A 56,232-nucleotide genomic window follows, 5' to 3' on the forward strand; every position below is an offset into this window, starting at 1 on the left:
GGGCGGCTCTTCATCGAGTCGGCGATCAACACCGGCTCGCCCTTGCGCAAGGATTTCAACGACGGCGTGCAGGAAGGCGTTGGGCGGGCGCAAGTCACCGTGCGCGAGGGCCGCAGAAGCTCGACCTCCGCCGCCTTCCTGCACCCGGTGCGCGGGCGTGCCAACTTGCACGTCGCCGTCGAAGCGCTCGCCGAAAAAGTGGTGCTCGAAGGCAAGCGCGCCACAGGCGTGCGCTATTCGCAGCGCGGCGTCAGCAAGCTCGCCACGGCCCGTTGCGAGGTCATCCTGTGCGGCGGCGTGATCAATTCACCGCAGCTTCTCATGCTCTCGGGCATCGGCCCGGCGGCACATCTGCGCGAGCACGGCATCGACATTGCGCTGGACTTGCCGGGCGTGGGCGAGAACCTCCAGGACCATCTCTATGTGTACTACGTGGCGAAGTGCGAGAAGTCCATCTCCCTGAACCACAAGCTATCGGGACCGAACCTTTACGTCGAGGCGATGAAGTACTTCGCGAACCGCAGCGGCTACCTGAACATCGGCGCGGTCCAGGCGACTGCGTTTGCCCGCGTCGGGCCGCAGGCCACCCGACCCGATGTGGAGGTCAGCTTCCGGCCGATGAGCCTGAACATCAGCAAGAAGGGCGACATCGCGCTGGACAGCTTCCCGGGCATCAACGCCTCGTGCAGTTTGCTGCGTCCCCGGGCCCGCGGGCGCATTCGCCTGGCCAGCGCCAATCCGCGCGATTACCCGCGGATCCACGCCAACTACCTGGACAACGCAGAAGATCTGCAGGTGATGCGCGAGGGACTTCGCTGGATACGCAAGACCTTCGAGACCGAGCCGCTCTCGCGTTTCATCCAGAGCGAACACGCGCCGGGACATGCAGTCCAGTCGGACAGCGAGTGGGAGGATTTCATCCGCGACTCGGCTCAGTCCGTCTACCACCCGGTGGGCACCTGTGCGATGGGCAACGACGGCATGGCTGTACTGGATCACGAACTGCGAGTGCGCGGCATCGACGGCCTGCGCGTCGTGGATGCCTCCGTCATGCCTCGAATCACCTCTTCCAACACGAACGCGCCTGCGATCATGATTGGGGAAAAAGGCGCCGACATGATCCGCGCGACAGAGGGACGTTGACGCCAGATCCCCAACTGCCGAGAACTGGGTTCCTTCTTGCCCCTCGATGTCGTCGGTTGGCCGCCTGCACATCGGCGGCGCTGATGTGATCTTCGTCAGGGGCTTTGGACAGGACGGGTGGTTGTACCTCCGAAACTGGCCACTGGATCGGCGAAAGCGCTGGTGCCTGGTTGACTGCTCCGGGGCAGGGAGCGTTCAACTCACGCGTCGGCGAATCGGCCGGCGCGATAGCTCTGGCGTGAACTGCCTCTGCGTTCCGGTCGTCGTCCTTCGACACCCAGGGCATGCCTGTTGCAGATCACGAATCCTTCATGGTCGATCCGGATCGCACCCGCAAGCTCGAGCTGCTTCAACTCCCCATTGATGCGCTGACGCGAGCAGCCCACCAGTTGTGCAATCTGCTCCTGGGCCAGGCGAATGCCGATGCGCGTTTCGCCGACGTCGCAGCCCCGCGAGACACCATGTCGTCTTGCCAGGGAAGCGAGCTGGCGGGCGACGCGGGGGCGAAGCGGCAGTGATTTCACCGCATCCAGCGCCTCGTAGAGTTCGCGCACGTGCCTGGCCTGAAGACGCAGCACAGCGGCGCAAAGTTCGGCACTGGCTGCCATCAAGGCAGTGAACTCTGCCTGGTCGATCGACAGGATCGTCGTGGCCCCGAACGCGGTTGCTTCATGGGTCGAGGCGCCTCCATCGAAGAGGCCGGGTCCGGCAAACCAGACGCCGGGCTGCACGTAGGTCAGAACAAGCTTCTTGCCTGCGCGACCCGGGGAGGCGATCCGCACGGCGCCGCTGGCGCAAGCCAGCCATCCGCATGTCTTGGCGCCGTATGCACAGATCACCTCCTGCGGGTTGTACCTGCGAATCGCGCAATGGCGCAGCAGGTCGTGCCTCAGGGACGGCGAAAGCGAAGCGAACCATCGCCAATCGTTGATCGCGGCGCGCTCTTCCTGGGTCAGCGCAGGCTCGAATTTCATCGAGATGTTGTGGGATGGTTCCATTTCCGGTGTCTCCGGCAACAAGGTATGCCTGGATGGCGCTCGATCGCGCGCGTGGGCAGATGGCGCATGAGAGTCCAGGACCGTCACGCGCGGTCTCGCGCTGTCCGTTTTCCCCTGTGCTTGGTGTTTCACAAAGGGCGCGAGAGTCGCTTCAGTGGCGGGTAGGCGAAGCTCATGTCCAGGTGGCATGCGCACGGCTGGAGGCGACATGGCCTTGAAAGGGGGCGCTATGCGCGAGGGCGCGTGCGCTTGCCGCGGTTGCTGGGGGTCGGCATTCAGAGCGCCTTTGCGAGTTCCGGCACGGCCGTGAACAGGTCGGCCACGAGGCCGTAGTCGGCCACGCTGAAGATCGGCGCTTCTTCGTCCTTGTTGATCGCGACGATGACCTTCGAGTCCTTCATGCCGGCCAGATGCTGGATCGCACCCGAGATGCCCGCGGCGATGTACAGCTGCGGCGCGACGATCTTGCCGGTCTGGCCCACTTGCCAGTCGTTCGGGGCGTAGCCTGCATCGACAGCTGCGCGGCTGGCGCCCAGGCCTGCGTTCAGCTTGTCGGCCAGCGGGGCCATCACTTCGGTGAACTTCTCGGCGCTGCCCAGGGCACGGCCACCGGAGACGATGATCTTGGCGGCGGTCAATTCAGGACGCTCGCTCTTCGTGACTTCACGGCCGACGAAGGCGCTCTTGCCGCTGTCGGCGACGCCTTCAGCGGTTTCAACGGTGGCGCAGCCACCGGTGGCGGCTGCGGCGTCGAAGCCGGTCGTGCGCACGGTGATCACCTTGGTGGCGTCGGTGCTCTGCACGGTGGCGATGGCGTTACCGGCGTAGATCGGACGCTCGAAGGTGTCGGGGCTGTCGACCTTGGTGATGTCGGAGATCTGTGCCACGTCCAGCTTGGCAGCCACGCGCGGTGCGACGTTCTTGCCGTTGGCGGTCGAGGGGAACAGGATGTGGCTGTAGTTGCCGGCGATGGCCAGCACCTGGGCTGCGACGTTCTCGGCGAGGTTCTCTGCCAGCGATGCGCAGTCGGCAGCGATCACCTTGGACACGCCGGCGATCTGCGCGGCGGCCTTGGCGGCTTCGGCGGCGTTGGCACCGGCCACGAGGACGTGGACGTCGCCACCGCAAGCCAGGGCTGCAGTCACGGTGTTGAGGGTGGCCGGCTTGATGCTGGCGTGGTCGTGTTCGGCAATGACGAGTGCGGTCATGTTCGTTTCTTCCTCAGATCACTTTGGCTTCGTTCTTGAGCTTGTCCACCAGGGTGGCGACGTCGGGCACCTTGATGCCGGTGCCGCGCTTGGGCGGTTCGCTGACCTTGAGGGTCTTCAGGCGGGGCTTCACGTCCACGCCCAGGTCTTCGGGCTTGAAGGTGTCCAGCTGCTTCTTCTTGGCCTTCATGATGTTGGGCAAGGTGACGTAGCGCGGCTCGTTCAGACGCAGGTCGGTCGTGATGACGGCCGGCAGCGTGAGCGTCAGGGTTTCCATGCCGCCGTCGACTTCGCGTGCGACGGTGACCTTGTCGGCTGCCAGGTCGACCTTCGAGGCGAAGGTGGCTTGGGGCAGGTCGGCCAGCGCAGCCAGCATCTGGCCCGTTTGATTGGCGTCGTCGTCGATGGCTTGCTTGCCCAGGATGATGAGAGACGGCTGCTCCTTGTCGACCAGTGCCTTGAGCAGCTTGGCCACGGCCAGCGGCTGCAGCTCTTCAGCGGTCTCGACCAGGATGCCGCGATCAGCACCGATGGCCATCGCGGTGCGCAGGGTTTCCTGGCACTTCGCATCACCGCATGACACAGCGATCACTTCCGTGACCAGGCCCTTTTCCTTCAGCCGCACCGCTTCTTCGACAGCGATCTCATCGAAGGGGTTCATGCTCATCTTGACGTTGGACAGGTCGATGCCCGACCCGTCGGCGCGGACCTGCGCCTTCACGTTCGCGTCCAGGACGCGCTTGATTGCCACCAGTGCTTTCAAATCATTTCTCCATCAGAGTGTGTTGTTCATGCATCGGGCTGAAAGCCCAGTCCGAACTGCTGCAGGCGCTCGATCGCCTGCGGGTCGAAACCCCAGTCGTGCAAGGCCTTCGCGCCGTGTTCACCGCGCGCGGGTGCCGGTGTCGGTTGCGCCGAGGGCGTGGCCGAGAAGCGCGGCGCGGGGCCGGGTTGCACGACCCCGTCCACCGCGATGAAGCTGCCGCGCGCGCGGTGCTGCGGATGGTTCGGTGCTTCCGCGAAGCCCAGCACGGGCGCCACGCAGGCATCGCTACCCTCGAAGACGGTGCACCACGCATCGCGGCTACGGCTTGCGAAGGCCTGTTCGAAGGCCGCGCGCAACCGCGGCCAGCCGGCGCGGTCGTGCTGACGGGGAAGTCCTGCATCGGCGAGACCGAGCTTGTCGAGCAGCTCGGCGTAGAAGCGGGTCTCGACGGCACCGACGGACATGTAGTGGCCGTCGCTGGTGCGATAGCTGTCGTACCACGGGCAGCCGCCGTCGAGCAGGTTGGTGCCGCGCTCCTCGCGCCACTTGCCGGTGGACAGAAGCCCCCAGAACACCGAGCCCAGCTGTGCCGCGCCTTCGATCATGGCGGCATCGACGACCTGGCCGGTGCCCCCGCGCTGCACGTTCAGCAGCGCGGCCACCACGCCGAGTGCCAGCAGCATGCCGCCACCGCCGTAGTCGCCCACCAGGTTCAGCGGCGGCACGGGCTTGCCGCCCTGGTTCCCGATGCCCGAGAGCACGCCCGACAGCGCGATGTAGTTGAGGTCGTGGCCGGCCCGCTCGGCCATCGGGCCGGTCTGGCCCCAGCCGGTCATGCGGCCGTAGACGAGCTTCGGGTTGCGCGCCAGCGCCACCTCGGGGCCCAGGCCCAGGCGTTCCATGGTGCCGGGGCGAAAGCCCTCGATGACCACGTCGGCGCGGGCGATCAGGTCCAGCGCCGCCGCCGCGGCATCGGGCTGCTTGAGGTCGAGCGTCACCGAACGCCGGCCACGGCCGGTGATGTCGACGCGCGGGCCTTCGGTCCGGGGAAGCCCCAGGTCGGCCGGCGGCGCGGGACGGTCGATGCGCAGCACGTCGGCCCCCATGTCCGCCAGGAGCATGGCGCCGAAGGGGCCGGGGCCGATGGCCTCGAACTCTACCACGCGAATACCGGAAAGAACGCCCATCGAGAATCTCCAAGCCAGGTTGAACGGACCGGCGCGTGGGGCCAGGAAGGCCGCGCCGGTCGATATGCAAAGTAGACCAGCGCCAGGCCGCGCAGGGGCCACCCGCATCGGGTAGGCGCCTTGGAAAGGGCAGGTGGGCTGCCGCACAATCGTTTTTCAGCAAACCCGACATGAGCCACCGCATTACCCCGTTCACCCAGCCTGCAGGCGGCAAGAGGGCAGTCCCATGCACGACGGCATGGTGAAGTCCGCGGTTCGCGTGTTCGAGCTGCTCGAACTGTTCGAGGCCGAACGCCGGCCGCTGCGGGTCGCCGACATCGTCGACAAGCTCGGCGCGCCGCAGTCCAGCGTTTCCATGCTGCTCAAGACGCTGGTGGCGCGCGGCTACATGGAGTTCGACAGCGCCCGGCGCGAGTACTGCCCCTCGGTGCGGATCGCGTTCCTCGGCGACTGGGCCACCCGCCTGCCGGCGCGCCAGGAGGCCATCCAGGACGCGATGCGGCGGCTGGCCAGCGAGACCGGCGAAACCGTGCTGCTGGGACGCCAGAGTGGCGTGCTGATGCAGTACCTGTCCGTGCGCGAGTCGCAGCATGCGCTGCGCTTCTCGCTGTCGCCCGGGACGATGCGGCCGATGCACCGGACCGCGATCGGCATCATGCTCTTGAGCCAGCGCGACGACGACCAGATCGGCCTGCTGCTGCGGCGCTACAACGCCGAGGCCGGCCGCACGGGGCCGCCCGCGCGCATGGCCGAGACGCTGCGGGCGGTCGCGTTCGCGCGCGAGCACGGGTACTACGAATCCGCCAACCTCGCGACACCCGGCGCCGGCGTGATCGCGGCCTTGCTGCCGACGCCGATCCGCGGCCAACGGCTGGGCATCGGCATCGGCGGGCCGCTCGAACGCTTGCACAAGCGGCGCCGGCAACTGCTCGCCAGCCTGCTCGCGGTCGCCGGCAAGGGCTGAGCCGTCGGGTCCTTCAGCGCGCCGCTGCGGCCCGCGCATCGATGGCCGAGCGCACGGCCAGCAGCCGTTGTGCCTGCGCCAGGTGCAGCCGCTCCACCATCTTCCCGTTCAGGTTGATGACACCCGCCCCGGCGTGTTCCTCGCGCGCAAAGGCGGCGACGATGGCGCGGGCTTCGTCCACCGCGGACTCCGACGGAGAGAAGGCCGTGTTCGCGGGACCGATCTGCGTGGGGTGGATCAGGGTCTTGCCGTCGAAGGCCATCTTCACGGACTGCCGGGCTTCGGCCTCGAAGCCGGTCGTGTCAGAGAAGTCGTTCCAGACCCCGTCGAGCACGCGCACGCCGCGGTGCCTGGCCGTCAGCACGACGCCCATCAACCAGGGCATCAGGTAGCACCGGCCGTCGCCGGGGAAGACGCCGGTCTCCTTCGCAATGTCGTTGGTGCCGACGACGAGGCCGTCGAGCCGGGGCGTGGCCGCCAGCCCGGCCTGGACGATGTCGTCGAGCGCGCTCAGCGCCGCCGCGGTCTCGACCATGAGCCACAGGCGCAGGTCCCTGGCGGCGCCGTGCCGCGCGGCGGCATCGGACAGCAAGCGGACGTCGTGCACCGAGCCGATCTTCGGCACCAGGACCGCGTCGGGCCGGCAGTGCGCCACCGTGGCCATGTCCTGCTCGAAGGCCGGGCTGTCGATGGCGTTGACCCGGATGACGGCCTGCTGCAGGCCGGCGCGCGCGCCGGCGAACACCTGCGCGAGATGCTGGCGCGCCGCGTCCTTCATGTCCGGCGCCACCGCGTCTTCCAGGTCGTAGATGACCGCATCGCAGTCCAGGGTCGAGGCCTTGGCAAGGGCGCGCGGATTGGTGGCCGGCACATACATTGCGGAGCGAAGCGGCCTGAAGGGGAGGGCGTGGGTCGGCATGTGGATTCCAGGGAAGTGAGGGGTTGAACGGGAGCGAGTGTGGGCCGGATGAGCGCTCTCTCTCATCACGGATGTGATGGTGTGGGGCGAATGCTATTCATCACATATGTGATGCCTTTGCGAGAGGGGCCGCTCAATACTCGTCGCAACGAACCCGCAATGCCATGCACGCCGACTCAGCACAAGGACGCCCGTGAAGACAGCGAAGACAACCGAACCCGATGACCCGATCGCCGTTACGCGACTGCTCGCGCAATGGGTCAGCGACACCCAGGACAGCGCGGTCAGCGCCACGGCCTTCGAATGGGCCCGCCATGTGATGCTCGACTGGCTCGCGGTCACCATCGCCGCCGCCGACGAGCCGCTGGTCCGCATGCTCGTGCAGACCTACGGCGGCACGGCCGACCTGCCTTGCACCTTGCTGGCACACGGCGCGCGTGCCAGGCCGCACGATGCGGCGCTGATCAACGGCGCGGCGGGCCATGCGCTGGACTTCGACGATGTCGCCTCGCGGATGTTCGGCCATCCCAGCGTGCCGGTCGTTCCGGCCGCGTTGGCACTGGCCCAGGCCGAAGGCGCCAGCGGACGGGACCTGCTGCGCGCGCTGGTGGTGGGGCACGAAATCGAAAGCCGGCTGGGCGAGATGGTCGGGCCGAGCCACTACCTGCACGGGTTCCATGCCACCGGGACCATCGGCACCTTCGGCGCCGCCGCCGCCTGCGCCAACCTGCTGGGGCTGGACGCCGGCCAGACCGCGCACGCCCTGGGCCTGGCGGCAACGCAGGCGGCCGGGCTCAAGAGCATGTTCGGGACCATGGCCAAGCCGCTGCATGCCGGCAAGGCGGCGATGAACGGGCTGATGGCGGCGCAGCTGGCCGCGCGCGGCTTCACGGCCAACGACAGCGCGATCGAGTGCGTCCAGGGCTTCGCACAGACCATGGCCCCCGAGCGCGCGCCCTTTGCGAAGCAGATCGATACCGGCGGCGGGTTCGCCATCGAAAGCACGCTGTTCAAGTACCACGCCTCCTGCTACCTCACGCATTCGGCGATCGAGGCCATCCGCCAGGCGCGGGAGCGTCACGGCGTCGACCTCGATGCGATGGCGTCGATGACGATCCATGTCTCCGGCAACCACCGCGGTGTCTGCGACATCGAGGTGCCACAGACCGGGCTGAGCGTGAAGTTCTCGCTCCAGCACCTGGCCGCGCTCGCGCTCGACGGCGCGAACACCGCGGCGCTCGACCTCTACACCGACGACACGGCGCGTTCGCCGCGCCACGTGGCGGCGCGCGAGCGCATCGCCCTGGTCATGAACGCGTCCACCGAAGACCGCAACTTCGCGAGCGTGACGCTGCACACGCGCAGCGGGCAGACCTTCACCGAAGAAGCGAATGTCGCCGTGCCCGCCACCGACCTGCCCGCGCAATGGCGGCGGCTGCAGGCCAAGGCGCGCGCGATCGCCGAACCGGTGATCGGCGCCGCGCGCTTCGAACGCCTGGTCGATGCCGTCGGGGCGCTCGACCGGCCGCCTTCTCTCAACCCCCTGCTGGAAGCCATTCAATGACGCCCAACGAACTCACGGTCGCGCGACTGAAGGCCGACGCGACGCGCCGCGCGCGCGGCCATCGCTTCGAGGACTTCGATGTCGGACGCACCTTCACCCATCACTGGGGCCGGACGGTGACGGCGGCCGACAACACCCTGTTCTCGACGCTGACCCTTCACTACAACCCGCACTACACCAGCGAGGCCTTCGCCATGGCCCACGGGCACCCGACCACGCCGGTCAACCCGCTGCTGGTGTTCAACACGGTCTTCGGCCTGTCCGTCGAAGACCTCTCGGAAGGGGGCGGTCCGTTCCTGGGGGTCGACGAACTGTCGTACCTGCAGCCGGTGTACCCGGGCGACACGCTCCACGCGCGCTCGCAAGTGGTGGCCGCACGGCTGGCGGGCAACCGGCCCGGCTACGGCATCGTGACGTGGCACACGCGCGGCACGAATCAACGGGGCGAGGAGGTCATTGCCTTCAAGCGTTCGAATCTGGTCAGAACGAGGAAATAAGCATGTCGCAAGAAGGATCGGGTTACATGACCCAGGAGCGTCGCATGATCCGCGACGCCGCGCGCGAGTTCACGATGAAGGAAGTGCTGCCGGTCGCCAACCGGCTGGACGGCCCCGACGGCGAGATCCCGATGGAGCTGCGCCGGAAGATGGCGGACATGGGCTACTTCGGGATCATGATCCCCGAGGAGTACGGCGGCCTGGGCCTGGGCTACTTCGAGTACTGCCTCATCTGCGAGCAGCTGGCGCGCGGATGGATGTCGGTGGCGTCGATCGTGGCGCGGGCACAGGGCAGCTGGATCCGTTCCACGCTGCCGAAGGAGAAGCGGGCGAAGTACCTGCCGCGCGCCGTGCGCGGCGAGTTCCTCAACGCCAGCGCCTTGTCGGAGCCCGACACCGGCTCCGACCTCGCCTCGATCTCCTGCCGCGCCGTACGCGACGGCGACGAGTGGGTGCTCAGCGGCAACAAGTACTGGTGCACGTTCGCCGACGGCGCCGACTACATCACCCTGTTCGCACGCACGAGCGCACCGCCCAGCGCGGACAAGCGCTGGCAGGGCATCTCCTGCTTCCTCATCGAGAAGGAGCGCGGCAGCTTTCCCAAGGGCATGACCGGGTCGATGATTCCCAAGATCGGCTACTTCGGATGGAAGACCTTCGAGCTCGCGTTCGACGGCCTGCGCGTGCCGGCCGATTGCCTGGTCGGCGAGGAGGGCATGGCCTTCCCCCTGATGACCAAGGGCCTGGAGGGCGCGCGCGCCCACACCGCGGCACGCGCCATCGGCCTGGCGCAAGGCGCGCTCGAGGACGCGATCGCGTATGCGGGCGAGCGCCGGCAGTTCGGCATGCCCATCGCCGAGTACCAGGCCATCCGCTTCAAGATCGCCACGATGGCGACCGAGGTGGAAGCCGCCCGGCAGCTCATGTACTACGTCTGCAGCGAGATCGACAGCGGCCGGCGCTGCGACAAGGAGGCGTCGATGGCCAAGTACTTCGCATCGGAGATGGCCGAGCGCGTGACCTCGGAGGCGCTGCAGATCTTCGGCGGGGCGGGCTACACCAAGCTCTTTCCCATCGAGCGCTACTGGCGCGATGCGCGGCTCACGAAGATCTTCGAAGGCACCTCGGAGATCCAGCAGCGCATCATCGCGACCCACCTGCTGGGCAAGTCCGAGGTCGAGGCCATGATCGCGGAGCGCGCGTTCGGGCCGCAGGCCGCGCGCGGGGGAGCTGCAGCATGAAGGCGGCGGAACTCACCAGTGCCGACAACTACTTCGAGGACTTCGAAGTCGGGCTGCTGCTGCGGCACGCGCGCGGCAAGACCGTGACGGAGATGGACAACGTGCTCATCACCAACATGGTGATGAACACGGCCGAAGGCCACTTCAACGAGCACGCGATGAAGCAGCAGGATGCGCGAAGCATCTTTGCGCAGCGCGTGGTGTTCGGCGGCATCAACCTGTCGATGGTGCTCGGGCTGGCGGCGCAGGACACGGCCGAGCAATGCCTGCGCGAGCTGACGCTGGACAAGATCCGCCTCTCGAACCCCGTGTTCCACGGCGACACGCTCTATGCCTACAGCGAGGTGCTGGCGCGCAGCGACGCGGACCGCCCCGACGCCGGCATCGTTCATTTCAGGCACTACGGCGTGAACCAGGACGACAAGCTGTGCGTGGAGGCCGAGCGCACGGTCCTGCTCAAGCGCAAGAGCCACTGGGCGCACAAGTGACCGACGCGAACGCTCCCGCCGGCGCGCTCGAGGGCCTGGTGGTGCTCGACCTGACGCAGATGCTCGCCGGGCCCTATGCCGCCATGATGCTGGCCGACCAGGGCGCCCACGTCATCAAGATCGAACCCCCGGGGGGCGACATGACGCGGCGCAACGGCCCGCACCTGGAGGGCGCGCTCCCGATGGCGCAGCGCGGCTTCGGCGGCTACTTCGCGTCGATCAACCGCAACAAGCGCTCGATCACGCTCGACCTGAAACAGCCGGCCGGCAAGGCCGCGCTGCTGCGGCTGGTGGCGAAGGCCGACGTGCTGGTCGAGAACTACCGCACCGGCGTGATGGAACGCCTGGGCGTCGGCTACGACACGCTGGCCGCAGTCAATCCGCGCCTGGTGTATGCGGCGCTGCGCGGCTTCGGCGATCCGCGCAGCGGCGAAAGCCCTTATGCGACATGGCCCGCCTACGACCCCGTGGCGCAGGCGATGGGCGGCATCATGGGCATCACCGGCCCGGTGCCGGGCGGGGCTCCCACCAAGGTGGGGCCGGGCGTGGGCGATCTCATCCCGGCCACCTTCCTCGCGTTCGGCATCGCAGCGGCCTGCTGGCGCGCGCAGCGCACCGGCAAGGGACAGTTCGTCGACGTGGCCATGGTCGACGCCGTGCTGGCCATCTGCGAACGCCTGGTGTTCCAGTACAGCGCAGCGGCGACGCCGCCGCGTCCCGAGGGCAACGGCCACCCGATGCTGTGCCCGTTCGGGCTGTTCCCCGCCAAGGACGGCTTCGTGAGCCTGGGCGTGCCGAACGACCGCTTCTGGGTGCCGTTGACGCGCCACATGGGGCGCCCCGACCTGGCCACCGACCCGCGCTACGCGACCAACGAAGGCCGGATGCAGCACCGGGCCGAGGTCGAAGAAATCGTCGGCGCCTGGACGGCACGCCACACCAAGGCGCAGCTGTCGCAGATGCTGGGCGGCGAGATTCCCTACGGCCCGGTGTTCGACGCCGCCGACATCTTCGAGGACGCGCACTTCCGCATCCGCGAGATGCTGGTCGACACCGAGCAGCCCGGCGCCTCGCGCCCGCTGACCGTGGCCGGCACGCCGATACGGATGAGCGCGACGCCCGGCGGTGTCCGGCGCCGCGCCCCGATGACCGGCGAGCACACCGACCGCGTCCTGGGCGAATTCGGTTTCGCCCCCGCCGAGATCGCGGCCCTGCGCGCCGAACACGCGATCGATTGACCCCCTGCGCACGCTGCGCATTCACCAAGGAAACACCCTCATGCAAGAACGACCCCGAAGACTGCGTCGCTGCCAGCTGTCCGTGCCAGGCTCCAGCGAAAAGATGATGCGCAAGGCCAGCGAGATGGACCTGGACTTCGTCTTCCTCGACCTGGAGGACGCGGTCGCGCCGTCGGAGAAAAGACCGGCCCGCGCCAAGATCGTGCAGGCGCTGAACACGCTGGACTGGGGCCGCACCACGCGCTGCGTGCGCATCAACGACCTCAGCACCGAGTACGCCTACGAAGACATCATCGAGGTGGTCGAGGGTGCGCGCGAGAACCTCGACGTGATCATGCTGCCCAAGGCCATGAGCGCGGCCGACGTGCAGTTCGTCGACAAGCTGCTCACGATGATGGAGAAGAAGCTCGGCCTCACGAAGCGCATCGGCATCGACGTGCTGATCGAGGAGGTCGAGGCCATGATGCAGGTCGAGGCCATCGCCGCGTCCACGCCCCGGCTCGAGTGCCTGATCTTCGGCATGGGCGACTACTCGGCGAGCCAGGGCATCTCGATCCGCGACATCGGCGGGCCCAGCGGCTACCCGGGCGACATCTGGAACTACCAGCGCCACAAGCTCACGATCGCAGCGCGCGCCCACCGGATCGATGCCGTCGACGGACCGTACGCCGACTTCAAGAACCCCGAGGCGTACCGCGAGGAATGCCGGCGCGCGATGATTTTGGGCATGGTCGGCAAATGGGCGATCCACCCGGCGCAGGTGGCGGTGGCGCAGGAAGCCTTCTCGCCTTCCGAGGCCGACGTGGCGCGGGCCCGCGACATGATCAAGGCCTACGACGAGGCCCTGGCGCAAGGCCTCGGCGCCGTGCAGTACGGGGGAAAGATGATCGACATCGCCTCGGTGCGCGTCGTGCGCAACCTCGTGGACAGGGCCGACCGGATCGGCATGTAGTCCACCCGGCGGCCGCACCAGGCCGCCGCACGCCCGGCCCTGCATGCCGCGACGCACGACGGCGTGCGCGGCCGGGTTTCCCTTCGCAAAACCACAGAGACAAACCCATGCGCAACAGATCATCCATGCGGTCCGGCTTTCGAGCGATGGCTGCGATGCTGGCCGTGTTCGCCATCACCGTCGGCACCATCCCCAAGGCCCTGGCGCAGAAGCCGCCATGGCCCGCCAGGCCGATCGAGCTGATCAATCCGTTCCCAGCCGGCGGGGCGACCGACGAGATGAGCCGCTACATCGCGCAGAAGCTGGGCGCGGAGCTCGGCCAACCCGTGCTCGTGATCAACGTCCCGGGGGCCGGCGGCTCCATCGGCATGCAGCGCCTGGCCCGCGCGCCCAAGGACGGCTACACCATCGGCCTGGCCCACTCGGGCACGCATGTCATCACGCCCCTGGTCTACGCCAAGGTCGGCTACGACCCCGTCAAGGACTTCACGCCCGTGGCCCAACTTGTCGACTACGCCAACGTGCTCGTGGTCAATGCCAGCGGCCCCTACAAGACGCTGCCGGACCTGCTGGGCGCCGCGAAGCGCAACCCCGGCGCGATCAACTACGCCTCGGCGGGCAACGGCACGTCGAACCACCTGTCGGCGGAGATGCTGGCGGCGATGTCGGGCGTGAAGTTCACGCACATTCCCTACAAGGGCAGCGCGCCGGCCATGGTCGATGTGCTGTCGGGCACCGTGCCCTTCATGTTCGATGCGATGTCGACCTCGCTGCCGCAGATCCGCTCCGGCCGGCTGCGCGCGCTGGCCACCACCGGCCGGGCCCGCGAGCGGCAGCTGCCCGACGTGCCCACCGTCAGCGAGACCGTCCCGGGGTACGTCGTGGTGGGGTGGGCCGGGATCATGGCGCCGGCCGGCGTGCCGGTGGAGGTGGTCGCCCGGCTCAGCAAGGCCCTGGAGAAAGTGGTCAACACGCCGGACGCCCTGGCGTACTTCGCGTCGCGCGGCAATGCGGCCGCGTACGGCTCGCCCACGCACCTGGCCGAGCTGGTGGCGCGCGACCTGCAGTTCTGGGCCCCGGTCGTCAAGGCGTCCGGCGCGAAGGTCGATTGAGCAGGCCTGCGCACCCATCCGCATCCGTTTGAAACCCCATCCGCCATGTCAGACATCACCGCACTCCTGGAACCCCAATCCCTCGTCGTCATCGGCGCCTCGGAAGACCCGACGCGCATCGGTGGACGCCCCCTGAAGTACCTGCGCAGCTCGGGCTTTGCCGGCGCGGTGTACGTCGTCAATCCGAACCGAGCCAGCGTGCAGGGCTACGACTCCTACCCGGACGTCGACAGCCTGCCCCGGGTCGTCGACCTGGCGATCATTGCGCTGCCGGCCCCGCTGGCCGGCGCCGCGCTCGACGATTGCGGCCGCAAGGGCATCCGCACGGCGATCATCTTCTCCGCCGGCTTCTCCGAGACCGACGAGGCCGGCCAGCGCATGCAGACGGACATCGCCGCCATCTCGCAGCGCCACGGCATCCGCGTGCTGGGGCCCAACTGCCTGGGGGTGTTCAATTCGCACATCGGGTTCTACGGCACCTTCACGCAGGCGCTGTCCGGCGGCTTCCTCGAACCGGGGCCCGTGGCCATCGTCAGCCAGAGCGGTGCCTGCGGCGGCCACCTGGCCTACCTGTGCCGACAGCGCAACATCGGCATCGGCTACTGGATCACCACGGGCAACGAGGTCGACCTGGGCATCTCGGAGTGCCTTCACTGGCTGGCCTGTTCGCCGAAGGTGCGGGTGATCGTGGCCTACGCGGAGGCCGTGCGCAACGGGCCGATGTTCGTGCAGGCGCTGGAGGCGGCGCGCGCCAGGGGCAAGCCCGTGATCCTCCTGAAGGTCGGGCGCTCCGCCAGCGGCGCGCGCGCGGCGGCCTCGCACACCGGGGCCCTGGCCGGCGAAGACGCCGTGTACGACGCGGTGCTCCAGCAGTACGGCGTGCACCGCGCGGGGAGCATCGAGGAGATGCTGGACATCGCCTACGCCTGCCTGGCGACGCCCACCTTCGCGAACAACCAATTGGGCGTGGTCACCGTCTCCGGGGGCATCGGCGTGCAGATCGCGGATGCGGCCGACGAGTACGGCGTCGACGTGCCGCTGTTGGCTCCGTCGGCCCAGGACCAGATTCGCGCGCTCATTCCCTTTGCGGGCACGGCCAACCCGATCGACGTGACCGCGCAGCTCACGAACGACCGCAGCCTGCTGGGCAGGTGCCTCGACATACTCCTGGCACCGGGGCAGTTCGGCGCGCTGGTGTGCTTCCTGACGAGCTCGCCCGCGTCCAGGGCCTCGGCCGACTGGCTGCTCGAGACCTTCGGCGCCCTGCGCGAACGCCATCCGCACGTGCTGTGCGTGCTGTCCTTTGTCGCGCCCGTCGAAACGGTGCGCGAGTTCGAGCGACTGGGATTCCTGGTGTTCGAAGACCCCAACCGGGCGGTGAGGGCGCTGGGTGCGCTGTCGCGCTTCGAGCGCTCGTTCGCGTCGGCACGCCTGGCGAACGAGGACGCGGCGCAGGCGCGAGGTGTCGGCCTGCGTGTCGATGTCTCGGACGAGCAGGCGGCCAAGCGCGTCCTTGCCGCCGCCGGCATTCCATCGCTGCCCGAAGTGCTGGCCCCCACCGCGGCCGATGTGCGCGCGGCCGTCGAGCGGCTGAAGCGGCCGGTCGTGCTCAAGATCGTGTCACCGGACATCCCGCACAAGACCGAAGTCCAGGGGGTGGTGCTGAACATCGACTCGCCGGACCGTGCTTACGAGGCGGCCGTGGCGATGTTCGAGCGCGTGGGCGCCGCGTGCCCCGCGGCCGAGATCCGCGGCATCCTCGTGGCGCCGATGTGCGAGCGCGGCATCGAGACCATCTGCGGCGCCTACCAAGACCCGGTGTTCGGCCCCATGGTGCTGTTCGGCCTGGGCGGCGTCCATGTCGAAGTGCTGAAGGACGTCGTGCTGCGGCGGGCCCCCTTCGGCGTGCCGGAGGCGCGCGCGATGATCCGCGAGATTCGCGGCGCCGCGCTGCTCGCGGGCGTTCGCGGACAGGCCCCGTCGGACACCGAGGCGCTGGCCCGCGTGCTGGCCGCGCTGTCGGTCTTCGCCTTCGAGAACCGCGATTGGGTGGCCGAGATCGACATCAACCCCTTCGTCGTCCTGGCGGCCGGCCAAGGGGGCTTTGCGCTCGATGCATTGATCCAGACTCGCGGCCCGGACCCTGCACCGGACTAGGGCCTGTTCACACTATTTCTAGCTGCAAGGCGCCCGTGCGCAGCAAGGCTTGAAGCCTTGCAAGCGCACAGCTCACGCGGGCGTGAACATCGGGATCGCGTGACCCCCTTCGGCGGCCTTGAAGCACACCTTCACACGGTCGCCGATGCGCAGGGTGTCGAGGTCGCAGTCGACGATGTTGCTCAGCATCGTGACCCCTTCGTCCAGCCGGACATAGGCGATGGCATAGGGCGCGGGGTTGGCCGCGCGCGTGACGCTCACGCTGTAGATCGTGCCGAGCCCGGAAGCGGGCTGCCACTCGAGCGCGTCGCTCATGCAGTAGGGGCACAGCGAGCGGGGGTACCAGTGGGTCTTGCCGCAGGCGGGGCAATGCTTGATCAGCAGGCTGCCTTCGGCGGCCGCGCGCCAGAAAGGGGCGGTGGCTGCGTCGATGATCGGTGCCGCCAGCGGGCGGTCCTGGTAGAGGGTCGTCATGGTTCAGGCCTCCCGTTCGAGAATCAATGTGGCGCTGCCGTGGCGTGAGCCCAGGAGTCCGCCGGTGCCCTGGGCCAGGGCCAGCGCGCAGTTCGGTACCTGCACCTTCGGGTGCGCCTCGCCGCGCAGCTGGCGCACCGCTTCGATCACCTTCGTGATGCCGCCACGGTTGGCCGGGTGGTTGTTGCACAGGCCGCCGCCGTCGGTGTTGAAGGGCAGCTTGCCGATGCCGGAGATCAGGTTGCCGTCCGCCACGAAGCGTCCGCCTTCGCCCTTCTTGCAAAAGCCCAGGTCCTCCAGCTGGATCAGCACGGTGATCGTGAAGCTGTCGTAGATCGACGCGTACTGGATGTCGGCCGGCGTCAGGCCCGCTTCCGCGAAGGCGATGGGGCCCGAGATCGCGGCGCCCGAATAGCTCAGGTCGACCTGCCCGTTGAGCTGGCCCTTCACCGTCTCGCCGGCGCCCAGCAGGTTGACGACCGGGCGCTTCAGCGCGCGCGCGATCTCCGGGCGCACGACCAGCAGCGCGCCGCCGCCGTCGCTGACCACGCAGCAGTCGAGCTTGTGCAGCGGGTCGGACAGCAGGGGAGAGTCGAGCACGTCGCGCACGGTCACCGGCTCGCGCAGCATCGCGTGCGGGTTGTGTTGCGCATGCGCGGCCGCCGCCACCTTGATCCAGGCGAGCTGCTCGCTGGTGGTGCCGAACTCGTGCATGTGGCGGGCCGCGGCCAGCGCGTACATGTTCAGGGTGAGCGGGCGGTAAGGGGCTTCGAAGGCGACGTCGGGCGTCGCGGTGCTGGCCGTGCGCGGGGTCAGCCCGCTGGAGCCCTCGCTGCGCGGCCGGCCGGCCAGCGTGATCAGCGCGACGTTGCACTTGCCGGCCGCAATGGCCTGCGCCGCGTGCGAGACGTGCACCAGGTAGGACGATCCGCCGGTCTCGCTGGAGTCGATGTGGCGCACCCTCAGGCCGAGGTAGTCGACCATGCTGAGCACGCCGAGCCCGGGCGCGTCACCGGCGCAGAAGTAGCCGTCCACGTCCTGCAGCGTGAGGCCGGCGTCCTCCAGTGCGCCCTTGGCGCATTCCGCGTGGAGTTGCGCGACCGTCTTGTCCGGGGCCTTGCGGGTGGGGTGTTCGTAGGCGCCTGCGATGCAGGCCTGTCTCTTGATGCTCATCGGGTTCCTTCTGTGCAAAGGGGGCAGGGCGCGCGCGACGGCGGGCCCTGTCCACACTTTATTGCAGCGAGCCGGCCACGGCGACGGTCTGGCCGGTGATGTAGTTCGAATCGGGCGAACAGAACAGGTACACGCCGGCGGCGGCTTCCTCGGGCGTGCCGGCCCGTCCGAGCGGGTTGCGCTGGGCATGCGCCTTCACGTGGCCCGGGTTCAGGCCCACGCGGATGTCGCGGCCCTCGATGTGGATGGTGGCGCCGGCGTCGACGTCGGCCGAGGTCATGCGGGTGCGGATCAGGCCGAAGGCCACGCAGTTGACGTTCACGTTGAAGCGGCCCCACTCGCGGCTGAGCGCGCGCGTCATGCCGATCACGCCGGCCTTGGCCGACGAATAGTTCATCTGGCCGGCATTGCCGTTCAGCGCCGAAGTCGACGAGATGTTCACCACCTTGCGGTACACCTCGCGCCCGGCCTCCAGGTCCGCCTGGTGCTGGGCCTTGATGTGCGGGTAGGCGGCGCGCAGGATGCGAAAGGGCGCCGTCATGTGGCAGTCGACGATGGCGTACCACTGCTCGTCGGTCATGCGCTGCACCACGTCGTCCCAGATGTAGCCGGCGTTGTTGACGATGATGTCGATGCCCCGGTAGGTCTGCATCGCGGTGTGGATGAAGCGCTCGGCGAAGTCCGGCGCGGTCACGTTGCCGACGCAGGCCACGGCCTCGGTGCCGTTCTTCTTCAGCAGTTCGACCGTCTCGTGCGCCGGCTCCGCGTCCAGGTCGTTGACCACCAGCCGTGCGCCTTCGCTGGCGAGTTTCAGTGCGATGGCCTGGCCGATGCCGCGACCCGATCCGGTGACCAGCGCCACCTTGCCGTCCAGTTTTCCCATGTCTTGCTCCTCGTGAAAAAGTGGGTGCAGCTCAGGCTGCGGTGAACACGGTGACGACGCACGCGCCGCCGAGGCCGACGTTGTGCGCCAGCGCCACCCGGGCCTTCTCGACCTGCCGCGCCTCGGCCGTGCCGCGCAGCTGGTGCGTGAGCTCGTAGCACTGGGCCAGGCCCGTGGCGCCCAGCGGATGGCCCTTGGACAGCAGGCCGCCCGAGGGGTTGACCACCCAGCGTCCGCCGTAGGTGTTGTCGCCGTCGTCGACCAGCTTCTCGCCTTCGCCTTCCGGGCACAGGCTCAAGGCCTCGTAGCTCAGCAGCTCGTTCTGCGCGAAGCAGTCGTGCAGTTCGATCACGTCCACGTCGGCGGGGCCGATGCCCGCCTGTTCGTAGGCCTGCGTCGCGGCCGCGCGCGTCATGTCGAAGCCCACCACGCGGATCATGTCGCGCGTGTCGTAGGTGCTCGGGGTGTCGGTGGTCAGGGCCTGGCCGGCAATCCGCACGTCGGTGCGCAGGCCGTGCTTGCGCGCAAACGCTTCGGACACCACGACGACCGCCGCGGCGCCGCAGGTCGGCGGGCAGGCCATCGGCCGGGTCATCACGCCGTCCCACAGCGCCGGGGCGGCCAGCACCTCCTCGGGCGTCATGACGTTGCGGAACACGGCCAGCGGGTTGTTGGCGGCGTGGCGGCTGGCCTTGGCACGGATCCGGGCGAAGGTCTCGAGCCGCGTGCCGTACTTGTGCATGTGCGCGCGGCCCGCGCCGCTGAACTGGCGGATCGCGCCCGGCAGGTCGGGGCGCTCGACCAGTTCGTTGGTCAGGTGGCCGGCGCGTTCCAGCGAGCGCGCGCGATCGGTCCAGACGGATTTCAGCGCGCCCGGCTGCATGTACTCGAAGCCCACCGCCAGCGCGCAGTCCACGGCGCCGCTTTGCACCGCCTGGCGCGCCAGGAACAGCGCCGACGAACCGGTGGCGCAGTTGTTGTTGACGTTGAGCACCGGAATGCCGCTCATGCCCACGTGGTAGAGCGCCTTCTGGCCGCAGGTGGAATCGCCGTACACATAGCCGGCGTAGGCCTGCTGCACCTCGCGGTAGTCGACGCCGGCATCGGCCAGCGCCTGGCGCACCGCGTGGGCGCCCATCACGTCGTAGGTGTCGCTGGTGCCCGGCTTCTTGAACGGGATCATGCCGACGCCGGCGACGAAAACCTTGCTTGTCATGTCATCTCTTCCTGTCTGTCTGTGTTTTGGGGGGAGGGGTGGAGTCAGAGCTTTCTTGAGATCAGGTCGCGCATGACCTCGCTGGTGCCGCCGTAGATGCGGTTCACGCGTGAATCGGCGAAGGCACGGGCCACCGGGTACTCCAGCATGTAGCCGTAGCCGCCGTGCAGCTGCACCATCTCGTCCAGCGCCTTGCCCAGCGTCTCGGTGGCGAAGAGCTTGGCGACGGCCGCTTCTTCCAGCGTGAGGCGCCGGCGCATGTGTTCGCCCAGGTAGTGGTCGACCATCAGGCGCACGGCGATCGCCTGGGTCTTGATGTCGGCGAGCTTGAACTTGGTGTTCTGGAAGTCCCACACGGTCTGGTTGAAGGCGCGGCGGTCCTTCACGTAGTCCAGCGTGTGTTCCAGGCAGACCTCGAGCTTGGCGGCCGCGGTGATCGCGATGGCGAAGCGCTCCTGCGGCAGCTCGCCCATCAGGTAGGCGAAGCCCTTGCCTTCCTCGCCCAGGCGGTTGGCCACGGGCACGCGCACGTTGTCGAAGAACAGCTCCGAGGTGTCCTGCGCCGGGCAGCCGACCTTCTCGAGGTTGCGCCCGCGGCGAAAGCCCGCGCGGTCGGCCTCCACCACGACCAGGCTCACGCCCTTGGCGCCGGCGGCCGGGTCGGTCTTGCACACCAGGATCACCAGGTCGGCGTTCAGTCCGTTGCTGATGAAGGTCTTGCTGCCGTTGATGACGTAGTGGTCGCCTTCGCGAACAGCGGTGGTGCGCACCGCCTTCAGGTCGCTGCCGGTGCCGGGCTCGGTCATGGCGATGGCCAGGATGAACTCGCCCGAGCAGACCTTGGGCAGCCACCTCTGCTTCTGTTCCTCGTTGCCCAGCCGCTGGATGTACGGCGCGATGATGTCGGAGTGGACCCGAAAGCCCGGGCCGCTCACGCCCACGCGGGCGAACTCTTCGGCGAACACGGCCGCATGGCCGAAGTCGCCGCCGCCGCCGCCGTACTCGGTGGGCAGGGTGACGCAGAGCAGGCCCTCGCGGCCGGCCTTGCGCCAGGTCTCGCGGTCGACGCGGCCGGCCCGGTCCCACTCGGCCTGCCGGGGCAGGCATTCGCGTTCCAGGAAGCGGCGCACGGTGGTGCGGAATATCTCGTGATCGTCGCGGAAGATGCTTCGGGTGATTTGCATGGTGGGTTCCGGTGGTCAAGGGGGGAAGGCGCGGCCCGCAGGGGCCATGGCGGCAAAGATATCGACGCGTGCCGTTGCGCGGACCCCCCGTGTGGAGTGGCGCGCGGGGTGCCGATGCCGGGCGGCGATGCGCGCCCCACCCGACGCGGGGGGCGAAAGCCCGGGGCGGCGGTGATCAACTACGTGCCAGGCTGTGCAAGCGTTCCTGCAAGCGGCCGATCAGGAGACAGACAGACGATGGAACCCATTCCTGCGACCCACCCCGGCGTCATCGAGCGGCCCGAGAGCCCGCTGCGTCTGGCCCGGCACTGCGCCCGCGACGGCGTGCCGGAACAGGTGCATGTGCCGCAGACCAGTCTCTTCGCCAACCTCGAGATGGCGGCCCGGCGTTTCCCGACAAAGCCGGCCATTCATTTCTACGGCGCCACGGTCAGCTATGCGGCCCTGCTGCAGGAGGCCGAGCACCTGGCGGGCTACCTGCAGCGTGCCTGCGGCGTGCAGCGCGGCGACCGCGTGCTGCTGTTCAGCCAGAACTGCCCGCAGTTCATCAGCGCCTACTTTGCGATCCTGCGCGCCGATGCCGTGGTGGTGCCTGTGAACGCCATGCTGCTGGAAGACGAGCTGCGCCACATCGTGGCCGACAGCGGCGCGGTGGCGGCCTTCTCGGCGCAGGAACTGGTCGGCCAGCTGGCGCCGCTGGTGGGCACGACCTCGCTGCGGGACGTGGTCGTGCATGCCTACGGCGACGCGCTGCCCGGTGACGACGCGGGATTCACCGTGCCGGACTGGCTGCGCGAGCGCGCCCCTGCCGAGGCGGGGTTTGCCGGTGGCGTGCGATGGCAGGACGCCGTGGCGGCGCAGGCCCGACCCGGCCCCGCGCTGGCCGGCCCCGACGACCTGTGCATGCTGCCGTACACCTCGGGCACGACGGGGGCGCCGAAGGCCTGCATGCACACCCACCGCACGGCGATGTCTTCGGTGGCCGGCGCGCGGCTGTGGCGGCACACGAACGCCGAATCGATCTTCCTGGCCTCGGCGCCGTTCTTTCACCTGCTCGGGCTGCAGAACTGCGTCAACGGCGTGGTCTACGCCGGCGCCACCGTCGTGCTGCTGCCCCGCTGGGACCGCGAGACCGCCGCCGAGCTGATCGAGCGCTACCGGGTCACGTGCTGGGGCGCGCCGCCGCCGATGCTGGTCGACTTCTTCTCGCAGCCGGGCATCGAGGCGCGCGACCTGCGCTGCCTGGTGCAGGTCGGCGGCGGCGGCGCGGCCATGCCCGAGGGCACCGCACGGCTGATGCGCGAACGCTACGGCCTCACGTACGGCGAAGGCTACGGGCTGACCGAAACCGCCTCCTTCCTGCTGGCCAATCCGCTGCATCGCCCCAAGCCCGGCTGCCTGGGCGTGCAGACCTTCGGCGTGGACGCGCGCATTGTCGACCCCGAGACCCTGAAGGAGCTGCCGCAAGGCGAAACCGGGGAGATCGTGGTGCACGGCGCACAGGTCATGCGGGGCTACTGGAACCAGCCGGAGGCGAACGCCGAGAGCTTTCTCGTCATCGACGGCAAGCGCTTCTTCCGAACCGGCGACCTCGGCTGCATGGACGAAGACGGCTACTTCGCCATGCGCGACCGCCTGAAGCGAATGATCAATGCCTCGGGCTACAAGGTCTGGCCGGCGGAGGTAGAGGCCATGCTGCACGGCCACCCCGCCATCCAGGAGGCCTGCGTGATCGCCAGCCGCGACGAGCGGCGCGGTGAAACGGTCAAGGCGGTGGTGGTGCTGCGCGCCGACGCACGCGACATCCGCGCACCGGACATCCTGGCGTGGTGCCGCGAGACCATGGCCAGCTACAAGGCCCCGCGCCTCGTGGAGATCGTCGAGCGATTGCCGCGCTCGGCGACCGGCAAGGTCGCGTGGCGCGAGCTGCAGGACGCCGAGATGCGGCTGTAGCACCCGGCCCGCCGCAGTGGCGGGCCCCCCAGAAAACAGACACACAGGCACCGCGATGCGCCAGGCCCCTGCACGCGCAGGGGCGAACACGATCGTCGAAACAGGACCGGGCCGAGGTCGGCCCGGCCAACCCCAAGGAGAAATCGAGATGAATGCAAGCACGATGCAAGGGAAAGTCGTTGTGGTCACGGGCGCCGGTCGCGGCATCGGCCGCGCGATCGCTCTGATGATGGCGGCGCACGGCGCCAGGGTGGTGGTGAACGACGCGGGCGTGTCCGTAGACGGCGCGCTCGGCGCGGAAAAGCCCGCGGACGAGGTCGTCGGCCTGATCCGCGAGAACGGCGGCGAGGCCGTGGCGAACGGCGACAGCGTGGCGCAGTGGGACGGTGCGCGGCGCATCGTCGAGACGGCCGTCGACACCTTCGGGCGGATCGACGCCGTCATCAACAACGCGGGCATCCTGCGCGACAAGATCTTCCACCAGATGACCGAGGACGACTGGGAGTCCGTGCTCAAGGTGCACCTGTTCGGCAGCTTCAACGTCAGCCGCGCCGCCGCCGATCACTTCAAGGCGCAGCAAAGCGGCAGCTTCGTGCACATGACCTCGACCTCCGGCCTGGTCGGCAACTTCGGGCAGGCCAACTACGCGGCCGCGAAGATGGGCATCCTGGGGTTGTCCAAGTCGATCGCGCTCGACATGGGCCGCTACAACGTGCGCTCGAACTGCATCTCGCCCTTTGCCTGGAGCCGCATGGTCGGCAGCATCCCGAACACGGCGGACCAGGAAAAGCGGATCGCCAAGGCCAAGACGCTCACGCCCGAGACCATCGCGCCCGTCGCCGTGTTCCTGGCCAGCGATGCCGCGCGCGAGGTCACGGGGCAGATCTTCGCGGTGCGCCGCAACGAGGTGTTCCTGATCAACCACCCCCGGCCCATCAGGTCCATGCACCGCAGCGAAGGCTGGACGCCGCAGACGCTGGCCGAGCACATGCTCCCCGCCGTGAAGGCGTCGTTCGCACCGCTGGACCGCTCGTCCGATGTGTTTTCCTGGGACCCGGTCTGAGATGCGGCGCCACGCCCACAAGGAGGAAGATGCCATGAACAGTTCCCTGCACGAAGAGGCGAGCGTCCTCGCCGATTCGCTGATCCGTTTCATCGAGCGCGAGATCGTTCCGCTCGAGCGCGAACACCACGACCTGCTGGCCAGCGAGCGCACCATCTACGGCGCCGACGGGCGCTTCACCGAGCCGATGCTCGCGCTGCGCCGCCGGGTCCGCATGCGCTCCGCGGAGCTCGGCTTCTACAACCTGTTCGCCCCCGAGGAACTCGGCGGCGGCGGGCTCGGCGCGGAAGCCGCGCTGGTGATCCAGGAGCGCCTGAATGCCGCGTGCGGGCCGGCGCGTGCGCTGGTCCAGGGCGTGGTCATGCCGTCCGCGTTCACCAACGGCCTGTCGCCGGTGCTGCGCCATCTCGACCCGCAGGTCCTGGCGTGCTACCGCGACGACCTGGCCAGCGGCGACAAGACCATGTGCTTCGGCCTGAGCGAGCCCGACGCCGGCTCGGACGTCTTCGCCATGAAGACGCGCGCCACCAAGGAGGGCGACGACTGGGTGCTGACGGGCACGAAGCAGTGGATCACCAACGCGCCCTATGCCGACCTGGCGATGGTGTTCGCGGTCACCGACGAGGCGAAGGCGCGCGAACGCAAGGGCGGCATCACCGGCTTCCTGGTGGACACGAAAGCCCCGGGGTTCAGCGTGCCGAGCGTGATCCCGACCATGGGCCACCTCGGCGCCGAGATCGGGATCGTCACGCTGGACGGCGTGCGCGTGTCCGACAGCCACCGCCTGGGCGCCGTGGGCGGCGGGCTGTCGGTGGCGATCGGCGGCGTGAGCGTGGGCCGGCTGTCGATGGCCGGCACCTGCGTGGGGCTGGCGCGCTGGGCGCTGGAACAGGCGATCGACTACGCCAAGGTGCGCAAGACCTTCGGCCGCCCGATCGCCGAGCACCAGGCGATCCAGTTCATGCTGGCGGAGTCGGCCATGGACATCTACGCGGCCAAGTGCATGGCCCGCAACTGCGCGCAGCGCATCGATGCCGGCGAGCCGGCCACCAAGGAAGTCTCGATGACCAAGGCCTTCGCCACCGAGATGCTGAACCGCGTGATGGACCGCTGCATCCAGATCCACGGGGCCATGGGGCTGACCAACGAGCTGCGGCTCGAAGCGGGCTTCCGGCTGGCGCGCACCATGCGCATCCCCGACGGCACGGCGGAGATCCAGCGGCGCACCATCGCCGCGCGCCTGCTCGCCGGCGACACGGTGTTCTGACGCCACCATCCGGAGGAACCGCCCATGCGACATTTCAGCAGCCTCGACGCATTGCAATCCTGCGTCGGCCAGGACATCGGCCACAGCGACTGGGTCCTGATCGACCAGAAGCGCATCGACCTTTTCGCCGAAGCCACCGGCGACCACCAGTGGATCCATGTCGATCCCGCGCGGGCGCAGGCCGGCCCGTACGGCGGCACGATCGCGCACGGCTTCCTGACGCTCTCGCTGCTGCCGATGCTGTCGGCCCAGGCGATGAAGATCGACGGCACCAAGCTCGGCGTGAACTACGGCCTGAACAAGGTCCGCTTTCCGTCGCCGGTCCGGGTCAACAGCCGGGTGCGCGCCCGCATCCGCCTGCTGGCCATGGAGGCCCTGCCGCCGCTGGGCGCGCTGTCGGGCTTCCAGATCACGATGGAGGTCACCATCGAGTGCGAGGGGGCCGAAAAGCCCGCCGCCGTGGTGGAGAGCGTGGCGCGGCGCTACGCCTGAACCGGGGCGGCGCCGCTCAGGTCCTGGGCGGCGTGCCCGTCTCCCACTCGAGGTCGCGCAGCCGCGCGGCCGCCTCGTCCCGGCTGGCCACGCCCAGCTTGCCGTAGATCTTGCGCAGGTGCCACTTCACGGTTTCGGGTGACAGGCCCAGCATGCGCGCGATCTTCTTGTTGGGCAGGGCCTGTGCCAGCAGGCGCAGCACTTCCGCTTCCCGTTCGCTCAGGTCCAGCCCCTGCAGGCCCAGGGCCGTGCGCGCGGCGCGCGGGGTATCGGCGCTGGTCGCCGATGCCGCCGGGGCCGGCGTGCGTTGCGCGGCGGCCAGGCGCGTCACGTAGAAACTGAGCACCGGGTCCAGGGGCTCGCCCTGTTCGATCTCGCCGATCAGTTGCAGCGCATCGGGGTCGGTGTCGAGCAGGCTGCGCACCAGGCCCAACCGGTGTCCCTGCCGCAAGGCCACGTTCAGGTGGCGCCGGGCGGCGTCCACGCGTTGGCGGCGGAAGTCGACGAAGGCGCTCTGCAGCCGCAGCAGCGCCACGCGGCGCTGCCAGCCGCGCGCGTCGCACAGGGCGATCAGTTGCTCCAGCCGCACCGAGGCGCCGTGCAGGTCTTCGTTCGCGATGCACCAGCGCACGTGGGCGTGCGCCGTCACCGCGTGGATTTCGTCCAGCGCGCTCGGGCCGTCGGGGCGGTGCCGTGCATCGACTGCGTCGAGCCGCGCCAGGCAGGCGTCGGCCGCGTCGAGTTCGCCGCACTGCAGGTGCCGGTGCACGCGCTCGGCCAGGGCGTGCGCCAGCAGCCGGTCCAGGCCGAGCTGCACCGCGTACTCCTCGAGGCGATCGAGCCAGGCGAAGGTGTCCAGCGGATGGCCGGCCACCCAGTGCGCGGCCGACAGCACGGTCAGCACCTTCAGCACCGAGTCGGGGATCGACACCCGCTCCAGGATGTCGACCCGGTCTTCCAGAAGCCGGATCGCGCCTTCGGCGTCGTTGTGCTCGTACAGGACATCGCCGAGCAGGGCCGTGGCGAAGCACGCGGGGTCGGCGTGGGCTTCGTCGCGTTGCTCGGCCTTGCGCAGCACGTCGCGGCTGATCCGTTCGACCTGGATCATCTGGCCTTCGAGCGCGTAGCTGAAGCCCACCATGCAGCGGCCGCCGAGGCTGCCGATGGTGGTGCCGGTGAGCGGCGTGCCCTCGAACAGCAGGGGCGCGGCCTCGAGCTGGACGCTGCGCGCGCGCTCGTACTCGCCGCGGTGCATGTAGAGCCACGACAGCAGCATGCGGTGCGCGCCGAGCGCCATGCCGTCGGCCTCCGGCGGCGGCTGCAGCAGCTGCGGAAGGATCGCCATGGCCGCGTCCGTGTCGTCGCGCTGCAGGGCCAGCACGCCGCGCAGCAGGCACAGCGTGTCGCGCGAGACGACGTCGTCGGGCGCGAGGTCGGCCTGCAGGCGCTCGATGCCGGCGGCGGCGGCATCGAACTCGCGCGCGTACAGCTGCATGCGCAGGGTCCAGATGCGTAGCGCGGGGCGTGCCTGCACCTGCTCGGCCGGCAACAGGCGAACCAGCCGGACCACCTGGCGCAGGTTGCCCTGGCTGAACAGGAGCTTGGCCGATCGCTGGACCATGTCGGCCGCGGCCGCCGGCGCGCCCGCCGCCACCGCATGGTGCACGGCATCTTCGATGTGGTCGTGCGCGTGGAACCACTGCCAGGCGGCGGTGTGCACGCGGCGGCGTTGCGTCTCGCCGAGCGCGCGAAAGCGCTCGAGCAGCGTTTCGCGCAGCAGCGGATGCAGGCGGTACCAGGGCTCGCGCCCGGGGCCCTCGAGCGCAACGATGAACAGGTTGTCGCTTTCCAGGCGCGCCAGCAGGGCGACCACGTCGGCCGGCTCGAGCGGGGGCTCTGCCAGCACCGCGCACAGCGCGGCGCAGACGCGGCGGCACACCGCCGCGCGCACCAGCAGTTCGATCTCGGCGGCCGACAGGTGCGACAGCACTTCGCGCTCGAAGTACTGCGCGAAAGCGCCCGCGTTGTGCACGTGCTCGCGCACCGGCGCTTCGGCCACGGGGCTGCCGCGTGCCTGCTGCTTCTTTCGCTTGCGCAGGTTGGCGAACAGCAGCAGGCCGGCCACCCAGCCGTCGGTGAGTTCGTGCAGGTGCCGCGCGTCGCGCGCAGCGATCTCGCCGAGCTGCGCCTGCAGGAACTGCTGCGACTCGGCAAGCGTGAAGCGCAGGTCGCCCTGGTGCAACTCGAGCACGAGCTCCTGGTCGCGCAAGCGGGCCAGCGACAGCGGCACCGCCGTGCGCGACAGCAGCACCAGGTGCAGATTGGGCGGCGCGTAGTCCAGCAGGCACTGCAGCGCTTCGTGGATGCGCTCGCAGCCGATGAGGTGCAGGTCGTCGACCACCAGGGTCAGTTCGCGTGGGTGCGCGGCGATGCCGTGCAGCAGGCAGATGATCGTGCGCTCGACGGCCTCGGCGTCGGTCCCCCGGCCGCCCAGCATGGCGGCCTCGCGCGCAATGGCGGGGTCCACCTCCTTCAGGCTCGCGACCAGGCTGTCGAGCCAGCGCGTCAGCTCGTCGTCGTCCGCGCCGAGGCCCAGCCATGCCACGTCGAAACCCAGCAGCAGCAGGGCCTGGCGCCAAGCCGCCAGGGTGGCGCTCTTGCCGCAGCCGGCGGGGCCCTGCAGCACGACGCAGCGCCGGTGCCGCGCCTCGGTCAGCCGGGCCAGCAGCCGTTCGCGCGCGACGACGCGCGTGGCGCCGCGGGGCACCAGGCGGCTGTCGCCGGCCATCGTGTCGGTGTCGGAGGCCGCACCTGGCACGGCGTGCGGCGGGCTGGAGGGAAGAGGGGGCTGCATCTGGAATCTCGCGTTCGCATCCGGAACCGATTCATGGGGCGACCCGCGCAGGCGGATGGCAGGAATCGCTCTGGATGGTACAGGCCGACCCTCCTTTTTGCGCCCTGCGCAGGGGCTCTGCGGGCGAGGGGATTCCCGCCCCCACCCGCGCCGGGGGGTCTCGCCGTACAGCCCCGCCCGTAACCTGAATCCCATGCGAAAACCCACCTCATCGCGAACCGGGCCGAAGGCCTCGCACCCCCGAGCGCAGACATGATCGACAGGACATTCATCGGCAAAATGCTTCCGGGCTTCCAGGTCGTGGCCGAAGCGGGACAGCTGCGCTTCTTTGCCAAGGCCACGGGCGAGACCAACCCCATTTACTTCGACGAATCCGCGGCCCGCGATGCGGGGCACCCCGGCCTGCCGCTGCCGCCCACCTTCCTGTTCTCGCTCGAGATCCAGCAGCCCGCGAGCAGCTGGCGCAAGGAGATGGGCATCCAGCCCGCGCGCATCCTGCACGGCGAACAATCGTTCACCTACCACCGCATGGCGCATGCGGGCGACGTGCTGCGCTTCAACAGCCGGATCGCCGACATCTACGACAAGAAGGGCGGCGCGCTGGAATTCGTGGTGCGCGAAACCCGGGTGACCGACCCACGCGGCGAGCACGTCGCGGACCTGCGCAGCGTGCTGGTGCAGCGCAACGCCTGACTGAAACTGACATGCGACACGGAGAACCGCCATGGGCACACTGAATCTCGCGCAGGTCCGCGTCGGCGACACATTGCCGCCGCTGACCCTGGCACCGATCGACCGGACCACGCTGGCCTTGTTCGCGGGGGCGTCCGGCGACCACAACGCGATCCACATCGATCTGGACTTCGCGCGCCGCGCCGGCATGCCCGACGTGTTCGCGCACGGCATGCTGTCGATGGCCTACCTGGCCCGCCTGCTGACCCTGTGGGTCGACCAGCGGCAGCTTCGCCAGCTGGGCGCGCGCTTCGTCGGCATCACCCACCTGGGCCACCGGATCACCTGTACGGGCCACGTGGTCGAGGCGTTCGAAAGCCAGGGCGAGCAGCGCCTGCGGCTCGAGATCCGCACCGCCAACCAGTACGGCGACACCAAGATCCTTGGCGACGCCGTCGTCGCACTCCCACTTTGAGGCCATGTCCATGCGCAACCGAATCCTGCTTGCAGTCGCCGCGTTCCTGTGGGCCGCGGTCTGCGCCGCCCAGACCTACCCGTCGCGGCCCCTCACGATGATCGTGCCGGCGCCGCCGGGCGGTGCCACCGATTCGCTGGCCCGGGTGCTCGCGGACGAGATGGGCAAGAGCCTGGGCCAGCCGGTCATCGTGGACAACAAGCCGGGCGCGGCGGGCCTGCTCGCGGTGCAGGCCGTGACCCGCGCCGCGCCGGACGGCTACACGCTGCTGCTGACCCACGCGGCGCCGCTTGTCAACACGCCGCACCTGTTGCCGAAGGTGCCCTACAACGTGCGCCGCGACCTGGCCTTCGTCTCGCTGGTGGCCGGCGGATCGGTGGTGCTGGCCGTGAACCGGGACGTGCCGGCCAAGGACATGAAGGAGTTCCTCGCCTGGGCGGCGGCCCACAAGGGCGCGATCAGCTACGGCTCCTACGGCGTCGGCACCTTCCCGCACCTGGTGGGCGCCCACCTGAACCGGTCCCGGGGGCTCGACATGGTCCACGTGGCCTACAAGGGCGAGGCGCAGGTGGCGCAGGACGTGAGCGCGGGCAACGTGGCGTGGGGCATCTTCTCGCTCGGCACCCTGACGCCGCTGGTCGACAGCGGGCGGCTGCGGCCGCTGGCCGTGTTCGGCGACCGCCGGACCAAGGTGCTGCCGAACGTGCCCACCATGGCCGAGTCGGGGCTGGGCGACGCGGAGTTCACGCCCGCCGGATGGGTCGGCGTGATGACCCGCGCCGGCACGCCGCCCGATGTGCTGGCCCGGCTGGAAAAAGAAACGCGCGCCGCCACGCACACACCGGCCATGAAGACGCGTCTGCTGAGCAGTTCGACGGAGGCGATCGGCAGCACGTCCGAGCAGTTCCGCCAGGAGTTCGAGAAGACCGAGCCCGTGGTGAAGCGCCTGATCGCGATCTCGGGGGCGAGGGCGGACTGAGCGCGTGTCCGCTGCCCCGAGTGAGGGAGGAGGGCGGCGGCGTTTTTCTTGTTGGCAGTGCGTGGCCGCGCCACGATGAAAGGGACCGCATGAACACCAGGCTTGCATCGGCAAGGCCATCCATCGACGGGCAACTGCGGCGGCGGCGCCTGCTGGCGGCCGGGCTCGGCGCCATGGGCAGCGGCTTGCTGGCGCCCGGCGCGGCGCGCGCACAGGCGGCGGCATGGCCGTCGAAGCCGATCCGCATCATTGCCGCCCAGGCCCCGGGCTCGTCCAACGATGCGACGGCGCGCGCGCTGGCCGAGTACCTGACGGGGCGCCTCGGATCGCCGGTCATCGTCGAGAACCGGCCCGGCGGCATCGGCATGATCGCGGCCGATGCGGTGGCCCGCGCCGCGCCCGACGGCCACACGCTGCTGCTCACGCTGCACAGCCAGCTGGCGCAGGCGCCGGTGCTGCTCAAGAAGGTGCCGCTGGACACCGGCAAGGACCTGCTGCCCATCGCGGCCTTCAGCACGGGCGTCGGCGTGATGGTCGTCAAGAAAGACCTGCCGGTGAAGAACCTCAAGGAGCTGATCGCGCTGGCGCGCCAGCGGCCGGTCAGCGTGGGGAACTTCGGCATCGGCTCGGGCTGGCAGCTCATGCTGAGCCAGCTCGCGAAGCAGACCGGCGGCAAGTTCGATCTCGTCAACTACAAGGGCACGGGGCCGATGGTCTTCGACCTCATGGCGGGCAACATCGACATGGGCGCGGGCTCGATGGCGGGCCTGGCCAGCGGCATCCAGCGCGGCACGCTCAAGCCGATGGTCGTGGTGTCGGGCGGGCGCTCCGACAAGCTGCTGCCGGGCGTTCCCACCTGGGCCGACGAGGGTTTTTCTGGCCCGGCGTTCGAGGACATCCGCGACTGCAACATGCTGCTCGGCCCCGCCGGCCTGCCGAACGAGGTGGTGCAGCGGCTGGCCGAACTCGCGCGTGAATCGGCCGCCCGGTCGGAGAGCGTCAAGGCCGTGCTCGCGCAATTGGGCGTGGAGACGGCGCCGCTGACGGGCGCCGAGCTCCAGAGGTTCATCGGGCGCACCTGGCCCAGCTTCCGGGCCCTGACACGCGAGCTGGGGCTGGCGGCCCAGTAGGCGTGCGTGCGCCCCGGGGCGCAGGCCGTCGCGTTCAGCGACCGGCCGGCGCGTTCGTGGTCGCGAAGATGTAGCGCGCGAAACGCCATTGGCCGTCGGCCTCGCGATGGAACAGGAACAGCTCCTGGTTCGCCTCGGCCCCGGGCGGCTGTTCGCCCGCGAGCAGCTTCACCGTGCCGTTCGAGCGGGTGCGCGCATAGGCCCAGTCCTTCGAGAGCGGGCGGACCTCGTCGAGCTGGAAGCGCACGTCCAGCCGGATCGCCGAGAACACCTGCCGGTAGGCGCTGCGGACCGCGTCGCGGCCCACGGCCGGCGGGCTGTTCTGCGGCATGAACACGGCGTCGTCGGCGTACAGCGCCATGACGCCGTCGACGTCCGAGGCGTTGAGCGCCTGCTCGTAGCGGCGCAGCTGCTGGCCGATGGCGGCCGTGGCCGCGTGGTCGGCGGCGGGCGATGCCGCGAGCGCGGCCATCGGAAGGGCGGCGGCCAGCAAGGCGGTCGCCAAGGTGGTGTGAAGCAAGGCACGCATGGGAAGCTCCTTGAAGAGGTGGGGAAGGGGAGGGAGGTCAGAGGCGCACGACGAGCTTGCCGAGCGCGCGGTCGCTTTCCATCAGGCTGTGGGCGTGGCGCACGTCGTCGAAGTCGAAGGTGCGCGAACGCAGCGACGGGATGCGGCCCGCGGCGACCTGTTCGGCGATCCAGCGCAGCGGCGCGTTCGCCAGCGGCAGGGCCGGCGTGCCGAGCAGGCCGCTCTGGAAGAAGCTCAGCTGCCTGGCATCGGGCAGGTCCTGCATCAGGTGGAACTGCGACAGCACCGGAGGGCCGCCCAGCAGCCCGACCACCGAGACGGCACCGAAGGGCTTCAGGGCCTGGATGGTGTCGCGCAGCGTCGAGGCGCCCACGACCTCGAGCGCCACGTCCACGCCGGCGGGCACCCGCTGGCGAACGGCCGCGGCGATCTCGCCCGTGTCGACGATGACTTCGTTCGCGCCCACCTCGCGCAGCCGCGCCGTGTTCTGTTCCGAGCGCGTGGTCGCGATCACCTTCAGACCGCGTGCCTTGGCATAGGCGACGGCGGCCTGGCCCAGCGAGGCGGTGGCGCCGCGCACCAGCAGGGTCTGGCCCGGCTGGATCGCCAGCGTGCGGTCGAGCGCGCCCCACACGGTGAGGTACGACTCGGGCAGCGCGGCCAGCTCTTCCCACGACAGCGGGATGTCGTCCAGCGCGATCACGTTGTCGCGCAGCACGGTCACCTGCTCGGCGTAGCTGCCGTTGCGGCTGAACTGCATGCCGCCCATGGCGGTGGCCACGCGCTGCCCGGTGCGAAAGAGGCCGGCGGGGTCGAGGATGACCTCGCCGACCGCTTCGATGCCGGGCACGCGCGGGGCGGTGATGGCGCCCATCTTGCCGGCGCGCAGGTAGGTTTCCGCGCGGTTCAGGCCGAAGGCGCGCACGCGGATCTGCACTTCGTGGGCGCCGGGTTCGGGCGAGGCGATGTCGCGCAGCTGGAGCATTTCCGGGCCGCCGGTCTGTTCGATGACATAGGCTTTCATGGCGAGGTCCTTTCGGGGGGAGAGGGTGGTGCCGTCGGCCTTTCCGGCGGCTGGAACTCACTGTAGGTCGCTCATGATTGGCAAGGAAGACGAATATCTGGTAACTTGCCTTCCATATCTGGAAGGATCAAATGGACCTCAACGCAGCGCAGATGTTCGTGGCCGTGGTGCAGGCCGGCAGCCTGTCGGCGGCGGCGCAGCGCATGGACATGCCGCTGCCCACCCTGAGCCGGCGCATCCGCGAGCTCGAGCGCGCGCTGAAGGTGCAACTGCTGGAGCGCTCGGCGCGCGGCACCAGCCTGACCGAGGCCGGCACGCGGCTGTACGAGCACGCCAGCCGCGGCATCGAGGCCCTGGCCGAAGGCGAGCAGGCCGTGATGAGCGACCAGGCCCGGCTCAAGGGCCGCCTGCGGCTGTCGCTGCCGCCGGGCTTCGAGCCCTGGTGGGCCTTGTTGCGCGCCTTCCAGCATCAGTACCCCGACATCGAGCTGTCGGTCTACACCACCGAGCGGCGGGTCGACCTGGTGCAGGACGGCATCGACGTCGCGTTGCGCGTGGGCACCATCGTCCACGAGTCGATGGTCGCGCGGCACATCACCACCTACCGCCATGTGCTGGTCGCCAGCCCGTTGCTCGTGCAGCGGCTGGGCCAGCCTGCGTCACCCGACGACCTGCACCGCTTTCCGTGCGCCGTCTGGTGCCGTGACGTGAGCGCGCGCGGCACCTGGCAGCTGGGCGACCAGGTGCTGGAGCCCCGCCCGGTGCTGTCGACCAACAGCTACCTGCACCTGCGCAGCCAGGCGCTGGCCGGCGAGGCCGTCACGGAGCTGCCGCCGTTCCTGGCCGCGGCCGGCCTGCAGGCCGGCGCGCTGTGCGCGCTGTTGCCGGGGCACCCGCTGCCCGAGCAGCAGGTGCACCTGCTCTATCCGTCACACCGCCATCCGTCGAGCCTCGTGCGCGCCTACCTGGACTACTGCCAGCGTCACCTGGCGCATCACCTGGGCGTGTCCTAGGCCTGCGGCCCGCGCCGCGTCAGCGGCCAGATGGCTTCGAGCGCGGGGCTGCCCTCGCGGTACGCCTGGCAGGTGTTGACGAGCCCGGGCCGGGGCAGGGGGCCGGGCCGTGCATGGGCGGCGCGCATGCCGCCCTTCTCGCGGCCCAGCGCGAACAGCGCCTGCATGGCGGTGGTGGCCGCCGGGCCCATCAGTTCCGTGAGGTGGGTGCAGCCCTGGGCGCCGCCCACGAGCGCGCGCACCTTCTTCGTGAAGCCGGGGCCGATCTGCAGGCCGACCAGCGCGTCGTACACGGCATTGCGCTCGCTGCACCAGGGCGTGGGGGCGGCGTCGGAGTGCACCTGCAGCGCGCGGATCACCAGCTCGGCATCGACCGTCAGGACCACGCGCATGCGGTGCAGGTCTTCGCCCGCGCCCAGCCGCTTGAAGAACAGGTCGGAGCCCTGGGGCGAGATGTCGCGCATCGTGCTTTCCACATCCACCAGCCCGTCGTCGCGCAGGTAGCCGTGGCAGGCGATCTCGCGGGTGTGGAGCGGGCGGCGCGAGGGCGCGGGAGGCGGGGTGGGGCAGTCCGTCGTCATGTGCGTGGTGTCCTGTGCAGTGGGCGGGTCCATGGTGCGCAAACGGCGCCGCGTGGGCACTACCCACGGTGGGTGGTCGCGGCCGCGAGGCCGTTCCGGCGGCCACCCGATCGGGGTGGCCGCGCCGGTGCGGGCGCGCGTTCTACTCGCCTTCATCCCCAAGACCCAGACACGAGGCCGACCCGGACCCAACATGCAGGCAGCAGCCCCCCGCGCCACACACCCTTGCCCCACGCCCGCGGGCGTGACCGAGCGCCCCGTCGGCGCCTTGTGCATCGACCCGGCGCGCGCCCGTGGCGGCCTGCCGCGCGAGGCCCACATTCCCGAGACCAGCCTGTTCTGCAACCTCGAGACCTCGGCCCGCCGCTACCCGGCCAAGACCGCGGTGCAGTTCTTCGGCAAGGCCGTGCGCTACGACGAACTGCTGGCCGAGACCGAAGCCATGGCCGGCCACCTGCAGCATGCGTGCGGCGTGGCGCCCGGCGACCGCGTGCTCGTGTTCAGCCAGAACTGCCCGCAGTTCATCGCCGCCTACTTCGCGATCCTGCGGGCCGACGCGGTGTTTGTGCCGGTCAACGCCATGCTGCTGCGCGACGAGCTCGAACACATCGTGCAGGACAGCGGCGCGGTGGCGGCCTTCGTGGCCAGCGAACTGCTCGAACGCATCGCGCCGCTCGTGGGCACCGGCGCGCTGCGCCGGCTCGTGGTGCATGCCTACGGCGACGCGCTCGGCGACGCGGACGACGACGCCGCCCTCGTGCCGCCCGACTGGGTGCGCGCGCGCATCGCCGACGTGGCGCTGCCGCCGGCCGCCGTGTCATGGCAGGCCGCGCTGGCGCGCCGGCAGGTGCCGCACCCGCACCGCGCGGGGCCCGACGACCTGTGCATGCTGCCCTACACCTCGGGCACCACCGGCAAGCCCAAGGCCTGCGTGCACACGCACCGCACGGTGATGACCTCGTGCGTGGGCTCCTCGCTGTGGCGCCGCACGCATCCGTCGTCGGTGTACCTCGCGGTGGCGCCGCTGTTCCATCTGCTGGGGCTGCAGAACAACGTCAACTCGGCCATCTTCTGGGGCGGCACCATCGTGCTCATGCCGCGCTGGGACCGCGAGGCCGCGGCGGTGCTGATCGAGCGCCACCGCGTGAGCTTCTGGGCCGCGCTGCCGGCCATGCTGGTCGACTTCTTCGCGCAGCCCGGCATCGAGCAGCGCGACCTGTCGAGCCTGGCCGTGGTCACCGGCGGCGGGGCCGCCACGCCGCAGCATGTGAACGACATCCTCAAGCAGCGCTACGGCCTGGACTACATCGAGGGCTACGGCCTGACCGAAAGCGCCAACTTCCTGTGCGCCAACCCCATGCACCAGCCGAAGAAGGGCTGCCTGGGCGTGCCCACCTTCGGTGTCGACCTGCGCATCGTCGATCCGCAGACGCTGGCGCCGCTGCCGCAAGGCGAGGCCGGCGAGATCGTGGTGCATGCCGCGCAGATCATGCTGGGGTACTGGAACCACGCGCAGGCCAATGCCGAGAGCTTCTTCGTGCGCGACGGCAAGCGCTTCTTCCGCACCGGTGACCTCGCCAGCATGGACGCGGAAGGCTACGTCTTCATGCGCGACCGCCTGAAGCGGATGATCAACGCCTCGGGCTTCAAGGTCTGGCCGGCCGAGGTCGAGGCCGCGCTGCACACGCACCCGTCGATCCTCGAAGCCTGCGTGATCGCCGCGCCCGATGCGCGGCGCGGCGAAACGGTCAAGGCCGTGGTCACGCTGCGCGACGGCTGCAGCGACGACAGCGCCACGCTGCTGGCCTGGTGCCGGGAGCACATGGCCGCCTACAAGGCGCCGCGCATCGTGCAGATCGTCAAGGCGCTGCCCAAGTCGGCCACCGGGAAGATCGCCTGGCGCGAGCTGCAGGAGCAGGAGGCACGCACTGCTCAGGCCGCCGAAGCCACGGCCCACTGAGCGAAAGCACTGCACCATGTCCATGACCCTTGCGCTGCGGCGCTCGATCCAGGCCGCGCCCGAGCGCATCGCCACCGTCTTCTACCAGCGGCGCCAGAGCTTTCACACCTTCGGCGACCGCGTGGCCCGGCTGGCGGGCGCCCTGCAGTCCCTCGGCATGGGCCCGGGCGACCGCGTGGGCCTGCTGGGCGTGAACTCCGACCGCTGGCTCGAAGTGCTGATGGGCGTCTGGTGGGGCGGCGGCGTGCTCAACCCCGTCAACACGCGCTGGAGCGTGCCCGAGATCGTCTACTCGCTGGACGACTGCGACACCGGCATCCTCGTGGTCGACGATCATTTCCTGGACCGCGTCGAAGGCATCCGCGCCAGCGCCAAGAGGCCGCCGGTCTTCATCTACGCAGGCGAAGGCCGCGCGCCAGACGGCATGCCGTCGCTGGCCGCACTCATCGACGCCGCCGCGCCGGTCGAGGACGCCGACCGCGCCGGCGACGACCTGGCCTGCATCCTCTACACCGGCGGCACCACCGGCTTTCCCAAGGGCGTGATGCACAGCCACTGGACGCTGTGGGCCATCGGCGTGCAGCGCTTCGCGCAGACGCCCATGCCCGAAGGCAGCATCGCGCTGCACGTCGCGCCGCTGTTCCACATGGGCGGCATCGGCCGCGCGCTGGTGCAGTTCATCGCCGGCGAAACGCACGTGCTGGCCACCGCCTTCGACGCGCGCGAGGTGCTGCAGACCATCGAGCGCGAGCGCGTGACCGACGTGCTGCTGGTGCCCACCATGCTGCAGGCACTCATCACGCACCCGGAGTTCGACTGCTTCGACCTGGGCAGCCTGCAGCGCCTGGTCTACGGCGCTTCGCCGATCGCCGAGCCCGTGCTCGAGCGTGCGATGGCCTTGCTGCCGGGCGTGGCCTTCACCCATTCCTACGGCATGACCGAACTGGGCGGCGCCACCTCGAACCCGCCGGGCAACCACGGCGCCGAAGGCCGCGCCTCGGGCCTGTCGCGTTCGGCCGGCCGCGCCAACGTCGGGGTCGTGGTGAAGGTGGTCGATGCCAACGGCCGGGAACTGCCGCGCGGCGAGGTCGGCGAGCTTGTCGTGCGCGGGCCCAACGTGATGCGCGGCTACTGGAACAAGCCCGAGGAAACGGCGCGCGTGCTGCGCGACGGCTGGCTCTACACCGGCGACGGCGCCCGCATGGACGCGGGCGGCCACATCTTCATCGTCGACCGGCTCAAGGACATGATCGTGAGCGGCGGCGAGAACGTGTACTCGGCCGAGGTCGAGAACGTGATCGCGCGGCATCCGGCCGTGCAGGCTTGCGCCGTCATCGCGGTGCCGCATGCCCAGTGGGGCGAGGCGGTGCATGCGGTGGTGGTGCGCAAGCCCGGCGCGCAGCTCGACGACGCGACCCTGCACGCCCACTGCCGCGACGCCATCGCGGGCTACAAGTGCCCCAAGAGCATCGAGTTCCGCGAATCGCTGCCGCTGTCCGCCGCGGGCAAGGTGCTCAAGCGCCAGCTGCGCGAGCCGCATTGGGCGGGGCAGTCCCGCCAGGTGAGCTGAGCCGTGGCGCGCTTTCGCACCCGCCTCACCGAAGGCTTCGGCATCCGCCATCCGATCCTGCTCGGTGGCATGCACCACCTGGGCCAGTCGGACATCGTCGCGGCGGTGGTCAATGCCGGCGCGATGGGTTTCATCACCGCCCGTTCCTTCGACACGCTCGACGACTTTCGCGCCGACCTGCGCCGCTGCCGCGCGCTCACGGGCGGCCGGGCCTTCGGCGTCAACCTGACGCTGTCGCGCCGCGCGGGCGCCAACGCGCAGGTGCCGGGCTGGATCGAGGTGGCGCTGGCGGAAGGCGTGCGGCATTTCGAGAGCGCCGGCGATTCGCCCGAAGCGCTGGTCGAGCCCATCCATCGCGGCGGCGGCCTGCTGATGCACAAGTGCCCCAGCGTGCGCCATGCCCAGAGCGCGGCGCGCCTGGGCGTCGATGCCATCGCGCTGGTCGGCTGCGAGGAGGGCGGGCACCCCGGCGCCAACCCGCTGTCCGCCTTCGTCAACGGCGCGTTCGCGCTGGAACAGATCCGCTTGCCGCTCGTGCTCGGTGGCGGCATCGGCAGCGGACGGCAGATCGCGGCGGCGCTGGCGCTGGGCGCCGACGGCGTGGTGATGGGCAGCCGCTTCCTGGTGGCGAGCGAAGTCCGGGCCCACGAGGCGCTGAAGCGGCGCATCGTCGAAACCGGGCCCGAAGGCTCGACGGCCATCCTCGGCTCCATCGGCGACACCTGGCGCGTGCTGCACAACGAGGCCGCGCGTGAAGTGCAGCGCCTGGAAGCGCAGGGCGTTCGCAGCCATGCCGGGTTCGGCGACCTGATCCTGTCCTCGCGCACGCGCCAGCGCGTGTATGCCGACGGCGACGTGGACGGCGGCATCGTCTCCTTCGGACCGGGCGGCGCGTTCGCCGACGAGATCGTGCCGGCCGCGCAGATCGTGGAGCGCCTGATGCGCGATGCCGCGCAGGCCGCAGGGGCCTTCGCGCGACAACACATCACGGCGCCTGAACTCAGCCCTTGAACACCGGCGCGCGCTTCTCGACGAAGGCCGCCACGGCCTCGTGATGGTCCGCCGTCTGGTGCGACATCACCTGGAAGGCCGCCGACATTTCGAGCAGCGTGTCCAGCCGCGAATGCAGCGCCTCGCGCAGCAGGCGCTTGGCCAGTCGCACGGCGTGCGGCGGGTTGGCAGCAATCTGTTCGGCGATGGCGCGGGCCGTGGGCAGCAGCTGCTCGCGCGGCACCACGCGCGACACCAGGTTCCATTCCGCGGCCTGGCGCGCGTCGATGGTCTGGCCGGTCAGGGTGAGTTCGGTGGCGCGCGACAGGCCGATGATGCGCGGCAGCAGCCAGGCGCCGCCGTCGCCGGGAATGATGCCCAGCTTGACGAAGCTTTCGGCAAATTTCGCCTCTTCGGCCGCCACGCGGATGTCGCACATGCAGGCCAGGTCCAGGCCCGCGCCGATGGCGTGGCCGTTCACCGCCGCGATCACCGGCACCTCGAGGTTGAACAGCGCCAGCGGCAACTTCTGGATGCCCAGGCGGTATTCGCGGCGCAGTTCCATCGCCGGCAGTTCGCTGTAGCGCCCCATGTCGCGCACGTTGCCGCCCGACGAGAAGGCCGAGCCCGCGCCCGTGAGGATCACCGCGCGCACCGAATGGTCGGCGTGGATGCGGTCGATGGCGGCCAGGAACTCCGGCACGGCCGTGTTGCCGGTGAGCGGGTTGCGGCGCTCGGGGTCGTTCATCGTCAGCGTGACGATGTGGCCGTCTTGTTCGTAGCTCAGAAAGTCGGTCATCAAAGAATCTCCTCCATGGTGAATTGCAGGACCAACGGCGTCGCGCTGCCGAGCAGCGCCTCGCCGACGATGCGGTTCCAGTGCGTTTCCGAGCCGTCGGCCATGCGCCATTCGTGCAGGCGGCGGCTGTAGAGCTGGAGGTCGAACTCCTCGGTGACGCCGATGGCGCCATGCAGCGCATGCGCCGTCGATGCCACCAGCGGCACCGAGGCGCTGGTGCGCGCCTTGGCGGTAGCGGCGGCCAGCAGCGACGGGATCTTTTCGCCGGCCCGGAAGGCCAGCTCGGCCGCCACGCCGGCGCACGCGACGTGCTCGGCCATCACGCTCAGCTGGTGCTGCACCGACTGGAACTTGCCGATCGCCTTGCCGAACTGCACGCGGTCGTTGCAGTAGCCCAGCGTCATCGCGAACAGGCGCTCCATCGCGCCCGCGAGGGCGGCGGCGTGCAGTGCCGCGCTGAACACGGCAACCTGCGCGCCTTTGTCACCGACCGGTGCGCCGACAGCATCTGCGGTCCAGCGCAGCGATGCGCCGAGGCTGGCGCGAACGCCGGTGGTCGTGCGCTGCGCGCGGGCGGCGTCGAGCAGCACGAGCTGCCCGTCGACGTTGGCGAGCACGTGCTCGGCGATGGCGCCGAACGCAACGTGGGCCGCGCTCACCGACCCGTCGGCCGCGCGCCGCGCATGGCCGGCCAGCGTGAGCAGGCCGGGCGGCGGTGCCACGTCGCCCAGCAAGGCGCGCGCCGCGATGCGCTGCGCCGCGGGCACCGGCACCGCGTGCCGGCCGAAAGCGACAAAGATCGGAAAGACCGCGTCCAGGTCGAGCCCGGCGCCGCCGGCGTCTTCGCTGGCCATCAGTTCGAGGAACCCGCTCTCGGCCAGCGCGCTCCACAGCGCTGCGGCCGAGCCGCCGTTCTCGATCGCGCGGATGGCACCCGGCGTGCAGTGGTCGACGAGGATCGCCTCGATGGCTTCGGTGAACATGTGCATGTCTCCTTGGGGGGGCGTGCTCAGCGCAGGCCCAGGCCGCGCGCGATCATGCCGCGCAGGATCTCGCGCGTGCCGCCGCGCAGCGAGAAGGTGGGCGAGATCTGGCTCAGGTAGGCGATGGTGCGGTGCAGGTCGGCATCGACCTCGGCGCCGCGCGCCGGGTCGGCCGCCACGGCCGCTTCGATGGCGGCGGGAATCGCCTGCTCGAACTCGGTGCCGATGTCCTTGACCAGCGCCGCCTCGACCACGGGGCTCTCGCCGCGCGCCAGCTTGGTGGTCACGGCGATCGACAGGCTGCGCAAGGTGGCGAGCTGCGTCGTGAAGCCGCCGAGCAGCACGGCGTCGGCCGGCGTGAAGCCGGTCTTGCGCAGGCTCTGCAGCCAGGTGTCGAGCAGCACCACGCTCGAATACAGCCGCTCGGGCCCGCTGCGTTCGAAGGCCAGCTCGGCGTTCACCTGCATCCAGCCGCTGCCTTCGTCGCCGATCAACGCGTCGTCCTTCAGGAAGACGTCGTCGAAGGTGACTTCGGAGAAATGCGCGTCGCCCGTGAGGTCGACGATGGGCCGCACCTGGATGCCGGGCAGCGAGAGGTCGACGATCAGCTGCGACAAGCCGGCGTGCCGGTCTTCGGGTGCGCCCGAGGTGCGCACCAGCGCGATCATGTAGTGCGAGCGCTGCGCGTTGGTCGTCCAGATCTTGCGGCCCGTCAGGCGCCAGCCGCCGTCCACGCGGGTGGCGCGCGTGCGCACGCTGGCCAGGTCGGAGCCGGCGTTGGGCTCGCTCATGCCGATGCAGAAGAAGGCCTCGCCGCGGCAGATGCGCGGCAGGTAGAAGTCCTTCTGCGCGGCGGTGCCGAACTTGTTGATCAGCGGGCCGCTTTGCCGGTCGGCGATCCAGTGGGCCGCGACGGGCGCGCCGGCCGAGAGCAGTTCCTCGACCAGCACGAAGCGGCGAAAGGCATCCAGGCCCGCGCCGCCGTACGCGGCGGGTAGGGTGATGCCGACCCAGCCGCGCTGCGCGAGCCGGCGGCTGAAGGCCGCGTCGAAGCCCATCCAAGTGCGCGCGCGCACGGCGGGCGCGGCTGGTTCCAGGTTCGTCGCGAGGAACTCGCGCACCTGCGCGCGAAAGGCCTCGGCCTCGGCGGGCAGCATGGCGAGGCGGAAGGACTCGAGCAGTTGGCTCATGCTAGTGCTCCGTGGGAATCTCGCCGGTGGTGAGCGCGTTGGGCGCCGCCTGTTTCACCAGCCCGGGGATCAGATCACCCAATTCCTCGACCGTCCAGCGCCCTTGCTTCTCGATGCGCGGGCCGGCGTGCCAGCCCTCGGCCACCGTGATGCGCCCGCCGCGCGCGCCGAACACGCGCCCCGTGATGCCGCGCGACGCGCTGCTGCCCAGCCAAGCCACCAGCGGCGCGACGTTCGACGGGTCCAGCGGATCGAAGTCGGGCGTCTCGTTGCGGATCGCCTGCCACTTGGGGCTGGCGAAGATGTCTTCGGTCAGCCGGCTCATGGCGGTGGGGTAGATGGCGTTCACCGTCACGCCGTAGCGGTCGAGTTCGCGCGAGGCGATCACCGACAGGGCGGCGATGCCGGCCTTGGCGGCGCCGTAGTTGGACTGGCCGGCGTTGCAGTACAGGCCCGAGGACGAGCTGGTGTTGATGATGCGCGCGTCGCGCTGGCGGCCGGCCTTCGATTCGTTGCGCCAGTAGGCGGCGGCGTGGCGCGAGGGCGCGAAGGTTCCGCGCATGTGCACGCGGATCACGGCGTCCCAGTCTTCCTCGTCCATGTTGACCAGCGTGCGGTCGCGCAGGATGCCGGCGTTGTTGACCAGCACGTCGAGGCCGCCGAAGGTGGTCACGGCCGCGTCGATCATGCGCTGCGCGCCGGCCCAGTCGGCCACGTCGTCGCCGTTGGCAATCGCCTGTCCGCCCATCGCTTCGATCTCGGCCACGACCTCCAGCGCCGGGCCGCTGGCCGCGCCGGGGCTGCCGTCGCCGCGCCCGCCCAGGTCGTTCACCACGACCCTGGCGCCCTGGCGTGCGAATTCGAGGGCGTACTCGCGGCCCAGGCCACGGCCCGCGCCGGTGATCACGACCACGCGGTCCTTGCAGAGTTGCTGCTTCATGTCGATGTACTCCTTACTTTTGCGTGAGGTCGACCTGCTTCGACAAGGCGCGGTAGCGCGCGCGTTCCGACGCGATCATCTCGCCCATCTCCTTGCTGCCGACGGTGAACACTTCGGCGCCCGCCGTCTCCGTCACGTAGGTGGCGAACTCCGGCTGCTTCATGGCCTTGAGCAGCGCCGCCTCCAGCGTCTTCACGGCGGGCTCGGGGGTCTTGGCGGCCACGCCCAGGCCGATCCATACGTACAGGTCGTAGTTCGGCTGGCCGTTCTCGCGCACCGTGGGCACGCTGGCCAGCTTGGGGTGGCGTTCCTTGCCGGTCACGGCCAGCGGGCGCACCTTGCCCGAGGCGATCAGCGGCAGCGCGCCGCCGACGTCCAGCAGCGCCAGGTCGACCTGGCCGCCCATCAGGTCGGTCTGCACCTGCCCGGGCGACTTGTAGGGGATGTAGTTGAACTCGACGCCCGCGCCTTGCTGCAGCATCAGCGCGCCGATGCGGTAGTGGTTGCTGTAGCTGGCCATGCTCACGGTCTTCGGGCTCTTCTTCGCCGCGGCCATCGCTTCGGCGTAGGTCTTGTAAGGCGAGTTGGCGCCGGTCACCAGCACCGCCGCGCTGCGCAGCATGGTGGCGAGCGGGCGCAGTTCTTTCTGCGCGTCGTAGGGCAGGCTGTCGTTGATCAGCGGGTTGATCACCATCGACGAAGGCGAGAGCATGAGCACGCTGTAGCCGTCGGCCGGCGAGGCCAGCACGCTCTGCACCGCCAGCACGGCGTCGCCGCCCGGCTTGTTCTCGATGAAGGTCGACTGGCCGCCCAGCTCCGGCGTGACGAGCCGGGCCACCAGGCGCGTGACCGTGTCCGAGCCGCTGCCCGGCCCGAGCGGCACGATGAAGCGCACGGGGCGCGAGGGGAAAGCGTCGGCGGCCTGCGCGGGCGGCATCGCGACGGCGCAGAGCGAGGCCAGTGCGGCGCCCAGCAGGCGAAAGGTGTGGCGGCGGTTCATGTCGTGTCTCCGTTCGGTTGCTTGAATCAAAGGCGTGCCAGGTGCACGAGTCGCGCGGCCTGCGCGTCCACGTCGCCGAACAGCTGGTCGAGCACGTGGACGCGGCGCAGGCAGTGGCCCACGGCGTATTCCTCGGTCATGCCGATGCCGCCGTGCGACTGGATCGCCTGCTGGCACAGCGCCCGCGCGTGGCGGCCGATGGCCAGCTTGGCGCGCGGCAGGTCGGTGGCGGCGTGGTCCGAGGCGGGGTCGTCGACGGCCACGGCGGCGGCGATCGCCATGCTGCGCGCCATTTCGAGCGCGACGGCCATCTCGGCCACGCGATGGCGCAGCGCCTGGTACTCGCCGATGAGGCGGCCGAACTGCTTGCGCGTGGTGACGTAGGCGGTGGTGAGCGCAAAGGCCGCCTCCATGGCGCCGACCATGTCGGCGCAGACGGCGGCGGTGCCGGCGGCCACGGCGGCGCGGAGGGCGGCCGCGGCCTGTGCGTGGTCGGCCACGTCGCCCAGCGGCTCGGCGACCGTGCCGTCGAGCCGCAGTTCGCCGGCGGGCGTGTCGTCGATCAGGCGGAAGGGGCGCAGCGTGGCATCGGCGGCCTCCACGAGGAAGAGCGCCAGGCCGTCTGCATCGCCGGGCTGGCCGCTTACGCGCGCGCTCACCACGAAGCGATGGGCCGCGCTGGCATGCAGCACGAGCGACTTGGCGCCGTCGAGGTACCAGCGCTCGCCGTCGCGCCGCGCGCGGGTCTCGACCCACAGCGGTGCGTGGCGCCCTGGCGCTTCGTCGTGCGCCCAGGCCATGCGCAGGCTGCCGTCGGCCAGGGCCGGCAGCAGGCGGTCTTTCTGCGCGTTGCTGCCCGCCGACAGCACGGCCGTCGTGGCGAGCACGCTGGAGGCCAGGTAGGGTTCGAGCAGCAGCGCGCGGCCGAAGGTCTGCATCACCGGCAGCCGGTCGCCCGCGCCGCCGCCCAGGCCGCCGAAGGCCTCGGGGATGCCCAGGGCCGTGACGCCCAGCGCGGCCAGCCGGTCCCAGGCCGCTTCGCTCCAGCCGGCCGGCGAACGGGCGATGGCGCGGCGCTGCTCGAAACCGCAGTGGTCGTCCAGCAGCCGCGACAGGCTGTGCGCCAGCGCCTGCTGGTCTTCGTTCAGGTCGAATTGCATGGCTTCTTATCCCAGGAGCGTCTTGGCCAGGATGTCCTTCTGGACCTCGCTGGAGCCGCCGTAGATGGTGGTCGCGCGGTAGAAGAAGTAGCGCGGGGTGGTGGCCGCCAGCGCAGGCAACTGTCCGGCATCGCCTTCGATGTCGTGGCGCTCCAGGCCGGCCGGGCCGGCCAGGCGCGCGACCAGCGTGGTCAGCGCCTGCATCAGCTCCGAGCCCTTGAGCTTGAGCACCGAGGCGAAGCCGGGGTTCTTGCGCCCGATCTCGGGGTCGAGCAGGAAGCGCCAGTTGGTCAGCTCCAGCGCGCGGATCTCCGCGCCCAGCTCGGCCAGTTCGACGCCCAGCTTCGGGTCGTCGAGCAGCCGCGTGCCGCCCTGGCGCAGGCCGGCCGCGAGTTCGCGGGCCGCGTCCAGGCGCTCCCAGCACAGGCCCACGTTGGCGATGTTGGTGCGCTCGCTGGCCAGCAGGTACTTGGCGCAGTCCCAGCCGCGGCCCTCCTCGCCGACGAGGTTGGCGACCGGCACGCGCGCCTTGTCGAAGAAGACCTCGTTGAGGTGGTGCTGCCCGTCGATGGAAACGATGGGGTGCACCGACACGCCCGGCGTCTTCATGTCGATCAGCAAAAAGGAGATGCCGTCCTGCTTGCGCGCCGTCTGCTCGGTGCGCACCAGCGCGAAGATCCAGTCGGCCTGGTGCGCCGAGGTGGTCCAGATCTTCTGGCCGTCGACGACGTAGTGGTCGCCGTCGCGCGCGGCGCGCGTGCGCAGCGAGGCCAGGTCGGAGCCGGCATCGGGCTCCGAGAAGCCCTGGCAGAACCACAGTTCGAGCCGCGCGAGCTGGGGCAGGAAGAAGCGCTTCTGCGCCTCGGTGCCGAAGCGCAGCAGCACCGGGCCGAGCATCGCGATGTTGAAGGGCAGGGGCAGCGGCGCGCCGGCGCGCTGCAGTTCTTCGAACAGCACCAGCCGTTCGGTGGTGCCCAGTCCGGCGCCGCCGTATTCGGCGGGCCAGTGCGGCGCGGCCCAGCCGCGCTCGTGCAGGATGCGCTGCCAGGCCACGGTGTCCTGCTTGCGCGGCGCATGGCCGCGACGCAGGCGCGCGCGGATGTCGGCGGGCAGGCGTTCGGCGATGAAGGCGCGCACCTCGTCGCGGAAGGCGAGGGCGTCGGCGGGCAGCTGCAGGTCCATGTCAGTTCCTGCCGTAGAGCGTCACGACGCAGGCGCCGCCCAGGCCCACGTTGTGCTGCAGGCCCAGGCGCGCGCCTTCGACCTGGCGCTTGTCGGCGCTGCCGCGCAGTTGGTGCGTGAGCTCGTAGCACTGGGCCAGGCCGGTGGCGCCCAGCGGGTGGCCCTTGGACAGCAGGCCGCCCGAGGGGTTGATGACGACCTTGCCGCCGTAGGTGTTGTCGCCGTCGTCGACGAACTGCTCGGCGCCGCCCTCGGGGCAGAAGCCCAGCGTCTCGTAGCTGATGACCTCGTTTTGCGCGAAGCAGTCGTGCAGCTCGCACACGTCGATGTCCTCGGGGCCGACGCCGGCCGCCTCGTACACGCGGGTGACGGCGGTGTGCGTCATGTGCGTGCCGATCCAGCTGAGCATCGACGGCGGCTCGAAGGACTGCACCGGGTCGGTGGCCATGGCCTGCGCCAGGATCTGCACGTCGGTGCGCAGCCCGTGCTTCTTGGCGAAGCGCTCCGACACCAGCAGCGCCGCCGCGCCGCCGCAGGTGGGCGGGCAGGCCATCAGGCGGGTCATCACGCCGGGCAGCAACACGGTGTCGTTCATGACCTCTTCCGTCGTCACGACCTTGCGGAACAGCGCCAGCGGGTTGTTGGCCGCATGGCGGCTGGCCTTGGCGCGCACGGCGGCGAAGGTCTCCATGCGGCAGCCGTAGCGCTCCATGTATTCACGGCCCGCGCCGCCGAAGGTGCGCAGGGCCTGCGGCATGCCGTCCATGTCGGCCGTGAGGCCGCGCAGCACCGGCAGGAAGCGCTCGCGCGTGGGCGGGCGGTCGTCCCAGTGCGACTTGAGGGCGCCGGCCTGCATCTGCTCGAAGCCCAGCGCCAGCACGCAATCGGCATCGCCCGAGGCGATGGCCTTGCGCGCCAGGTACAGCGCGGTGGAACCGGTGGAGCAGTTGTTGTTGACGTTGACGACCGGAATGCCCGTCATGCCGACCTCGTACAGCGCCGTCTGGCCGCAGGTGGAGTCGCCGTACACGTAGCCCACGTAGGCTTCCTGCACCGCGTCGTAGCCGATGCCCGCATCGGCCAGCGCGCGGCGCACGGCCTCGGCGCCCATCTCGGTGTAGCTCAGGCTCTGGCCCGGCTTGGCGAAGGGGATCATGCCGACGCCGGCGACGATTACTTTTTCGGTCATGTGTGTGGTCCTGCGAGAAAATGGAGTCAGAGTTTTCTGGAAATAAGGTCGCGCTGGGTTTCGTTGCTGCCGCCGAACACGCGCGTGATGCGGTAGTCGGTGAAGGCGCGGGCAATCGGGTACTCCAGCATGTAGCCGTAGCCGCCGTGCAGCTGCACCATGTCGTCGATGCACTTCCACAGCGTTTCCGTCGCGAAGAGCTTGGCGATGGCCGCCTCCTGCACGCTGATGCGCCGGCGCATGTGTTCGCCGATGTAGTAGTCGACCAGCGTGCGGGCCGCCACGGCCTGCGCCTTGATGTCGGCCAGCTTGAACTTGGTGTTCTGGAAGTCCCACACCGTGCCGTCGAAGGCCTTGCGTTCCTTCACGTACTCGAGCGTCTGCTCCAGCAGGCGCTCCAGCTTGGCGGTGCTGTACACGGCGATGATCAGGCGCTCCTGTGCCAGCTCCTGCATGAGGCAGACGAAGCCCTTGTTCTCTTCGCCCAGCAGGTTGTCGACCGGCACGCGCACGTTGTCGAAGAACAGCTCGGTGGTGTCGGCGGCCGGCTGGCCCACCTTGTCGAGCTTGCGCCCGCGCCGGAAGCCCGCGCGGTCGGCCTCGACCATGATCAGGCTCACGCCCTTGCTGCCCGCGCCCGGGTCGGTCTTGCAGGCGACCAGCACCATGTCGCAGTTCAGGCCGTTGCTGATGAAGGTCTTGCTGCCGTTGATGACGTACTCGTCGCCGTCGCGCACCGCGCTCGTGCGGATCGACTTCAGGTCGGAGCCCGTGCCCGGCTCGGTCATGGCGATGGCCATGATGGTCTCGCCGCGGCAGATCTTGGGCAGCCAGCGCTGCTTCTGTTCCTCAGTGCCGAAGCGCACGATGTACGGGGCGGTGATGTCCGAGTGCACCGACAGGCTGAAGCCCGAGACGCCCGAGCGGTGCAGCTCTTCGGCCAGCACGCACGAGTGGCCGAAATCGCCGCCGCCGCCGCCGTATTCGGCCGGCACGGTGACGCACAGCAGGCCCTCGCGGCCGGCCTTGAGCCAGGTCTCGCGGTCGGTGCGGCCCGCGGCGTCCCAGGCGGCTTGGCGCGGCAGGCATTCGCGCTCGAAAAATCGCCGAGCGGTGTCGCGCAGCATCTCGTGGTCTTCGCGGTACACGGTGCGGTGGATGTTCACGCAGGTCTCCTTGTCTTGCAGCGATTCTGGGCGCCGCACCCCCTTAACCCCACTACCCCGATCGGGTGGCGGGCGGGCCACAATGCCGGCCAGAGACATGCAGAACAAGCCACTTTCCCCCTCGCGTTCGCCCGACGCCTCCGGGCTCAAGGCCCTGGTCGCCACCAAGATGGTTCCCCCCCGCAGCGCCGGGCGCGCCGTGGCCCGCGAAGCGCTGCTGGCGCGGCTGATGGAAGGGCGGCGCCGCCGCTGCGTCGTGCTGCAGGGCCCGGCCGGCTGCGGCAAGACCACCACCCTGGTCGCGTGGCGCCAGGCATTGCTGCCGCTGGGCTTCGACGTCGCCTGGCTCAGCCTCACGCCTGAGGACAACGAACCCACGCGCCTGCTCGACTACCTGCTGGCCAGCGTGGCGCAGGTGGCGCCGGTCGCCACGCAGGAGGCCGCCGACTACGCCGGCCGCGGCGTCGACAGCGAAGCCGTGGAGCGCGCCCTGATCGCGCTGGTGCGCGGCATTGCCGCCCATCCGCGCGAGCTGGTGCTGGTGCTCGACGACCTGCAGCACCTCATGGACGCGCGCCTGCACGAGGCGCTGCAATGGCTGCTCGACTACGCGCCGGGCAACCTGCACCTGGCCATCGCCTCGCGGGGGGCGCTGCCGCTGTCGCTCGACCGCCTGCGCGCCGAGGGCCAGGTGCTGGAGATCGACGTGCGCGACCTGCGCTTTTCGCCGGCCGAGTCCGAGCGCTTCCTGCAGTCGCAACTGGGCAGCATCGCGCCGCGCGATGCGCTGGCGCTGCACGAACTGTGCGACGGCTGGGCGGCCGGCCTGCAGCTGCTGGCCATCAACTGGAAGAAGCGCCGCCAGGAGCTGGGCGTGGGCGCGGGCCAGGTGCCGGGCGACTTCGTGCGCGCCCACGTGCAAGACCCGCAGGCCTTTGCCGCCTACTTCGAGAAGGAGGTGCTGTCGCACCTGGCGCCGGCCGACCTCGACCTGCTCATCAGCGTGTCGGCCTGCAGCCGCTTCTGCGCGCCGCTGTGCGCGGCCTTGCTCGGTCGCCCTGCGGACGATCCCGCCACGGCGCCGCTGCTGGCGCGGCTGGAGGGCGAAAACCTGTTCATCGTGCCGATCGAGAGCAGCGCCGAGCGCGAGACCTGGTACCGCCTGCACCCGCTGCTGCGCGAGACGCTGCGCGGGCGCCTGCGCCAGCGCAGCGAGGCCGCGCAGCGCGCGGTGCACCGCATCGCGTGGCAGTGGTTCCGCGACCACGGCCTCATCGACGAGGCCGTGCGGCAGGCCGTGGCGGCGGGCGAGGGCGCCGCCGCTGCCGCGCTGGTCGAGAAGTCGGCCCACGGCCTGGCCGTGCGCGGCGAGCTGCGCAAGCTGATCGGCCTGGTGCGCCAGCTGCCGCCGGCCGAGGTGCAGGCACGCATCGGACTGCGGCTGTGGATGATCCGCATCGAGCTGTTCGCGCGCGAGCTGGACGCCTTTTCGGCCCACATCGCGCGCCTGCGGCCCGACATTCCGCCGGACGACGCCATCAGCCACTACTGGCTCACGCTGCTCGAGGCCTCGCTGGCCCTGCAGCACGACGACACCGACGCCGCCCAGGCGCTGCTGCCGCGCCTGCAGGCCGCGCCCGAGGGTGCGGACGCACTGGCCACCGGCGCGCGCGACAACATCCTGTCGTGGCTGTACATGCACCGCGGCGACTACGAGCGCGCGCGGCGCGTGCAGCAGGACAACCCGATCCGCCTGATCGACGGCGAGCCGCTGCGCGGCAGCTCGTCGGGCACGCTGCAGGGCCGCAGCCTGGCCGGCCTGAGCTACGCCATGGAAGGGCGCATGACGCAGGCCGAGCGCGTCTACCGCGAGGTGCTGCGCGAGGCCAACGAGGGCGGCAGCGCCTGCGTCGACGCCACCTACCTGTCGACCGCGCTGCTGGGCGAGGTGCTGTACGAGCACGGCGAGATCGACGCGGCGCTGGCGCTGCTCGAAGACCGCGTGGACGCGCTGGAGCGCGTGTCCATTCCCGACTCGGTGCTGCGTGTGCACCGCTCGCTGGCCTCCGCGCACTGGGCGGCCGGGCGGCGGATGGAAGCCATGGCCTGCCTGGAGCGGCTGGAGGACTACAGCGCCGCGCTGGGCCTGGACCGGCTGCTGGTGCACAGCCTGACGATGCAGGTGCACTACCGCCTGCAGATGGGCGATGCGGCCGCCGCCGAGGCGGCGCTGGCGCGCGCCAACGAGATCGACGCGCGGCATGCCGACGCCGCGCACAGCGCGCTCGGCGAGATCGCCGTGGTGGCCGAGCGCGCGCGCATCCGCTGGGCGCTGGCCCGTGGCGACACCGACGACGCCGCGCGCCGGATCGAAGCGCTGATCGCGAACATCGAACTGCGCGGACGGCAGCGATTGATCGCGCAGATGAAGCTGCTGCAGGCGCTGATCGAGCAGCGCCGGGGCAGGGCGCAGGCCTCGCGGGAATGCACGCTCGCGGCCTTGCGCAGCGGCCACCGGCTGGGCCTGGTGCGCAGCCTGCTCGACGCGGACCCGGCCGTGATGACGCTGGTGGCGGAAGTGGCCAAGGACGCATCGCTGGACCCGGTGCTCGGTTTTTATGCGGAGCGCCTGGGTCGCGTGGGACTCGTGCCTGTCGCTGCCGATGCGCCTGTCTCGGTGGGTGTGGCCCCCGAGGCGAGCAGGCGCCCGGTCGAGCCGTTGAGCGAACGCGAGCGCGACGTGCTGGGCTTGCTCGCTCAGGCCATGCCCAACAAGAAGATCGCGTTGGCACTGGGCTTGTCCATCGACACCGTGAAGTGGCACCTGAAGAACATCTACGGGAAGCTGGGCGTGGCAGGGCGGGATGAAGCGGTGGCGTGGATGCAAGGGGGCGGATGAACGGAGGGCATATCCTCTCTCCACCAAAGGTGCGCGCAGCGGGACGGCTCGAAAGCTACGCACTGTCTTCGGAGCCAATCTCGTCACATCTCTGGAATCATTTTCATGACGTCAACTGCAGCGGCCGTAGAAGAGATTTCCCGGGTAGTTTGCGAACAGCCACATCGGAAGGAACCTCATCCTGCCAACGACCAAGGCGCGGGGCGGCGCCTGTCGATTCTTTGGCGCATGCAATGCGCCTTTCGCTGAACAGAAATCGGACAGCTGCAAACAAGTCCCCTGGGAGTCGTTTTCGCCAGATGCCGACGCTGGTTGCTGGTATGCGACCGGCGTCGCTCATTCGCGAGCGCGAGCCGATTTGCCGTAAGAAGCCTGGGCGCCACCGTCGAAGCAAGGCGCTGGGGCCCGTGTGGAAAGCAGCAGCGACCGTTGGCGCACGACCGCTGGAGAACGGCGCCTGCCCCCCAACGCGGGTGGCCGCCCCAGCCGGTTCGGACGGCCTACTCAAGCCCACGGGTCGAAATCCGCCCGCAGCCCTGAGAAACGAAAGCCCGGCCGCCATGCACCCACTTCCCAGTCCGACCCTGCACCAGGGCGCCACCTTCGCCGAGCTCTACCGCGGCGCCTTCAAGGCCTTTGCCATGCGCGAAGCGCTCGTGGGCGATGGCGTGCGCATGCGCTACCGCGAACTCGAACAAGGCTGCCATCGCATGGTGCGCTGCCTGCAGGCGATGGGCCTGCGGCGGCAGGACGGCATCGCCGTGCTGGCCGCCAACCGGCCCGAATCGGTGATGGTCATCATCGCAGCGCACCTCATGGGGCTGGTCTACACGCCGCTGCACCCGCTGGGGTCGGAAGAAGACCAGGCCTTCATCTTGAGCGACGTGAAGGCCAGGGCGCTGGTGATCGGCGTGCCGCAGCATGCGCAACGCGGGGCCGCGCTGGCGCAGCGGCAGCTGGTGCCGCATGTGCTGACGCTGGGGCCGGCCGCCTACGGCATCGACCTGCTGGCGGCATCGGATGGCATGGACGGCAGCGACATCGCGCTCGACGCGCAGCCCGACGACATCCTCAAGATCGCCTACAGCGGCGGCACCACGGGCCGCTCCAAGGGCATCGTGCATCACCACCGCACGGTGGTGACGTCGGCGCTGCAGCAGCTCGCCGGCTGGGAGTGGCCGCAGGAGGTGCGTTTCCTGGCGGCCACGCCGGTGTCGCATGCGGCGGGCGCGATGCTCCTCACGACCTTTCTGCAAGGCGGCACGGTGCATCTGCTCGAACGCTTCAGCGTCGACGGTTTTCTGAAGACGGTCGCGACCGAGCGCATCACCACGACCTTCCTCGTGCCCACGCAGATCTACGGCCTGCTCGACGCCGCCGAGGCGCTGGCGGCGCACGACGTGTCGAGCCTGCAGCTGGTGTTGTACGGCGCCGCGCCGATGGCGCCGGCGCGCTTGCGACAGGCCCTGGCCCGTTTCGGTCCGGTGTTCGCGCAGGTCTACGGCCAGGCCGAGGCGCCCATGACCATCAGCTACCTGCGCCGCGACGAGCACGACCTCGATCGCCCCGAACGGCTGGGCAGTTGCGGTCGCAGCCTGCCGGGCAACCAGGTGCGCCTGCTCGATGCCCACCACGGCGAAGTGCCGGTGGGCGAGATCGGCGAGCTGTGCGTGCGCGGCCCGCTGGTGATGTCGGGCTACCTCGACCGGCCCGAGGAAACCGCCAGGGCCTTCGCCGGCGACTGGCTGCACACGGGCGACATGGCGCGCCGCGATGCCGACGGGTTCCTCTACCTCGTCGACCGCGCGAAGGACATGATCATCAGCGGCGGCTTCAACGTGTATTCCAGCGAAGTGGAGAGCTGCCTGGCGCAGCACCCGGGCGTGGCGCTGTCGGCGGTCATCGGCGTGCCGCACGCGAAGTGGGGCGAGGCGGTGATGGCGGTGGTGGTGCGCAAGGAGGGCGCGCGGGTGGAGGCCGACGAGCTGATCGCCTTCGTCACCGAGCGCAAGGGCGTGGTGCAGGCGCCCAAGGTGGTGAGCTTCGTCGACACGCTGCCGCTGACCGCGCTCGACAAGGTAGACAAGAAGGCGCTGCGCGCCAGGCACTGGGCGGGGCAGGACAGGCAGGTCGGATAGAAGACAGCAAAACGGCCGCACGCAGCGGCCGTTCGCATGCCTGTCGGCGCTTGCGCTTCAGTCCACCTTCGCGCCCGACACCTGCACCAGCTTCTGGATCACCGGTCCACTCGCCTCGAAGTTCTTCCTGAACTCGGCCGAGCTGTTGCCCATGCCCACGAGGCCGAAGGCCTGGAAGCGTGCCTTCATGGCGGCGGTCTGCACGACGGCGCGGGCTTCTTTCTCCAGCCGCGCGAGGATCGGCGCCGGGGTCTTGGCGGGGGCGGTCAGCATCACGCCGCCGATCGGCTTGAACTCGTCATCGGGGAAGCCGGCCTCGACCATGGTGGGCACGTTGGGGAGTTCGGGCAGGCGCTTGTCGCCGACGATGGCCAGGGCCTTCAGGCGGCCGCTGGCGATGTGCGGGGCCATGGTGCCCAGGGTGCCGATGCCCATCGGGATCTGGCCGCCGAGGATGTCCTGGATCATCGGCGCCTCGCCCTTGTACGCGGCATGCGCCATGTCGAGGTGGCGCGATTCGCTCAGGTGTGCCATCAGCAGGTGGCTGGAAGAGCCGACGCCAAATGAGCCGTAGTTGACCTTGCCCTTGTTGGCGGTGGCCCAGCTCACCAGCTCCTTCATGTTCTGCACGGGCACGTCCTTGCCGACCGCGAACACCAGGCTGGCCGAGCAGATCTCGGTGATGAAGGCGAAGTCGCGCCGCACGTCGTAGGGCACCTTCGAGAACATGTAGGGCGCGTAGTAGATCGGCGTGGCATGCGAGAAGAACAGCGTGTAGCCGTCGGGCGCGGCGCGCGCCACCGCCGAGGCGCCGAGCAGGCCGGAGGCGCCGGGCTTGTTGTCCACGATGACGGTCTGGCCCAGGCGCTTGCCGAGTTCGTCGGCCATCACGCGCGCGAGCACGTCGGTGGCGCCGCCCGGCGGCGCGGGCAGCACGAGCGTGATGGTGCGCGTCGGGTAGTCCTGCGCGAAGGCGAGGGTGCCGCAGGCGAGGGCGGCGATGCCGATCCATCGTCTGGCGAAATGAGATGTGCTGTGCATGGTGTCTCCGTTTTTCTGTGAATGCGAGGAAGGGCGCGTTCAGGCGCGCGCCACCTGCGGGCCGGGCTGCGGCGCGAACAGCTGCGCCACCAGGCCGGCCCGGCGCGCGCGCGTGGCCGACTGGTTGACGTAGCCCTTGTCCGCGATTTCGTTGGCGTCCATCGAAGGCGGCTCGGCCATGAGCAGCAGGCGCTCGACGCGCAGGCTGGCGCTGCCGCCGTCCTTGCGCAGGCGCTCGCCGAGGGCCGCGACCAGCGCCGGATGCGCCACGAGCGCGGCGGCGTCCAGGCCCGCGAGTTCGGGCAGCAGGCGCTGGCAGGCGGCCACGTTGGGCCAGGCCAGCGCGGCGACGTAGGTCTGGTCGTGGCCGCAGATGACGGCGTCGGTGATCAGCGGCGCGCAGCGCTCGACCAGCCCCAGGCGGACGGCACCGGTGCGCACCCAGGTGCCGTTGACCAGCTTGAAGTCTTCCGCCACGCGGCCGTCGAAGCGCATGCCCCGGGTGGGGTCGCTGGCGTCGACCAGCCGCACCGCGTCGCCGAGCTTGAAGAAGCCTTCCTCGTCGAAGGCCGCCGCCGTGAGCGCGGGCTGCGCGACATAGCCGCTGAAGTTGTGGGCGCCGCGCACCC

The 56,232-nt window shown here is 69.9% G+C and carries 49 protein-coding genes (2 of these 49 only partly in view); 24 read left to right on the plus strand and 25 right to left on the minus strand.

Features of this window, described 5'->3' with window-relative positions; genetic code table 11:
* A protein-coding gene (locus AC07OH_RS06330) for a GMC family oxidoreductase (protein WP_495299988.1) crosses the window boundary here: on the plus strand, positions 1–1,143 show its 3' portion. Its footprint begins 471 nt before the window's first position; 1,143 of the gene's 1,614 nt are visible here — the last part of the coding sequence; its start codon lies beyond the left edge, outside the window; its stop codon occupies positions 1,141–1,143.
* A gap of 200 nt (positions 1,144–1,343) precedes the next feature.
* On the opposite strand, the gene AC07OH_RS06335 is transcribed toward AC07OH_RS06330, so the two are convergent.
* From AC07OH_RS06335 to AC07OH_RS06350, 4 genes are all read right to left on the minus strand, one after another.
* Positions 1,344–2,141 carry a Crp/Fnr family transcriptional regulator gene (locus AC07OH_RS06335; RefSeq protein WP_492683375.1) on the minus strand — a complete coding sequence of 266 codons (798 nt, stop codon included), beginning with the start codon at positions 2,139–2,141 and terminating at the stop codon, positions 1,344–1,346.
* 275 nt (positions 2,142–2,416) lie between these two features.
* Positions 2,417–3,349 (minus strand): electron transfer flavoprotein subunit alpha/FixB family protein, encoded by a 933-nt coding sequence (locus tag AC07OH_RS06340; RefSeq protein WP_495299989.1) that lies wholly within the window; start codon positions 3,347–3,349, stop codon positions 2,417–2,419.
* 13 nt (positions 3,350–3,362) lie between these two features.
* Positions 3,363–4,112, minus strand: a complete 750-nt coding sequence (locus AC07OH_RS06345; protein ID WP_495299990.1) for an electron transfer flavoprotein subunit beta/FixA family protein — start codon at positions 4,110–4,112, stop codon at positions 3,363–3,365.
* Positions 4,113–4,138: 26 nt separating this feature from the next.
* The gene (locus AC07OH_RS06350) at positions 4,139–5,302 is read right to left on the minus strand and encodes a CaiB/BaiF CoA transferase family protein (RefSeq protein WP_495299991.1); all 1,164 of its coding nucleotides are present in this window, start codon (positions 5,300–5,302) and stop codon (positions 4,139–4,141) included.
* Positions 5,303–5,528: 226 nt separating this feature from the next.
* Here AC07OH_RS06350 and AC07OH_RS06355 point away from each other — a divergent pair, with 226 nt between their 5' ends.
* Positions 5,529–6,266 carry an IclR family transcriptional regulator gene (locus tag AC07OH_RS06355; RefSeq protein ID WP_495299992.1) on the plus strand — a complete coding sequence of 246 codons (738 nt, stop codon included), beginning with the start codon at positions 5,529–5,531 and terminating at the stop codon, positions 6,264–6,266.
* A gap of 13 nt (positions 6,267–6,279) precedes the next feature.
* Here the strand turns inward: AC07OH_RS06355 and AC07OH_RS06360 are convergent, their stop codons facing one another.
* The gene (locus AC07OH_RS06360; RefSeq protein ID WP_495299993.1) at positions 6,280–7,185 is read right to left on the minus strand and encodes an HpcH/HpaI aldolase/citrate lyase family protein; all 906 of its coding nucleotides are present in this window, start codon (positions 7,183–7,185) and stop codon (positions 6,280–6,282) included.
* A gap of 193 nt (positions 7,186–7,378) precedes the next feature.
* Here AC07OH_RS06360 and AC07OH_RS06365 point away from each other — a divergent pair, with 193 nt between their 5' ends.
* The 8 genes from AC07OH_RS06365 (at position 7,379) to AC07OH_RS06400 (ending at position 16,434) form a co-directional block, all read left to right on the plus strand.
* Entirely contained in the window at positions 7,379–8,749 is a 1,371-nt protein-coding gene (locus AC07OH_RS06365) for an MmgE/PrpD family protein (RefSeq protein WP_495299994.1), read from the plus strand.
* Positions 8,746–9,246, plus strand: coding sequence for a MaoC family dehydratase (locus AC07OH_RS06370; protein WP_492683382.1), 501 nt, complete (start codon positions 8,746–8,748; stop codon positions 9,244–9,246). The genes AC07OH_RS06365 and AC07OH_RS06370 overlap by 4 nt, the downstream gene beginning before the upstream one ends.
* Before the next feature lie 26 nt (positions 9,247–9,272).
* On the plus strand, positions 9,273–10,487 hold the full coding sequence (locus tag AC07OH_RS06375) for an acyl-CoA dehydrogenase family protein (protein WP_492683383.1): 1,215 nt from the start codon (positions 9,273–9,275) through the stop codon (positions 10,485–10,487).
* Entirely contained in the window at positions 10,484–10,975 is a 492-nt protein-coding gene (locus AC07OH_RS06380; RefSeq protein WP_492683384.1) for a MaoC family dehydratase, read from the plus strand. The genes AC07OH_RS06375 and AC07OH_RS06380 overlap by 4 nt, the downstream gene beginning before the upstream one ends.
* Positions 10,972–12,213: a CaiB/BaiF CoA transferase family protein gene (locus AC07OH_RS06385; RefSeq protein WP_495299995.1), complete on the plus strand. Its 1,242-nt coding sequence runs from the start codon at positions 10,972–10,974 to the stop codon at positions 12,211–12,213. The genes AC07OH_RS06380 and AC07OH_RS06385 overlap by 4 nt, the downstream gene beginning before the upstream one ends.
* A 40-nt stretch (positions 12,214–12,253) precedes the next feature.
* The gene (locus AC07OH_RS06390) at positions 12,254–13,165 is read left to right on the plus strand and encodes an HpcH/HpaI aldolase/citrate lyase family protein (RefSeq protein WP_495299996.1); all 912 of its coding nucleotides are present in this window, start codon (positions 12,254–12,256) and stop codon (positions 13,163–13,165) included.
* Between the two features lie 107 nt (positions 13,166–13,272).
* The gene (locus AC07OH_RS06395; protein ID WP_495299997.1) at positions 13,273–14,277 is read left to right on the plus strand and encodes a Bug family tripartite tricarboxylate transporter substrate binding protein; all 1,005 of its coding nucleotides are present in this window, start codon (positions 13,273–13,275) and stop codon (positions 14,275–14,277) included.
* 45 nt (positions 14,278–14,322) lie between these two features.
* Positions 14,323–16,434 (plus strand): acetate--CoA ligase family protein, encoded by a 2,112-nt coding sequence (locus AC07OH_RS06400; protein WP_495299998.1) that lies wholly within the window; start codon positions 14,323–14,325, stop codon positions 16,432–16,434.
* 72 nt (positions 16,435–16,506) lie between these two features.
* Here the strand turns inward: AC07OH_RS06400 and AC07OH_RS06405 are convergent, their stop codons facing one another.
* Genes AC07OH_RS06405 through AC07OH_RS06425 form a run of 5 tightly spaced genes read right to left on the minus strand, consistent with a single transcriptional unit; the run spans position 16,507 to position 21,364 of the window.
* Positions 16,507–16,908: a Zn-ribbon domain-containing OB-fold protein gene (locus AC07OH_RS06405; RefSeq protein ID WP_492677171.1), complete on the minus strand. Its 402-nt coding sequence runs from the start codon at positions 16,906–16,908 to the stop codon at positions 16,507–16,509.
* 3 nt (positions 16,909–16,911) lie between these two features.
* Positions 16,912–18,081, minus strand: coding sequence for a thiolase family protein (locus AC07OH_RS06410; RefSeq protein ID WP_495299999.1), 1,170 nt, complete (start codon positions 18,079–18,081; stop codon positions 16,912–16,914).
* A gap of 58 nt (positions 18,082–18,139) precedes the next feature.
* The gene (locus tag AC07OH_RS06415; protein WP_495300000.1) at positions 18,140–18,964 is read right to left on the minus strand and encodes an SDR family NAD(P)-dependent oxidoreductase; all 825 of its coding nucleotides are present in this window, start codon (positions 18,962–18,964) and stop codon (positions 18,140–18,142) included.
* Between the two features lie 31 nt (positions 18,965–18,995).
* Entirely contained in the window at positions 18,996–20,180 is a 1,185-nt protein-coding gene (locus AC07OH_RS06420; RefSeq protein ID WP_495300001.1) for a lipid-transfer protein, read from the minus strand.
* A 44-nt stretch (positions 20,181–20,224) separates the two neighbouring features.
* The gene (locus AC07OH_RS06425) at positions 20,225–21,364 is read right to left on the minus strand and encodes an acyl-CoA dehydrogenase family protein (RefSeq protein WP_492677167.1); all 1,140 of its coding nucleotides are present in this window, start codon (positions 21,362–21,364) and stop codon (positions 20,225–20,227) included.
* Positions 21,365–21,601: 237 nt separating this feature from the next.
* Here AC07OH_RS06425 and AC07OH_RS06430 point away from each other — a divergent pair, with 237 nt between their 5' ends.
* From AC07OH_RS06430 to AC07OH_RS06445, 4 genes are all read left to right on the plus strand, one after another.
* Positions 21,602–23,317, plus strand: a complete 1,716-nt coding sequence (locus tag AC07OH_RS06430; RefSeq protein ID WP_495300002.1) for a long-chain fatty acid--CoA ligase — start codon at positions 21,602–21,604, stop codon at positions 23,315–23,317.
* Between the two features lie 148 nt (positions 23,318–23,465).
* Positions 23,466–24,380 (plus strand): SDR family oxidoreductase, encoded by a 915-nt coding sequence (locus AC07OH_RS06435; RefSeq protein WP_492677165.1) that lies wholly within the window; start codon positions 23,466–23,468, stop codon positions 24,378–24,380.
* Positions 24,381–24,414: 34 nt separating this feature from the next.
* Positions 24,415–25,647 (plus strand): acyl-CoA dehydrogenase family protein, encoded by a 1,233-nt coding sequence (locus AC07OH_RS06440; protein WP_495300003.1) that lies wholly within the window; start codon positions 24,415–24,417, stop codon positions 25,645–25,647.
* A gap of 24 nt (positions 25,648–25,671) precedes the next feature.
* Entirely contained in the window at positions 25,672–26,139 is a 468-nt protein-coding gene (locus tag AC07OH_RS06445) for a MaoC family dehydratase (RefSeq protein ID WP_495300004.1), read from the plus strand.
* Positions 26,140–26,155: 16 nt separating this feature from the next.
* Here the strand turns inward: AC07OH_RS06445 and AC07OH_RS06450 are convergent, their stop codons facing one another.
* On the minus strand, positions 26,156–28,993 hold the full coding sequence (locus AC07OH_RS06450; RefSeq protein WP_495300005.1) for a winged helix-turn-helix domain-containing protein: 2,838 nt from the start codon (positions 28,991–28,993) through the stop codon (positions 26,156–26,158).
* Between the two features lie 252 nt (positions 28,994–29,245).
* Between AC07OH_RS06450 and AC07OH_RS06455 the strand changes: the two genes are divergently transcribed.
* The 4 genes from AC07OH_RS06455 (at position 29,246) to AC07OH_RS06470 (ending at position 32,249) form a co-directional block, all read left to right on the plus strand.
* Positions 29,246–29,686, plus strand: coding sequence for a MaoC family dehydratase N-terminal domain-containing protein (locus AC07OH_RS06455; RefSeq protein WP_495300006.1), 441 nt, complete (start codon positions 29,246–29,248; stop codon positions 29,684–29,686).
* A 31-nt stretch (positions 29,687–29,717) separates the two neighbouring features.
* Entirely contained in the window at positions 29,718–30,140 is a 423-nt protein-coding gene (locus tag AC07OH_RS06460) for a MaoC family dehydratase (RefSeq protein ID WP_495300007.1), read from the plus strand.
* A 10-nt stretch (positions 30,141–30,150) separates the two neighbouring features.
* Positions 30,151–31,119, plus strand: a complete 969-nt coding sequence (locus AC07OH_RS06465; RefSeq protein WP_495300008.1) for a Bug family tripartite tricarboxylate transporter substrate binding protein — start codon at positions 30,151–30,153, stop codon at positions 31,117–31,119.
* Positions 31,120–31,208: 89 nt separating this feature from the next.
* Positions 31,209–32,249 carry a Bug family tripartite tricarboxylate transporter substrate binding protein gene (locus AC07OH_RS06470; RefSeq protein ID WP_495300009.1) on the plus strand — a complete coding sequence of 347 codons (1,041 nt, stop codon included), beginning with the start codon at positions 31,209–31,211 and terminating at the stop codon, positions 32,247–32,249.
* A 34-nt stretch (positions 32,250–32,283) separates the two neighbouring features.
* On the opposite strand, the gene AC07OH_RS06475 is transcribed toward AC07OH_RS06470, so the two are convergent.
* Positions 32,284–32,778 (minus strand): YybH family protein, encoded by a 495-nt coding sequence (locus AC07OH_RS06475; RefSeq protein WP_495300010.1) that lies wholly within the window; start codon positions 32,776–32,778, stop codon positions 32,284–32,286.
* 37 nt (positions 32,779–32,815) lie between these two features.
* A complete protein-coding gene (locus tag AC07OH_RS06480) occupies positions 32,816–33,802 on the minus strand; it encodes a zinc-binding dehydrogenase (RefSeq protein ID WP_495300011.1) in 987 nt (328 codons plus the stop codon).
* A 131-nt stretch (positions 33,803–33,933) separates the two neighbouring features.
* On the opposite strand from AC07OH_RS06480, the gene AC07OH_RS06485 reads away from it, so the two are divergent.
* Positions 33,934–34,815: a LysR family transcriptional regulator gene (locus AC07OH_RS06485; RefSeq protein WP_495300012.1), complete on the plus strand. Its 882-nt coding sequence runs from the start codon at positions 33,934–33,936 to the stop codon at positions 34,813–34,815.
* On the opposite strand, the gene AC07OH_RS06490 is transcribed toward AC07OH_RS06485, so the two are convergent.
* Positions 34,812–35,396 carry a DUF2889 domain-containing protein gene (locus AC07OH_RS06490; RefSeq protein ID WP_495300013.1) on the minus strand — a complete coding sequence of 195 codons (585 nt, stop codon included), beginning with the start codon at positions 35,394–35,396 and terminating at the stop codon, positions 34,812–34,814. The two genes, AC07OH_RS06485 and AC07OH_RS06490, sit on opposite strands and share 4 nt — an antisense overlap.
* A gap of 193 nt (positions 35,397–35,589) precedes the next feature.
* Between AC07OH_RS06490 and AC07OH_RS06495 the strand changes: the two genes are divergently transcribed.
* Genes AC07OH_RS06495 through AC07OH_RS06505 form a run of 3 tightly spaced genes read left to right on the plus strand, consistent with a single transcriptional unit; the run spans position 35,590 to position 39,937 of the window.
* Positions 35,590–37,356 (plus strand): long-chain-fatty-acid--CoA ligase, encoded by a 1,767-nt coding sequence (locus AC07OH_RS06495; RefSeq protein ID WP_495300014.1) that lies wholly within the window; start codon positions 35,590–35,592, stop codon positions 37,354–37,356.
* A gap of 16 nt (positions 37,357–37,372) precedes the next feature.
* Entirely contained in the window at positions 37,373–38,926 is a 1,554-nt protein-coding gene (locus tag AC07OH_RS06500) for a long-chain-fatty-acid--CoA ligase (RefSeq protein WP_495300015.1), read from the plus strand.
* A gap of 3 nt (positions 38,927–38,929) precedes the next feature.
* Positions 38,930–39,937: an NAD(P)H-dependent flavin oxidoreductase gene (locus AC07OH_RS06505; RefSeq protein ID WP_495300016.1), complete on the plus strand. Its 1,008-nt coding sequence runs from the start codon at positions 38,930–38,932 to the stop codon at positions 39,935–39,937.
* Here AC07OH_RS06505 and AC07OH_RS06510 read toward each other — a convergent pair.
* From AC07OH_RS06510 to AC07OH_RS06550, 9 genes are read right to left on the minus strand one after another with little or no spacing between them, the layout of a single operon-like run.
* Entirely contained in the window at positions 39,927–40,715 is a 789-nt protein-coding gene (locus AC07OH_RS06510; protein WP_495300017.1) for a crotonase/enoyl-CoA hydratase family protein, read from the minus strand. The two genes, AC07OH_RS06505 and AC07OH_RS06510, sit on opposite strands and share 11 nt — an antisense overlap.
* On the minus strand, positions 40,715–41,698 hold the full coding sequence (locus tag AC07OH_RS06515; protein WP_495300018.1) for an acyl-CoA dehydrogenase family protein: 984 nt from the start codon (positions 41,696–41,698) through the stop codon (positions 40,715–40,717). The genes AC07OH_RS06510 and AC07OH_RS06515 overlap by 1 nt, the downstream gene beginning before the upstream one ends.
* A 26-nt stretch (positions 41,699–41,724) precedes the next feature.
* A complete protein-coding gene (locus AC07OH_RS06520; protein WP_495300019.1) occupies positions 41,725–42,888 on the minus strand; it encodes an acyl-CoA dehydrogenase family protein in 1,164 nt (387 codons plus the stop codon).
* 1 nt (position 42,889) lies between these two features.
* Complete coding sequence (locus AC07OH_RS06525; protein ID WP_495300020.1) at positions 42,890–43,828, minus strand: SDR family oxidoreductase; 939 nt, start codon at positions 43,826–43,828, stop codon at positions 42,890–42,892.
* Positions 43,829–43,841: 13 nt separating this feature from the next.
* Complete coding sequence (locus AC07OH_RS06530) at positions 43,842–44,828, minus strand: Bug family tripartite tricarboxylate transporter substrate binding protein (protein ID WP_495300021.1); 987 nt, start codon at positions 44,826–44,828, stop codon at positions 43,842–43,844.
* A 26-nt stretch (positions 44,829–44,854) separates the two neighbouring features.
* Positions 44,855–45,988 (minus strand): acyl-CoA dehydrogenase family protein, encoded by a 1,134-nt coding sequence (locus AC07OH_RS06535; RefSeq protein ID WP_495300022.1) that lies wholly within the window; start codon positions 45,986–45,988, stop codon positions 44,855–44,857.
* 6 nt (positions 45,989–45,994) lie between these two features.
* Entirely contained in the window at positions 45,995–47,170 is a 1,176-nt protein-coding gene (locus AC07OH_RS06540) for an acyl-CoA dehydrogenase family protein (protein ID WP_495300023.1), read from the minus strand.
* A 1-nt stretch (position 47,171) separates the two neighbouring features.
* Positions 47,172–48,359 (minus strand): lipid-transfer protein, encoded by a 1,188-nt coding sequence (locus AC07OH_RS06545; RefSeq protein ID WP_495300024.1) that lies wholly within the window; start codon positions 48,357–48,359, stop codon positions 47,172–47,174.
* 26 nt (positions 48,360–48,385) lie between these two features.
* A complete protein-coding gene (locus AC07OH_RS06550) occupies positions 48,386–49,525 on the minus strand; it encodes an acyl-CoA dehydrogenase family protein (RefSeq protein WP_495300025.1) in 1,140 nt (379 codons plus the stop codon).
* Positions 49,526–49,622: 97 nt separating this feature from the next.
* Here AC07OH_RS06550 and AC07OH_RS06555 point away from each other — a divergent pair, with 97 nt between their 5' ends.
* On the plus strand, positions 49,623–52,424 hold the full coding sequence (locus AC07OH_RS06555) for a winged helix-turn-helix domain-containing protein (RefSeq protein WP_495300026.1): 2,802 nt from the start codon (positions 49,623–49,625) through the stop codon (positions 52,422–52,424).
* A gap of 560 nt (positions 52,425–52,984) precedes the next feature.
* Positions 52,985–54,562 (plus strand): AMP-binding protein, encoded by a 1,578-nt coding sequence (locus tag AC07OH_RS06560; protein ID WP_495300027.1) that lies wholly within the window; start codon positions 52,985–52,987, stop codon positions 54,560–54,562.
* A gap of 57 nt (positions 54,563–54,619) precedes the next feature.
* Here the strand turns inward: AC07OH_RS06560 and AC07OH_RS06565 are convergent, their stop codons facing one another.
* On the minus strand, positions 54,620–55,603 hold the full coding sequence (locus AC07OH_RS06565; RefSeq protein WP_495300028.1) for a Bug family tripartite tricarboxylate transporter substrate binding protein: 984 nt from the start codon (positions 55,601–55,603) through the stop codon (positions 54,620–54,622).
* A gap of 39 nt (positions 55,604–55,642) precedes the next feature.
* Positions 55,643–56,232: the 3' portion of a feruloyl-CoA synthase gene (locus AC07OH_RS06570; RefSeq protein WP_495300029.1), read on the minus strand. Its footprint extends 1,297 nt past the window's final position; 590 of the gene's 1,887 nt are visible here — the last part of the coding sequence; its start codon lies off the right edge, out of view; its stop codon occupies positions 55,643–55,645.

The organism is Variovorax sp. GW821-FHT10C12, from assembly GCF_059415405.1.

Excerpts from the sequence above, each read along its gene's own strand:
- AC07OH_RS06335 (WP_492683375.1), bottom strand. The coding sequence starts at position 2,141 with ATGGAACCATCCCACAACATCTCGATGAAATTCGAGCCTGCGCTGACC.
- AC07OH_RS06340 (WP_495299989.1), bottom strand. The coding sequence starts at position 3,349 with ATGACCGCACTCGTCATTGCCGAACACGACCACGCCAGCATCAAGCCG.
- AC07OH_RS06350 (WP_495299991.1), bottom strand. The coding sequence starts at position 5,302 with ATGGGCGTTCTTTCCGGTATTCGCGTGGTAGAGTTCGAGGCCATCGGC.
- AC07OH_RS06355 (WP_495299992.1), top strand. The coding sequence starts at position 5,529 with ATGCACGACGGCATGGTGAAGTCCGCGGTTCGCGTGTTCGAGCTGCTC.
- AC07OH_RS06360 (WP_495299993.1), bottom strand. The coding sequence starts at position 7,185 with ATGCCGACCCACGCCCTCCCCTTCAGGCCGCTTCGCTCCGCAATGTAT.
- AC07OH_RS06370 (WP_492683382.1), top strand. The coding sequence starts at position 8,746 with ATGACGCCCAACGAACTCACGGTCGCGCGACTGAAGGCCGACGCGACG.
- AC07OH_RS06375 (WP_492683383.1), top strand. The coding sequence starts at position 9,273 with ATGACCCAGGAGCGTCGCATGATCCGCGACGCCGCGCGCGAGTTCACG.
- AC07OH_RS06380 (WP_492683384.1), top strand. The coding sequence starts at position 10,484 with ATGAAGGCGGCGGAACTCACCAGTGCCGACAACTACTTCGAGGACTTC.
- AC07OH_RS06390 (WP_495299996.1), top strand. The coding sequence starts at position 12,254 with ATGCAAGAACGACCCCGAAGACTGCGTCGCTGCCAGCTGTCCGTGCCA.
- AC07OH_RS06395 (WP_495299997.1), top strand. The coding sequence starts at position 13,273 with ATGCGCAACAGATCATCCATGCGGTCCGGCTTTCGAGCGATGGCTGCG.
- AC07OH_RS06400 (WP_495299998.1), top strand. The coding sequence starts at position 14,323 with ATGTCAGACATCACCGCACTCCTGGAACCCCAATCCCTCGTCGTCATC.
- AC07OH_RS06405 (WP_492677171.1), bottom strand. The coding sequence starts at position 16,908 with ATGACGACCCTCTACCAGGACCGCCCGCTGGCGGCACCGATCATCGAC.
- AC07OH_RS06410 (WP_495299999.1), bottom strand. The coding sequence starts at position 18,081 with ATGAGCATCAAGAGACAGGCCTGCATCGCAGGCGCCTACGAACACCCC.
- AC07OH_RS06415 (WP_495300000.1), bottom strand. The coding sequence starts at position 18,964 with ATGGGAAAACTGGACGGCAAGGTGGCGCTGGTCACCGGATCGGGTCGC.
- AC07OH_RS06420 (WP_495300001.1), bottom strand. The coding sequence starts at position 20,180 with ATGACAAGCAAGGTTTTCGTCGCCGGCGTCGGCATGATCCCGTTCAAG.
- AC07OH_RS06425 (WP_492677167.1), bottom strand. The coding sequence starts at position 21,364 with ATGCAAATCACCCGAAGCATCTTCCGCGACGATCACGAGATATTCCGC.
- AC07OH_RS06430 (WP_495300002.1), top strand. The coding sequence starts at position 21,602 with ATGGAACCCATTCCTGCGACCCACCCCGGCGTCATCGAGCGGCCCGAG.
- AC07OH_RS06435 (WP_492677165.1), top strand. The coding sequence starts at position 23,466 with ATGAATGCAAGCACGATGCAAGGGAAAGTCGTTGTGGTCACGGGCGCC.
- AC07OH_RS06440 (WP_495300003.1), top strand. The coding sequence starts at position 24,415 with ATGAACAGTTCCCTGCACGAAGAGGCGAGCGTCCTCGCCGATTCGCTG.
- AC07OH_RS06445 (WP_495300004.1), top strand. The coding sequence starts at position 25,672 with ATGCGACATTTCAGCAGCCTCGACGCATTGCAATCCTGCGTCGGCCAG.
- AC07OH_RS06450 (WP_495300005.1), bottom strand. The coding sequence starts at position 28,993 with ATGCAGCCCCCTCTTCCCTCCAGCCCGCCGCACGCCGTGCCAGGTGCG.
- AC07OH_RS06455 (WP_495300006.1), top strand. The coding sequence starts at position 29,246 with ATGATCGACAGGACATTCATCGGCAAAATGCTTCCGGGCTTCCAGGTC.
- AC07OH_RS06460 (WP_495300007.1), top strand. The coding sequence starts at position 29,718 with ATGGGCACACTGAATCTCGCGCAGGTCCGCGTCGGCGACACATTGCCG.
- AC07OH_RS06465 (WP_495300008.1), top strand. The coding sequence starts at position 30,151 with ATGCGCAACCGAATCCTGCTTGCAGTCGCCGCGTTCCTGTGGGCCGCG.
- AC07OH_RS06470 (WP_495300009.1), top strand. The coding sequence starts at position 31,209 with ATGAACACCAGGCTTGCATCGGCAAGGCCATCCATCGACGGGCAACTG.
- AC07OH_RS06475 (WP_495300010.1), bottom strand. The coding sequence starts at position 32,778 with ATGCGTGCCTTGCTTCACACCACCTTGGCGACCGCCTTGCTGGCCGCC.
- AC07OH_RS06480 (WP_495300011.1), bottom strand. The coding sequence starts at position 33,802 with ATGAAAGCCTATGTCATCGAACAGACCGGCGGCCCGGAAATGCTCCAG.
- AC07OH_RS06485 (WP_495300012.1), top strand. The coding sequence starts at position 33,934 with ATGGACCTCAACGCAGCGCAGATGTTCGTGGCCGTGGTGCAGGCCGGC.
- AC07OH_RS06490 (WP_495300013.1), bottom strand. The coding sequence starts at position 35,396 with ATGACGACGGACTGCCCCACCCCGCCTCCCGCGCCCTCGCGCCGCCCG.
- AC07OH_RS06495 (WP_495300014.1), top strand. The coding sequence starts at position 35,590 with ATGCAGGCAGCAGCCCCCCGCGCCACACACCCTTGCCCCACGCCCGCG.
- AC07OH_RS06500 (WP_495300015.1), top strand. The coding sequence starts at position 37,373 with ATGTCCATGACCCTTGCGCTGCGGCGCTCGATCCAGGCCGCGCCCGAG.
- AC07OH_RS06510 (WP_495300017.1), bottom strand. The coding sequence starts at position 40,715 with ATGACCGACTTTCTGAGCTACGAACAAGACGGCCACATCGTCACGCTG.
- AC07OH_RS06515 (WP_495300018.1), bottom strand. The coding sequence starts at position 41,698 with ATGTTCACCGAAGCCATCGAGGCGATCCTCGTCGACCACTGCACGCCG.
- AC07OH_RS06520 (WP_495300019.1), bottom strand. The coding sequence starts at position 42,888 with ATGAGCCAACTGCTCGAGTCCTTCCGCCTCGCCATGCTGCCCGCCGAG.
- AC07OH_RS06525 (WP_495300020.1), bottom strand. The coding sequence starts at position 43,828 with ATGAAGCAGCAACTCTGCAAGGACCGCGTGGTCGTGATCACCGGCGCG.
- AC07OH_RS06530 (WP_495300021.1), bottom strand. The coding sequence starts at position 44,828 with ATGAACCGCCGCCACACCTTTCGCCTGCTGGGCGCCGCACTGGCCTCG.
- AC07OH_RS06535 (WP_495300022.1), bottom strand. The coding sequence starts at position 45,988 with ATGCAATTCGACCTGAACGAAGACCAGCAGGCGCTGGCGCACAGCCTG.
- AC07OH_RS06540 (WP_495300023.1), bottom strand. The coding sequence starts at position 47,170 with ATGGACCTGCAGCTGCCCGCCGACGCCCTCGCCTTCCGCGACGAGGTG.
- AC07OH_RS06545 (WP_495300024.1), bottom strand. The coding sequence starts at position 48,359 with ATGACCGAAAAAGTAATCGTCGCCGGCGTCGGCATGATCCCCTTCGCC.
- AC07OH_RS06555 (WP_495300026.1), top strand. The coding sequence starts at position 49,623 with ATGCAGAACAAGCCACTTTCCCCCTCGCGTTCGCCCGACGCCTCCGGG.
- AC07OH_RS06560 (WP_495300027.1), top strand. The coding sequence starts at position 52,985 with ATGCACCCACTTCCCAGTCCGACCCTGCACCAGGGCGCCACCTTCGCC.
- AC07OH_RS06565 (WP_495300028.1), bottom strand. The coding sequence starts at position 55,603 with ATGCACAGCACATCTCATTTCGCCAGACGATGGATCGGCATCGCCGCC.